Genomic DNA, 54888 nt, shown 5'->3' on the forward strand with positions numbered 1-54888 from the left:
GGGGGGGAGGGAGTCGCAGCGCGCTTCGCGATCACCATCGCCCCGCTGGAGCAGGGCTTCGCGCTCAGCAAACCCGCGATCACCGTGCTCACCGAGCGGGAACTGTTCGGCGAACGCGTACGCAGCGAGCGCAGGCGCCGCCGCGGCCAGGCGCGCGATCCGGACACCATCATCCGCGACCTCACCGAGCTCTCGATCGGCTCGCCCATCGTGCACGTCGACCACGGCGTGGGCCGCTACCAGGGTCTGGAGTCGATGGAGCTCGGCGGCATGGAAGGCGAGTTCCTGATCATCGAGTACGCCAAGGGCGACAAGCTGTACGTGCCGGTGGCCCAGCTCGGCCTGGTCAGCCGCTACTCCGGCACGGCGCCGGAGCTCGCGCCGCTGCACTCGCTGGGCGGCGACGCCTGGGAGCGCGCGCGCAGGAAGGCAGCCGAGAAGGTGCGCGACGTCGCCGCCGAGCTGCTGGCGATCTACGCCCAGCGCGAGGCACGCGGCGGCGAGTCGATGCCGGTGGACCGGCAGATGGTGGAGGAATTCGGCGCCAGCTTCCCGTTCGAGGAAACCCCGGACCAGGAGCAGGCCATCGAAGCCGTGCTCGGCGACCTCGCCGCACCGCGCGCGATGGACCGGGTGATCTGCGGCGACGTGGGTTTCGGCAAGACCGAGGTCGCGCTGCGCGCCGCCTTCGCCGCGGCCACCGCCGGCAAGCAGGTCGCCGTACTGGTGCCAACCACCCTGCTCGCCCAGCAGCACTACCGCAACTTCGCCGACCGCTTCGCCGACTGGCCGGTGAAGGTGGACGTGCTGTCGCGCTTCCGCTCGGCCAAGGACGTGAACGCGGCACTGAAGAAACTGGAGGCCGGCGAGATCGATGTGATCGTGGGCACTCACAAGCTGCTGCAGCCGGACATCAAGTTCAGGAACCTCGGCCTCGTCATCGTCGACGAGGAACAGCGCTTCGGCGTGCGGCAGAAAGAGCAGCTCAAGAAGCTGCGCGCCGAGGTGGACCTGTTGACCATGACCGCCACGCCGATCCCGCGCACGCTGAACATGGCGATGAGCGGCCTGCGCGACCTGTCGCTGATCACCACCCCGCCAGCGCACCGCATGGCGGTGCGCACCTTCGTCGCGGCGTGGGATCCGGCGACGATCCGCGAGGCGTTCCAGCGCGAGCTGTCGCGCGGCGGCCAGGTGTACTTCCTGCACAACGAGGTGGAATCGATCGAGCGCACCGCGCGCGAATTGCAGGAGCTGATCCCCGAGGCGCGCATCGGCATCGCCCACGGCCAGATGCCGGAGCGCGAGCTGGAGCAGGTGATGGCGGACTTCCATCGCCAGCGCTTCAACGTGCTGGTGTGCACCACGATCATCGAGACCGGCATCGACATCCCGACCGCCAACACCATCATCATCAACCGCGCCGACCGCTTCGGCCTGGCCCAGTTGCACCAGCTGCGCGGTCGCGTCGGCCGCTCGCACCATCGTGCCTACGCGTACCTGGTGGTGCCGGACCGCAAGGCGATGACGCCGGATGCGGAAAAGCGCCTGGAGGCGCTGGCCTCGCTGGAGGAACTGGGCGCCGGCTTCACCCTGGCCACCCACGACCTGGAGATCCGCGGCGCCGGCGAGCTGCTGGGCGACGAGCAGTCCGGCCAGATCCAGGAGATCGGCTTCGGCCTCTACACCGAACTGCTGGATCGCGCCGTGCGCGCGCTGAAGAGCGGCAAAGTGCCCGACTTCGACTTGAGCTCGGAGCACGAGACCGAGGTGGAGCTGCACCTGCCGGCATTGATCCCGGACGACTACCTGCCCGACGTGCACGCCCGCCTGACGCTGTACAAGCGCATCGCCAGCGCGCGCAGCGACGAGCACCTGCGCGACCTGCAGGTGGAGATGATCGACCGCTTCGGCCTGCTGCCCGAGCCGACGAAGAACCTGTTCGCGCTGGCCACGCTGAAGCTGATGGCCACGCCGCTGGGCATCCGCAAGCTGGACTTCGGCCCCAACGGCGGGCGCATCCTGTTCCGCGAAAAACCCGAGGTGGATCCGCTGCTGATCATCAAGCTGATCCAGAGCCTGCCGCGGGTCTACAAGCTGGAAGGCCAGGACAAGCTCAAGGTCGTGCTCGACCTGCCCGGCGCGACCGAACGCATCCGCAGCGCGCAGGAGGTGCTGATCATGCTGGGCGCGCGCCGGCCGGCCTGAGGACTCAGGCGCCGAGCGCGTCGGCGATCGATCCGGCCAGGGCGGCGCCGCTCTGGAACGCGTTCTCGACGCGGGCGCCGAGGCACCAATCGCCACCGGCCCACAGCCCCGCCGCGGGATCGGCAAGGAACGGCTGGCCCAGCGGCCGGGTGGTCATCGCATAGCGCCAGCGGTGGGCCTGCGCCGCGATCGGCGGCGGTGGCGGCGCGCCGAACCGCTCAGCCAGCGCGGACAGCAGCCACTGCACCACCGCCTCCGGCACGCACTCGAGATACTCCCGGCTCCAGGCGGGCGAGGCATGCACGACCCAGCGGTCGATGCCGTCGTCCCCGCCGAGCCGGCTCGACTGCCGCGCGAGCCACGCCACCGGGCCGCCGTCCTCCACACGCCCGGCGTCGAACGGCAGCTCCCAGGGCGTGTCGAAGGCGAGCATCAGTGCCCAGCAAGGCGCGATCTCCACCACGTCGAGCGCTCCCGCCAGCGCCGATCCGGCGCGCTCGAGCAGAATCCGGGCCTGCGGCGCAGGTGCAGTGATGGCCACCGCATCAAACCCGTCGACGTATTCACCATCGTCCAGCGCGAGCCGCCAGCGCCCGTCGTGGCGCGACAGCCCGGTGACCGTCGCCTGCAGCCGCACATCGAGCGAGTCCGCCAGCGGGTCGACCAGCGGACGCATGCCCTCGGTACCGATCCACCACGGATGCGTGGGCGCCTCGCTGCCGGGCGGCAGCCGCGGTGCCCAGGGCCGCGCCGCGCCCGCCTGCGCCAGAGCCTGCAGTTCGGCGGCGAAGCGCGGCTCGCGGGCGGTGACGAACTGCGCGCCGTGGTCGAAGCGGTGACCCTGTTCGGTGCGACGCGTCGCCATCCGCCCGCCCAGCCCCCGGCTCTTCTCCAGCACCACTGGCCCAAGGCCGCGGCGATGCAGAGCGCGGGCGCAGGCCAGGCCGGCCATGCCGGCGCCGACGACGGCGATGCGCGGGGACGGGGAAACGGTCATGCGGGGGAGCTCCAGCGGGGAAGCGGCGCGGCGCCGGGTCGGGCGGTTCCGGTCGGAAGCCTGCCCTACGCCCCGGCTCCCCGCATACGCACGACATCCCGCAGGTGATGCGCGCGGCGATGTCTCAGGCGCGCACCAGGTACTGCACGCTGAACATCCGCTCGGGATCCAGCCAGACCTCGCGCACCGCCAGCCCGGCGCGATGAGCGAGCGCGGCGAAATCCTCCAGCGAGTACTTGCAGCTGTACTCGACCTGCATCGCCTCGTTCTCGCGGAAGCGCACTTGCTGCCGCCCCACGCGCACCACCTGATCCTCGCTGCTGAGGATGCATGTCTCGATGCGACCGGCCATCGGGTTGTAGCGCGCACGATGCCGGAACCGGCGCAGGTCGAAGTCGCTGCCGATTGCGCGATTGACGTGGGCGAGCATGTTCAGGGTGAACTCGGCGGTGACGCCGGCCGCATCGTTGTAGGCAGCCTCCAGCAGCGCCGTGTCCTTTTTCAGGTCGACACCGATCAGGATGCCGCCGCTCTCGCCCATTTCCGCACGCATCTTGCGCAGCAGCACGGCGGCATCGGCCGCCTCGAAATTGCCGATGGTGGACCCGGGGAAATAGATCACCGTCCGGCGCGTGGCCCGAGGGGCGATCGGCAGGCGCAGCGCGCGGGTGAAGTCCGCGCAAAGCGGCTGCATGGCAACGTCGGGGAAGCGTTCGCCAAGGCGCTGCACGCTCTGTCGCAGCGGCTCCGGGGAAATTTCCACCGGCACGTAGGCCACCGGCGAGACCAGGTGTTCCAGCAGCAGGTCGGTCTTGATCGCGTGGCCGCTGCCGTATTCCACCAGCCTCACGTCCGGCCCGAGTGCGGCAGCGATCTCTGCGCCGTGCGCACGCATGAGCGCGATCTCGCAGCGGGTGAGGTAATACTCCGGCTGTTCGCAGATCGCCACGAACAGCTCCGAGCCGCGTTCGTCGTAGAACAGCCAGGACGGCAGCCGCTTCGGTCTGGCGGCCAGGCCGCGCTGCACCACTTCGAGAATGAAATTGTCGGGGGGGCGACGATCGTCGTCGCGCAGCCAGGTGGCCTGGAGTGTGCTGCTCATAAGTCCTTTCCGAGTCGGATTCCTGCGAACTGCCAGCGGGCATGGGGAGGGAAGAAGTTGCGATAGCTTGCGCGCACGTGGTCGCACGGCGTGACACAGCTGCCCCCACGCAACACCCACTGCCCGTTCATGAACTTGCCGTTGTATTCGCCCAGCGACCCCGGCAACGGCCGGAAACCGGGGTAGCTGACATAGGGCGAGGCGGTCCACTCCCAGACGTCGCCGAACATCTGGCGCAGCCCTTCGCCCGGGGTGGCGGCGTGCGGATGAAGGCGCGCCTGCTCCTGCAGGTTGCCCTGCACCGGCAGCACGGCGGCCGCAGCCTCCCATTCGGCCTCGGTCGGAAGGCGCGCCTCGGCCCAGCGTGCGAACGCGTCGGCCTCGAAGTAGCTCAGGTGGCACACCGGGGCTTCGGGATCCAGCGGCTGCACGCCGCCGAGGGTGAATTCGTTGGCCAGGTCGTCCTCCCAGTAGAGCGGGCGCTGCCAGCCCTCGGCCTGCACCGTGGCCCAACCGTCGGACAGCCAGAGCCCCGGCTCGCGGTAGCCTCCATCGTGGACGAAGGCGAGGTACTCCGCGTTGGTGACCAGCCGGTTGGCCAGCGCGTGCGGCTGCAGCAGCGCGCGATGGCGGGGCGTCTCGTTGTCGAAGGTGAAGCCGCCCCCCTCATGGCCGAGGTCGACGATGCCTTCGTCACCAGCGAGAAAACGCAGGGGCACGGGTCGCGACGGCCCCGTGGTCCACCCCTCCACCCGGTAGGCCGGCCGCAGCGGATTGCACCACAACGCGTGCTTGATGTCGGTGAGCAGGAGTTCCTGGTGCTGCTGTTCGTGGTTCAAGCCGAGCTCCACCAGCATGGCGAGGTCCGGATCGTCGCCGGCCTCCAGCCATTCGCCGACGGCATCGTCGACGTAACGCCGGTAATCCAGCACTTCGGCCAGCGATGGTCGTGACAGCAGGCCACGGCGCGGCCGGGCGTGCATCGGCCCGACCGACTGGTAATACGAATTGAACAGCACCATCCAACCGGGATGACGCGTCACGTAGCCGGGACGCCGCGACAGCACGAACTGTTCGAAGAACCAGGTGGTATGCGCGAGGTGCCACTTGCCCGGACTGGCGTCGGGCATCGACTGCACCATCATGTCCTCGGGCGACAGCGGCGAGGCCAGCGCCACCGTGACCTGGCGGATGCGGTCGAAGCGCGTGCGAAGGGACGTGTCGGCGACCAGGCCCGGCACCTTCATGGCACGCACCGGAGGCCGAGAGCATATGAACGGGAACGACGGCCGAAGCGCGGGAGCATGCAGAATGCCGTGCAGGGAACCGAGGTCGGATTGTCCTGCACGGGACGTTCAGATCCTGTGATCCGCGGATGGCCGATAGTGGACACGCGCATGCATTCCGTGTTGCATGCCTCACCGTATTCCCTGCCGATCGCGAGGTGCCCCCGTGAGAATGGCCATCATCCTTTCCGCCCTGGCGTTGGCGACGACCACCGGCGTTGCCGCGCAGAGCGCTTCGGCGCGTACACCGCTGCGGCCGATCAGCGAATGCATCCGCGTCGACCAGATCAACGAGTGGCACATCGTCGACGATCGCACCGCCACCGTACGCACCGGTCCCAGGCGCTATGTGGTCGGGCTACAGGCCCGGTGCCCGCGACTGGGGCAGCCGCCGGCCGGACTGATCTTCCACCCCAACCGCTCGAACCTCGCGCTGGGCATGTACCGGATCTGCGGCGAAGCGGGCGAGACGGTCAGCTCGTATCACCAGCCACGATGCGCGATCCAGTCGGTGCGGATCGTCGACAAGGCGGAATTCGACCGGCTTTCGGCAAAAGCGCGACGCAGCGGCAGTGCCGCCGACCAGCCCACCAGCAAGCCGTAGGACGCGCACGAAAAACGCCCGGCCATGGCCGGGCGTTTTCCTGGGTCGCATTCGGTCTTGCGGGACAGCGGATCAGTCGCCGTCGTAGCCGTCGTCACGCACGTAGCGGGTGTCGTACGGATCGCTGTAGACCACGGTGCGGGTGACCACGCGGCGCTCGACCACCGGGCGATCCTCGTAGATCACCGTGGTGCGCGGGCGGGTATAGACCACCGGGGCATCGTAGTAGACCGGGCGCGGATTCACCGCCGCATCGATCAGACCGACCATCGCACCGGCGACCAGCGCACCGGCGATCCAGCGACCGCCCTCCCAGTGACCGCCGCGGTGATAGCCACCGTGATAGCCGCGGTAGTAACCGCCGTGGTAGCCGTGATAACCGCCACGGTAGCCGTGGCCCCAGCCGCCGTGACCCCAGCCGTGTGCGCTGGCGGCGAACGGCATGGCCAGCGCCGCGGCGATCATCACGCCGGCGGCCGCGAGTTTCTGTTTGCCAAGGATGCCAGTCATGCGAGCTACCTCCTTCGAATCCGGGAGCCATGCTCGGCTCGCGCCACTTAATCGCCACTGAAAATTCATCGGCGCTTGATTCTTGCGCTGTCCCACGGATTTTCGTTCGACGGGCCGTGCAGGCGCAGCAGCCAGCAGCCGTGGATGTCCGCCCGGCGGGCGAAATCGAACGGGATGCTGGGCGCGCTCCAGTCCTCGATGCTGAACCGCTCCTCCAGCGCCGCGCGATCCAGCGCGAAGCGGCGGAAATTGTTCGAGAACACGATCACGCCGTCGTGGGCCAGCCGGTCGCCGCAGGCTTCGAGCAGGGCGACGTGGTCGCGCTGCACGTCGAAATCCTCTGCGCGCTTGGAGTTGGAGAAGGTCGGCGGATCGACGTAGATCAATCCGTAGCGCTCGCGGTCGGCGCGCAGGAAGGTCATCGCATCGGCCTGCATCAGCCGGTGCCGCGTGCCGCTGAAGCCGTTCAGCGCCAGGTTGCGCGAGGCCCAGTCCAGATAAGTGGCCGACAGGTCCACGCTGGTGGTGTCCTGCGCCCCACCGGCCGCGGCGTAGGCGCTGGCCGTTGCGGTGTAGGCGAACAGGTTGAGGAAGCGTCGCCCCTGGGCCAGCTCGCGCAGCTTCGCCCGCACCAATCGGTGGTCGAGGAACAGGCCGGTGTCCAGGTAGTCGGTGAGGTTCACCAGGAAGTGCAGACCGCCCTCCTCCACTTCGACGAACTGCCCCTGCTGGTCGAAGTGGCCGTACTTGGAGCCGCCCTTGCCGCGCTCGCGGGTCTTCACCGCGACATGGTCGCGCGGCACCTCGAACACCTCGCCGGCCACGCGCACCAGCTCGCGCAGGCGGGTCTGCGCCACCGCCGCGGGCACCTCGGCCGGCGCGCGGTATTCCTGCACGTGCAGCCAGCGTTCGCCGCCCGCGTTGCCGTAGACGTCGATGGCCGCGGCGTATTCGGGCAGATCCTGGTCGTAGGCGCGCCAGCAGTGGATGCCTTCGCGCTCCAGCCGCTTGCGCAGGTGGCGGACGTTCTTCTCCAGCCGGTTCTTCACCATCTGCGCGCCGGGCGACAGCGGCTTCGGCTCGCGCGCCACCGTCTCGCGGGCGTGCAGCTCGAAGATCAGCAGCACCGTCTCCAGTGCGCCGTTGTAGAGCGTGTACTTCTTGTCCGCGCGCAGCGGCATGGCGCGCCCCAGCTCGGCGTCACCGGCCAGCACGGCGGCACGCCAACCGGCGAAGTGCGCGCGCAGGGTCTCGCCCAGCGCACGATACAGTTGCGGCATCTGCTCGCGCTGACCCAGCCGTTCGCCATACGGCGGATTGGTGATCACCAGGCCGCGCGCCACGCCGGGCGGCGGGGCCGCGTGGCTGGCATCGTGCCGGTCCAGCGTGAAGAAGCCGGCGACGCCGGCGGCCTGCGCGTTGCGCTTGGCGGTCTGCACCATCCGCGGGTCGGCATCGGCGCCGAAGAAGCAGGCGCGCAGCGCGCGCAGGCCGGCTTCGGCGCGCGTACGCGCCTCCTCGTGCAGACGCTTCCACAGCGCGATGTCGTGCTGCGCCCAGCCGAGGAAACCGAAGTATTCACGGTGCAGGCCCGGCGCAACGTCGGCGGCCATCCACGCGCCTTCGATCAGCAGCGTGCCCGAGCCGCACATCGGATCCAGCAGCGCGCCACCCTCGGCGTAGATCTGCGGCCAGCCACCGCGCAGCAGCATCGCCGCGGCAAGGTTCTCCTTCAGCGGCGCCTCGCCCTGCATCTCGCGCCAGCCACGGCGGTGCAGCGGACTGCCGGACAGATCCAGCGACAGCGTCGCGCGGTCGCGGCGCAGGCGCACGTTGATCCGCACGTCCGGCTCGTCGGTGACCACGTCGGGGCGCTGGCCGGTGCGCTGGCGGAACTGGTCGACCATCGCGTCCTTCACCCGCTGGGCGAGGAACTGACTGTGGTTGAGCTTGCTCTGCGTGGTGTGCGCGTCCACCGCCAGGGTGGCCCGCTCGGACAGGTGCGCCGACCAGTCGACCGACTGCACGCCGGCGTACAGCGCCTCGTCGGTGGCCGCGTCGAACTCGGCCAGCGGCAGCAGCACGCGACTGGCCAGGCGCGACCACAGGCAGGCGCGGTAGGCGGTCTCCAGCGTGCCGGAGAAGCGCACGCCCGAGAGCGCCTCGTGCACGTCTTCGGCACCGAGCGCGACCAGTTCGTCTTTCAGCAGGTATTCCAGGCCCTTCGGGCAACTGGCGAAGAAGGCCGTCATGCGCGCGCCGCCAGGGACTCGAGGAACAGCCGGAACTGCCCGGCGATCGCGTCCACGCTCGCCGACAGGCGATGGTCGTCGTCGAGGACCAGCAGCGGCAGCTGCCGCCGTTCGGCAAAAGCGTATATGTCGTCCAGCGGGCAGAGCTCGTCGCGCCAGCCGTGGATCAGCACGGTGGGCACGTCGGGCGAGACATCGAAATCCACCTCGCAGCCGGGGATGGACTCGGGCGTGGCCATCAGGAACAGCCCGGCCACCGGTCGCTCGAGCGAGGCCAGCCCGGAGACGAAGGCGCCCATGCTGGAGCCGACCAGCACCGGCGGCATCGGCTGGGCCTGGATCGCCGCCTCCAGCCGCGCCAGGCGGGGGGCGACCGAGCCGGCCAGGCCGAGCGCGTCGTCCTCGCGATAGTCGGGACGCAGGGTGGACCAGCCCAGCGATTCGGCCAGCCGGGCCAGTGCACTGACCTTGGTGGCGTCGGGGCCGGATTCGGCACCGTGCGAGAGGATGATCGGGGGGCGCATGGCGGCGGCTCGGCGTGGCGGGTCGTTCATGATACCGCGGCACCGTGCGAGACTCCCGCGCATGCCCGTCACCGTCCACGACCATTTCCTGCCCTACGTCGACCGCCTTCAGGCGCGCCCGGCCGACGCCGTCACCCTCGTGGTGATCCACTGCACCGAGCTGCCCGACCTGGCGATGGCCCGCGAGTACGGCGAGCGCGTGCTGCACGCCAGCGGCACCGGCAACAGCGGCCACTACTACGTCGACCGCGACGGCCGCATCGAGCGCTACGTGCCCGGCACCCGCGTGGCGCACCACGTGCGCGGCTACAACCCGGCATCGATCGGCATCGAGCTGGTCAACACCGGGCGCTATCCGGACTGGTTCGACTCGCGCCACCAGGCGATGGACGAACCCTATCCGCCCGCGCAGATCGCGGCCCTCAAGGCGCTGCTGGCGCGGCTGCGCGACGAGTTTCCGGCGCTGCGGCAGATCGCCGGCCACGAGGATCTGGACATCGCCCGGGTGGCGGCCAGCGACGATCCCTCGCGGGAGGTGCCGCGCAAGCGCGACCCCGGTCCGCGGTTTCCGTGGGACGAGGTGCTGGCCGGCGCGGCGCTGGAGCGCATCCGCGCCTGAGCCCCCTACGGCGGGCGCTTCATCGGGAAGCGGTCCCGCGTGGTCGAGTACCACAGCCCGCCCATGCGCCCGACGAGGTCGAGCTTTTCGGGGTCGACATGACGCTCGTCGGCCATCACCGCATCGTCGATGTGGGCCAGCAGCACGCGCGCGAAGATCAGGAAGTGCCGCGGGCTCTCCGCCGGGTACGGCGTGATGCTCTCCACCTCGCACTCGAACGCCACCGGCGCCTGCACCAGCCGCGGCACGGCCACACGGGTGCCCGGCACCGTGGCGATGCCGAAACGTTCGATCTCGCTGACCTCGGGCGGCAGCGTGGCGGCGGTCTCGTTCATCACTGGCGCCAGCGCCGCATTGACCAGGTGGATCACCACCTGTCCGGTCTCGCGGGCATTGACCAGGGTGTCCTTCGGCCGGCCACCCGGATGGAGTCCGACGTTAACCATCAGCGTCGGCGGCTGGTCGCAGATCACCTGGAAAAAACTGAAGGGCGCCAGATTGGTGACCCCGGCGGAGGAGACACTGGCGACCCAGGCGATCGGTCGCGGCGTGACGGTGGCGGTGAGCCAGCGATAGGCCTCGTCGGCACTCATGCCGGCCAGATCCAGTTGCATCGTCGGGGTGTCCTTCGCGGGGCGCTGGCGCGCAGTCTAGCGTCCGTGACCGGTATCGCCGCGCCGTTCCGGGCCGGATGGGACATCCCGCCACACGGCGAAAGCCCCCTTGCACGCGTCACTTTCGCCGTCCGGCCGGGACGGGCGGCCGTGCAGGCGAGCCGGAACGCGTGGCGCAGGATCAGGCGAAAGCGTCGAGCAGGCCCACGGCACTGATCGTCGCCGGCGCGGCGCTCACCTCGCCGATGGCCGCGTCGGTCGAGTCACCGGCGCGACCCGGAGAGGATGACTGCCGGCCGCCATCGCCTCCGCCGGCCGACTGCTGGCCGACGTGCGCCTGCCCCAGCGAAAGGCCCTGCTGGGCAAGCAGCGTGTCCAGCTGCGGAAGGGTCTGCTGCAGTGCGTGCACGGTCGCCGGGTGCTGTGCGGCAAAGGTCACATCGACCTGTCCGTTGTGCTGAACATTCACTTTCACGTCCAGCGAGCCGAGCTCCTCGGGATGCAGCTTGATCCGCGCCTGCTTGATGTCCTGCCCACCGAGCCAGGCCACCTGCTGGCCGAGCTGCTGGGTGAAGTCGGCAGTGCCGACCTGGCTGGCAATGGCGAGCGCATGCGGTGCCGCTGCCAGCGGCGCGGGGGCGACCTGCGCGCCCGCCTGCATCAGGCCCGCCAGTGCATCGATGGTCGCCTTCTCGTCCTGTCGCGCCGCGGCCTTGGGCAGCCCGGAGGCGAACAGGTCGTTGAAGGAGGCCAGCCCCTGGATGGGCTGTCCGGCGCCATTCGCTGCCGGGCTGGCGTCGGACGAGGCCGTGCCGTCGGTGGTCGTGGCCACGGCCGGGTCGACGCTGCCTGAGGCGGACGCATCGGTGGCGGGCGAACCGCCGAGCGATGCCTTGAGAATGCTCGCCGCCATCACCTTGGCGGCGCCGCCGGTGACGGCCGAAGCATTGGCCGGCATGGCCTGCCCCAGCAACGCGAGCATGGCACCGGCCACCGAAGCGGCCCCGGTGGCCGACGCATCGTCGTCGGGTGCCGCCGTCTTGTCTGTCGATGCATCGGAGGCATCGACACCCTCGTCGGAGGCAACCTTGGACTTGATCCCGCCAGCCAGCGATGCGGTGGCCGCCGCGTTGCCCTGGGCGGACTCGTCCGCCGCCGGATCTTTGCCGCCGGTGGCCGTCGACTGGCCGCCCGCATCCTTCGACGCCGACTTGCCGGCACCCGCATCGGTGCGGGTGGACGTCGCAGGCGCCGACCTGGCCTTATCCGCGCCGGACTGCTGCTGGCGCGCGGCGTCCAGGTGACTGTCGAAGACGCGGGCCGCGTCGCCGGAACCCGCACGGGACTCGCCGGCCGGGGCGACCGGGCTGGACGTGGCAACGGAAATCTTGGGAAGCGGTGCGGTGGCGGGCATGGTGACCTTGTCGGAAATTCGTCGCGGGCGACGTGTTACAGGCTGGGCAGCAAGGTTCGCGCCAACGGGCGCATGACGGTCAGCGCGCGAGCCCCGGCGGGCGCCGGTACTGCATGCGTTCGTCTACATCGGACTGTTCGCGCCGGTCCTCGGCCTTGCGCTCGGCCTCGCGGTAGCGGCTGACCACGCTGTCCAGCGCCTTCTCCCGGGCATGCGCCTCGCGCCAGTGGCCGCGCGCATGCTCCAGGTGACGCTGCTGGCGCTGCACTTCGGCCACCTGCTGGGCGATCGCCTGGTCGATGCGGTCGATGAACTGCTGCAGGTTGAGCAACGCCTGCACGCTGGTGCCGTTGGCCTGGGCCGAAGCGTAGTCGTGCCGGTAGCGCTTGAGCTCCTCCAGCTGGTGTTCGGCACGGGCCAGCTTCTGCTGCTGCTCGGCCAGCCGCTGCATGGCCTCGTCGCGACGGTCGTGCGCCAGGTCCACCGCCGGCTGCAGGCGGTCGGCACGCGACCTCATGCTTCACCCTCGCCGGTCAGCGCGCACAGCGCCTCGATGCCCTGGACAAGGGTCACCGGCTCGTCGACCTCCTGCTGCAGGAACGCGCGCAGCCGCGGCCACATCGCGATGGCATGGTCGACCTGCGGATCGGAACCCTTCTGGTAGGCACCCACCGCAATCAGGTCGCGCTGCTGGCGGTAGGCCGAATAGATCTGGCGGAAGCGCTGCGCCGAGCGCAGGTGCTCGCGGCGGACCACCGCCGGCATCACGCGGCTGATCGACGCCTCGATGTCGATCGCCGGGTAGTGACCGGCCTCGGCGAGGTCGCGCGAGAGCACGATGTGGCCGTCGAGGATCGCGCGGGCGGAATCGGCGATCGGGTCGTGGCGGTAGTCGTCGCCCTCGGTGAGCACGGTGTAGAAGGCGGTGATCGAACCGCGGCCCTCGGCATCGTTGCCGGCACGTTCGACCAGCGCCGGCAGCATCGCGAACACCGACGGCGGATAACCCTTGGTCGCCGGCGGCTCGCCGATCGCCAGCGCGATCTCGCGCTGCGCCTGGGCGTAGCGGGTCAGCGAATCCATCAGCAGCAGCACGCGCAGGCCGCGGTCGCGGAACCATTCGGCGATCGCGGTGGCGTACTGCGCGCCGCGCAGGCGCTTGAGCGGCGGTGCGTCGGCCGGCGCGGCGACGATCACCGCGCGGCGACGCCCCTCCACGCCCAGCGTGTGGTCGACGAATTCCTTCACCTCGCGGCCGCGCTCGCCGATCAGCCCGACCACCACCACATCGGCATCGGTGTACTTGGTCATCATGCCGAGCAGCGTCGACTTGCCGACGCCGGAGCCGGCGAACAGACCCAGCCGCTGGCCGCGGCCGACGGTGAGCAGCGCGTTGATCGCACGCACGCCGGTATCCAGGCGGGTGTCGATCGGCTTGCGCTCCATCGGGTTGATCGGCTCGGCCTTGAGCGAGGCCTGCTCGTCGGTGTCCAGCGGCCCCATGCCGTCCAGCGGCAGGCCGTCGGCGCCGACCACACGGCCGAGCAGGCCCTGTCCCACCGGCAGACCACCGGCATGTGCGCAGGGACGAACCCGCGCGTTCGGCAGCACGCCGTGCATCTCGCCCACCGGCATCAGCAGCAGCCGTTCGTCGGCGAAGCCCACCACCTCGGTGTCGAGCTGGTCGCCGTCGGCCGAATCCACCAGACAACGCGAACCGAGCGCCGCTTCGCAGCCCTCCGCCTCGAGCGTCAGGCCGACCACGCGGCGCAGCCGGCCTTCCACGGTCAGGGTGTGCGCCAGCTCGGCGCGGCGGGCGCGGCGGGCGAGCCGTTCGCGCCAGTGTTCGCCGCGCCGGGCCAGCAGATCCGCGCTCACCGCGAACTCCCGTCACGAAGTGGCCGACGACGGGCCTGGACCGAAGGGAAATCGCGCCGCAGGTGGGCACCCGTGGGACGGGGGGATCGCTTGGGCCAACCAGCCATGCCGTCGGGGGAGGTAGACGGGGCGGTCGGCTTCACGGGGGCCCACCAGCGGCGCGAAACGGAGAGGCCGCGGCAGCAACGCCGCCACAGCCTGCGAAGCAGGATCAGACGCAGGAAAACCGTCACCCGGCCAGTCTCCTGCGGGTAGCCGGAGCGGGCATCGCGACGGGCGATGCGGGCAGCCAGGCGGGGATCGCCGGGCAGGTCGGCCAGCGCCACCCAGCCGGCCTGCGGCTGCGCGGCGCCGTACATCGCGCGATGTCTCGGGGTGGCCGGATGGGCGGCCATCGAGACGACCGTGCCAGCGTGCGCGGGACGGCTCATGCCGTCACCTCGTCGCCGCCATCGTCGTCCGAGTCGATGCCCAGCACCGCGTCGACGATGGCGGCCAGGCGCGTGTCGACGCGGGCATCCAGTCGCGAGCGCTCGCTCTCGAGCGCGCAGTCGCCCCGCGACAGCGCCGGATCGGGCAGCAGTTGCCAATGCTCCTCGGCCACCTGGTGCTCACGCAGCACCGCCAGGTCGTCCGGATGCACGCGCACGCGCACCTCACGGGCCGCGGACGGCAGCGCCCGCGCGGCCTGCTGCACGGCCTGCACGATCAGTGCCGGCGAGGTGGCCAATTCGTGCGCGATCACCCGACGGGCGATCACCGTGGCCAGTCGCGCCAGCTCCTGCTCGGTTGCCTCGTCGAGCGCTTCCAGCGGACGCGCAGCGGCATCCAGCAGCATCTCGAACTGCCGCACCATGGCTTCCCGTTCGCGCTTCGCGTCGGCCAGGCCCTCGGCACGACCGGCGGCATAGCCTTCTTCGCGCGCCTGGCGTTCGAGCGCTTCCAGTTCGGCGACGGTCGGCGGACCGCCTTCCTCCGACACGGCCTCGACGGCCAGGCGATCCACGACCGGCGGCAGCTCCCAGCGCTGGAACCCGCCGACCGCGTCGCGGATGATCTGAGCGGCCATCAGACGAAGTCATCCCCGCCGGCGGACAGCGTGAGCTGACCGGCATCGGCCAGGCGACGGGCGATCATCAGCACTTCCTTCTGCGCCGCGTCGACTTCGCTCACGCGCACCGGACCGGACACTTCCAGGTCGTCGCGCAGCATGTCGGCGGCACGCTTGGACATGTTCGCGAAAATCTTCTCGCGGATGGCCGGCTCGGCGCCCTTCAACGCCACAGTCAGGCGCGCCGAAGGCACTTCGCGCAGCAGCGTCTGCATGCTGCGGTCGTCCAGCTCGGCGAGGTCGTCGAAGACGAACATCAGCTCCTCGATCTTGCCGCCCAGGCCGGCATCCTGCGTGCGGATCGCCGACATCAGTTCGGCCTCGCGACTGGACTCCATCGAGTTGAGGATGTCCGCGGCCGCCTTCAGGCCACCCACGCTGGCCGACTTGAGCTTGTTGGAGCTGCCGGAGAACTGACGCTCCATGATCTCGTCCAGCTCGTTCAGCGCATGCGGCTGCACGCCGTCGAGCGTGGCGATGCGCATGATCGCGTCCGAGCGCGTGCGCGGCGGCAGGTAGCCGAGCACCTCGGCGGCCTGGTCCGGCTCCAGGTGGGCCAGCACCAGCGCGATGATCTGCGGATGCTCCAGGTTGATCAGTTCGGCGATCGCCCGGCTCTCCATCCACTTGAGCGACTCCAGGCCCTTGCTGGAGCGGCCGAGCAGGATGCGATCGATCAGGCCGCCGGCCTTGCTCTCGCCCAGGGCGTTGGTGAGGATCTTGCGGATGTAGTCCTCGGTGCCGACGCCCAGCGCGGTCTGGTGCCCGACATCCTCGTTGAGCCGGTTGAGTACGCCCTCGACTTCGTTGCGGCTGACGCTGGTGAGTCCGGCCATCGCCGAACCGACCGCCTGCACGTCGCGCGCGGACAGGTGCTTGAGCACCTCCGCGGCATCCTGCTCGCCCAGCGTGAGCAGCAGGATCGCGGCCTGGCGGGCGCCGTCGGAAACCTGCTCAGCCATTGTCGCCCACCCAGTTGCGGACGACCTGCGCCACCTGCTTGGGGTTCTCGCTCACCATGCGCTTGGCCATGTTGATCTTCTGCTCGTAGGCAATCGCCTGCCCGATGCGGGCCGGTTCATCCTCCGGAATATCGGCGACCTGCACGGAAACTTTCGGCATCGGCGAGGGCAATGCGTTGGCTTCTTCGACCGGGCGGGCGGGCCCACGGCTCAGGCCCTTGAGCAGCGGCCGCAGCAGCCCGAAAGCCACCAGCAGCGCGACCAGGATGCCGCCGCCCTGCTTGATCAGGTCGAGCATGCCCGGGCGCTGCCAGAACGACATCGTCGGCTCGCTGGTGTCGTCGGCGGCAGGGTCGCGATGGAATGCCTGGTTGACCACGCTGACCGTATCGCCACGGGCGGCATTGAAGCCGACCGCGTTCTTGGCCAGATCGGTCAGATGGGTCAGCTCCTGCGGCGTGAAAGGCTCGCTCTTGGCGTCCTTGCCGGTTCCAACGGTCTTGTTGTCGACCACCACCGCCACGCTCAGGCGCGCCAGGCGGCCGGCCGGATCGGTGACGTGGCTGATGGTGCGGTCCAGCTCGAAGTTGCGGGTCGCGCTGGAGGAGCTCTCGGTCGGCGTGGATGCGGTCGAACTGGTCGCGGCCGCACCGTTCGCACGCGCCTGCGGATTGGCCGCGGTGGGCTGCGCAGGGGTGTTCGGCGGCTGGTTGCTGAGCGCGCCCGGCACGCCGTTGTTCGCGCCCGCGTCAGTGCGCTGCTCGCTGCTGGTCTGCTCGCTGCGCAGCGCGGGATGATCGTGGTCGTAGGTTTCCGACGCCTTCTCGGTCTGGCTGAAGTCGAGATCGACGTAGACCTGCGCGCGCACCTTGCCGGGACCGACCAGCGGCGTCAGCAGCTCCTCGATGCGCTCGGCGTAGGTGTTCTCGATGCGGGTGGCCAGGCGCAGCCGAGTATCGCCCACCGACGCGGCGCTGTCCGGGGCGTCGCCGGTGAGCAGCTGCCCCTGCTGGTCGACCACGGACACCTGCTTGGGATCGAGATCGGGCACGCTGGAGGAGACCAGGTGCACGATCGCCGCCACCTGGCTGGCGTCGAGCTGGCGGCCCGGGAACAACGACACCAGCACCGAGGCGCTGGCCTGGTGGTTGTCGCGGATGAACGCCGACGGCTTGGGCAGCGCCAGGTGCACGCGCGCCGAGCGCACCGACTGCAGGTTGGCAATGGTGTTGCCCAGGTCGGTCTCCAGCATCTGCTGGTAGCGCGTGCGCTCGGCCAGGTCGCTCATGCCGAACGGCGAATCGGCGCCCGGGACGGTAGTGGCATTGGTGCTGCCCTGCGGCAGGCCCTGCCCGGCAAGGCGCAGGCGGATCGACGCCAGCTGCGACTGCGGAGCCATGATCGAAGCCCCGTCGGCGCTCAGCGTGTAGGGCGTATTGGTGGACTGCAGCGCCTGGGTGATCGCGGCGGCGTCCTTCTGGTCCAGCCCGGCGTACAGCAGGCCGTAGTTGGGCGAGCGCGACCACAGCACCACGGCCACGCCCATCGCCACGGCCAGCGCCACGCCGACCAGCAGCATCAGTTGGCGCGACGCCGGGCTGCGCGCGATGTCGCGCAGGTCCAGGCGCGCGGCGGGGCGATCGCCGTCGACCTTCGGTTCCGTGGGGGTCATGCCGCCGTCTGCCATGGGGGGTGCTCGCTATCGGGGGTGCGGGGTGGGGAGAGCCGCGCTCAGACCGGCATGTTCATGATGTCTTTGTAGGCGTCGACCAGTTTGTTGCGGACCTGGGTCATCGCGTTGAGCGAGAGGTCGGCCTTCTGGATCGCCACCATCGTGCGGGCGAGGTCGGCGCCCTTGTCGCCACGCTCGAACGCCGCCGCCATGCGGCCGGCCTCGGCCTGGCTGTCGCCGACCGCGGCGATCGACTGCCGCAGCACCGCGCCAAAGCCGCCACCGGGGATCGCCGCCGGCGACGTCGCCGGCATCGCGGTGGAGGAAAACGCCACCTCCGGCGAACGCACCTGCGTGGACATCTGGCGCATCTGGGAAAGCAGGTTGTTGACGTCGATCGTGCTCATGACGGATTTCCAACGCGTGACGGGTTCCAGTGCCGGTGTTGCACGATGCGTGCCATCCAGGCGTGGTGCTTGCGTCAGGCCGCCAGGCCGTTCTGCAGGCCGTACTTGCGCAGCTTCTCGACCAGGGTCGTGCGCTGCATGCGCAGCAGCTTGGCGGCATGCGCCACCACGCCACCGGTGGCATCCAGCGCCTGGCGGATCAGCCCGACCTCGATGTCGGCCAGGTAATCCTTCAGGTCGATGCCGCCCTCGGGCAGCAGTGCCGCGTCGTTGACCGCACGGGCGGCCTCGACCACCGGCGTGTCCATCACCTCGAGCAGGCGATGGCCGCTCGGCTCCTCCGCCACCGCCGTGCCGCGATAACGCTCGGGCAGCTCGCCGGCGCGGACTTCGGCACGCGGATACAGAATGGCCAGCCGCTCGACCAGATTGCACAGCTCGCGCACATTGCCCGGCCAGGGGTAGCCGCGCAGCGTCTGCAACGCACCGGCGGAGAACTTCACCGAACCCACGCCGCGGCGCTCCAGGCGCTGGTTGAACTCTTCGATCAGCACCGGCAGGTCCTCCAGCCGCTCGCGCAGGGCCGGCAGCTCCAGCGGGAACACGCTGAGGCGATAGAACAGGTCCTCGCGGAACTTGCCGTCGGTGATCGCCTGCTCCAGGTTGCGGTGGGTGGCGGCGATGATGCGCACGTCGCAGCGCTGGGTCTTGTTGCCGCCGACGCGCTCGAACACCCGCTCCTGCAGCACGCGCAGCAGCTTCACCTGCATCGGCAGGCTCATGTCGCCGATCTCGTCCAGGAACAGTGTGCCGCCCTCGGCCAGCTCGAAGCGGCCCTTGCGGGCGCTGATCGCGCCGGTGAAGGCGCCCTTCTCATGGCCGAACAGCTCGCTCTCCAGCAGCTCGGCCGGAATCGCGCCGCAGTTGATCGCGATGAACGGCTTGTCCTTGCGCGACGAGCAGTCGTGGATGGTGCGGGCGACCATTTCCTTGCCGGTACCGGACTCGCCCAGCACCAGCACGCTGGAATCGAACGGGGCGACCTGGCGGATCAGCGAATTGACGCGAGCCATCGCGCGGGATTCGCCGACGAAGCGCTGCTCGGCACGACGCATGCCCTGCAACGGTTTGCAGGCCTGGCGCACCGCCTCGGCAAACTGCTCGTAGCGCAGCGGGAAGCGGATCGCCACCACCCGGCCGGCGAATGCGGCGCTGGGCGAAAGCAGGCGCGAGGCGAGCGGCGCGTCGTCGGCCACCAGCACCACGGCCTGGCCGTCGCCGCCGAGCTGTTCGAGCTGCTGCTCCAGCAGGCATTCGTCCGTCACGTCGCCGACGTAGATGCCGCGAACGGCGCTGGCGACCGGCTGGTCGTCGACGCGCCGCGGATGGAACCCGAGGAACTGCAAGGCCGCCATGACAGAGTCTGACCGGGAAGGATTCGACTCGAAGACCAGGAAGTCCGTGTTGTCCATCGTGGTAACGCCTCTTGCTCGTGCTTCAGGGGGGAGCGGCGTGGGGTGGGGGAGCCGCTTTCAGTTTTCGGGGATGACGGTTTCCCGTCGTCCCCTGCCCGGAACAGGGAGCAAGAAGAAGGCCACGCATGCCGCTTTTCGCGGCAGATAAACGTCACCTGAAGCGACGTGTTTGGTCACCTCGCGTGAAGCGCCCGGAGCATCGTGTGAAGTCGATCACGAAACGCTCGCGTAACGCCCGCTCTGAAGCGTTTTCATGGCGGAGGACGGTGACCAAATGTGGCACGACGAGTTGCCGACGCCGCCAAAAAAATTTCGCGCCGACACCCCGGAGCGTGAATCGGATCACACTCGGCGGACGTCACCTGCAAACGGTTGCAGGTTTCCCGCATCGTGATGACCCTTTCGGTCCATCCCGGTCAGGTCAGGGACTGACGCGTCTCGGCAATTTTGCGCCTATGCGTGCGGAACACGAGGCGTTCCAGCGCATCGGCGTGGGCCTCGCCGAGCGGGAGGAAGGCGAGAAACGCGCGGCCGTCATCGAACGAGCGTTCGAGCGACGCCGGCAACTCCAGCAACAGGCTCGGACACACGTCCGGATGCAGGCGCACGCAGAGATCGTGACCGGCGGGCAGCAGGTCGGACGGCACCACGATACCCAGCGAATTGAAGCGAACGGCCCGCCGCGGCGGGAGGCTGCCGACCGGCTGCAGCGCGCGTCCGACCAGTTCGACCAACGCGTTCAGCTTGGCATCCAGGCGCGCCAGCTCCTGCATCACCGGGCCGTCGTCCTCGGGCTCCGGGCGTCGTTCCTCCAGCGCCGCGATGCTGGCCATCGCGGCCACGTTGCGCTCGGCCAGCCGCGCCAGCGAAGCGGCATCCGCATCCACGTCACGCGCCGTCACCGCCACGCGCAGTTCGTCGGCGACGCTGACGCGCTCGGAAAATTCGGGCCACAGGGCTTGGGACATGTCGATCTCCCGCGGAACCGCCGATGCATCAGGCGGCAATGAACGGCGCACTGCGCTCAGGACGAACCGGCAGCAGTGATGTAGGCGCTCACGGCACGGTGGCCGGTGCGGGCGTGCGCCCGCTTCTGCTCCACCGCCTCACGGGCGGCCGCCGCCAGACCCAACAATTCCTGCTGATCCTGGTAGAGCCGGCGCAACGCCATCAAGCCAGCGGCATTGACCGGGGCCTGCCGCAACAGCCGGTCGCATTCGGCCTGATGGGCCGTTGCCGCGGCCCAGTCGCCCTCGCGGGCGCTGGACAGCATCAGGGCGCTGAGTTCCAGCGCGCGCTGCAGATCCGGGTGAGCGACGGATTCCATCAGCCCTTCTGCGCCTCCGCCTGCGCCAGATAGGCGCCACGGATGCCCTGCCAGCCTTCGCGCACCGGAGCGAGCAGGCGCGAGGCTTCGTCCAGGGCGGACAGGTCATCGTGCAACTGGGCGTACAGCAACCGACGGATGACGTACTCGTACAGCGACTCCAGCCGCTGGCTGAAGGACGGATCCACCTTGTGGTCGAGGCTGTCGCGCAGTTCCCCGACGATTGCCACCGCCTTGGAGATGCAAGTGCCCTTGGCCGCCACGTTGCCGTGCTGGACGTGCCCGCGGGCCTGAGCGATCCGGTCCAGCGCGCCGTCGAGCAGCATGCCGACGAGCTGGTGCGGGTCGGCGCTTTCGACGCCGCCGGACACGCTGTTCTGCTGGTAGAGGGCGCTGGCGTGGCGCATCGGTCCGTAGGTCATGGGGTGCTCCGTGAAATCACTTACTTGGTCTTGGTGTAGGTCGCTTCCAGCGCGGCCAGCTGGCTGGTGAGGTAGCTGCTGGTGTTGTTCAGCTGCGACATCAGCGTGTCCAGCGCGTTGTACTGCTGCAGCAGCTGCTGCTGGTACACGCTCATGCGCTGGTCGAGCTGGGTCTGCTGGGTGCCGAGCTTGGTCAGGCTGTCGTTGAGGCTCTGCTGCCGCGTGGCGATCACGCCACTCGAACTGGTGAAGCCGTCCAGGGAAGAGTTGAGCTTGGTCGCATAGCCGTTGGTGCCGGAAAACAGGTCCTGCACCGCCGAAGGATTGCTGGACAGGGCCGCGCTCAGCTTGTCGCTGTCCAGCGCCAGCGTGCCGTCGGCCTGGCGCGTGATGCCCAGCACCGCCAGCGAGCCGATGCCGTTGCCGGCCACCTTGCTGCTGAGCACGCTGGAAATCTGCCGCTGCACCGAGTTCAGCGTGGTGTCGCCCAGCAGGATGCCGGCCTGACCGGTGGTGCTGTCGTAGCTGGAGAGCGTGCCGACCGTCTGCTGGTAGCTGTTGTACGCATCGACGAAGCCCTGGATGGCGTCGGTCGCCGCGCTGTTGTCGCGGGTGACGGTCAGCGTGGTGCTGCCGGGCGCCGTGAGGTTGAGGGTGACGCCGTCGATCGCACCGCTGACGCTGTTGCTGGCACTGGTGATGGCGATGCCGTCCAGGCTCAGGCTGGCGTCCTTGGCCTCGTTGGCACCGGCCGTATTGAGCTGGGTGGCCAGCGTGGACAGACCACTGCTGCTGCCCGAACCGGCAGTTACGGTAAAACCGTTGGCCACGCCGGTCTTGGCCGAGCTGAGCAGCAATTGCGCACCATTGGCGCCGTTGACCACGGTCGCCTCGACGCCGGGATTGCCGGACGCGCCGTTGATCTTCGCGGCAATGTCCGAAATCGTGTCGGTCGCCGATACCGCCACGTCCACGCTGTTGCTGCCCACCGCCAGGGTCAGCGTACCGTCGCCCACCGCGGTGGCGGAACCGTAGGCGCTGCTCGCACGCTTCTGCGCCGCCGCCAGGTTGTCGACCACCAGCGAGTAGGTGCCTGGCTGGGCACTGCTCAGGGTGGTGGCGCCGCCGACCGTGGTATCGGCAAGAGTGGCGCCGAAACTCTGGAACGTGCTGGTGAGGGTGAGCTTGGACAGCGCCGACTGCAGCGAAGTCAGCCCACCCTGCAGCGAAGCCAGGCCGGCCAGGGTCGCGTTGGTCTGGGTCTGGCGGTCGGTGATCTGCGCCTGCGGTCCCGCCTTCTTGGCATTGACCAGCGCGGTGACGATGCTGTTGACGTCCAGGCCCGAGCCGATGCCCGCCGACGACAGCACGGCGCTGCCGGTGCCACTGGTCGACGTCGTGCTGCCCGATGAGCTCGTCGACGTGGTGCTGGTGGACGTGAGGCCGCTGATGGTGGTCATGCCGGTACCCGTGGAAATTTTGACGGTTGGCGGACGAATTCACGTCCACCGGGGCCTTTCTGCAAGAACCTCGCCAGCCGTGCGGAACGTATCTCCGATGCGGCCGCAGGATCGCCTGCGGACGTGCCACCGCCCCTTGCATCGGGTATCGGCCGGGCCGCCGGATACTGAAGCGACCCGCGCGCCCCCGTCACGCCGGAGTCATACCCCCGGGAGGCTCTCGTTAACGCGTTGATCCACGCGCGCGAGGCCGGAAAGCGGAAACGAAAACGGCGACATCGAACCCGTCGATGCCGCCGTCGCTTTCGTACCCGGGCTGCAGGGGGCGAACCCCCTGCCGTCACCTGTTACTGCAGGAGCTTGAGCACCTGCTGCGGCTGCGAGTTGGCCTGGGCCAGCACCGAGATACCCGCCTGCTGCAGCACCTGGGCCTTGCTCAGGTTCGCCGTCTCGGCCGCGAAGTCCGCGTCCTGGATGGTCGACTGCGAGGCCTTCAGGTTGGTCGACTGCGCCGCCAGGGTGGAGATCGTCGACTGGAAGCGGTTCTGCACCGCACCCAGCTGGGCAGCGAAGTCGCTGACCGACTTCAGGGCCACGTCGACGCGGGAGATCAGGTCGTTGGCACCGTCCACCGTACCCACCGAGCCCTTGGCCAGCGAGCCACCGGTCGCCGCCGCCGTGCCGGCGGTGTAGGCCGCACCGGCATTCGCGTCGGTCGCGTTGGTGCCGACGATGTTGCCGCCGGTGTCGGCGATGGTCAGCGCGCTGTTGGAGTAGAAGTTCACGCCCTTGCCGTCGGCGCTCACCGCGGCGCTGACGCCGTCCACACCGGCCGCGTTGATCGCGTCGGACAGGTCCTGCAGGCTCTTCACGCCGCTCAGGTCGACCGAGGCACCGTTGATCGACAGACCCTCGGAAGACAGGTCGGTCGGGGTGGCGGCGGCGGACACCGCAGCGCTGACACCGGTCGAGGCGCTGCCGGTGCCGCTGGCGGCAACCGTGGCCAGGCCGAGCGTGTTGGTGCCACCGATGGTGACGGCATTGGAGCTGTCGGCGCTGTTGTTGATGACGATTTCGTTGCTGCCGTTGACCGTGAAGGTCGCACCCGAGCCGGTACCGCTGGCGGTGTAGGCCGCGTTCAAGGCGGTCGCCAGGCTGCTGGCGGTGGTGAAGTTGCCGGTCACGGCCGTGCCGTTGACGCTCAGGTCACCGGCCTTCAGGGTCAGGCCGGCGGTGCCGGTGAAGACCGAACTGATGTCGCCGGACTTGACCTCGGCCACCTGGCCCAGGTCGGAAGCCTTCACGCTCTGGCCCAGCGCCACGGAAACCGTCTGGCCCACGTTGGCGCCGATCTGGAAGCTCTGCGACTGCAGCGAGCCGTCCAGCACCTTCTTGCCGTTGAACGTGGTCTGGTTCGCGATGCGGGTGATTTCCTGCAGACGCTGCTGCACTTCGTTGTCGATCGTGGCGCGGTCGGCGTTGCTGTAGGTGCCGTTCGCCGACTGCGCGGCCAGGTCGCGGATCGCCTGCAGGTTGGCGGTCACCTGATCGAGCGCCGAACCGGTGGTCTGCGCCAGGTTGATCGCGTCCGAGGCGTTGGCGCTGGCCTGGGCCAGACCGCCGATCTGCGTGGTGTAGCGCTGCGAGATCGCGAAGCCGGCGGCGTTGTCCGCGGCGCTGTTGATCTTCAGGCCCGAGGACAGGCGCTGCGTGGCCTGGGCCAGCATGCTGCGCGACTTGTCCAGGTTGTTCTGGGCGTTCAGCGAGGAAACGTTGGTGTTGATCACGAATGACATGGGAACTCTCCTGTCGGAAACCGTTTAGTGCCGGATCGGATGGGCTTTGGGTTGTTTTCCCGGCGGGGTTCCGTATGGGATGCCATCCGCCTCAGGGACTGTTTCGTCACGGGTGAAAATTACTTGAGCACCTGCACTTGCTTTTTTTTCGCGACGTGTTTCGCACGACGCGGACCGCGACAGAAACCTTGGCCTGCATCGGCCGGAAGCCGCGCCACTTGAGGGTTTCCGGCCGACGCCGCAGAAACGGAAAACGCCGCGCAAAGGCGCGGCGTTTCCGATTCATGGCCGTGCGGAGAATCGGCGCTATTTGATGTAGTTGAACAGGCTCATGGATTTCACCTGCGCAAATACCTGCTGGGATGCCTGCAATGCAGCGGACTGGATCGACAGCTGACTGATCGCCGAATAGACATCCACATCGCGCGTATCGGACAGCGTGGACTTGTAGGTGACATTGAGGTCCTGGTAGGCGGCGCGCTGTGCAGTCAGCGCATTGGTACGACCGCCGATATCCACCTCGGCGCGGCTGACGCCGGCCTGTGCCTGGTCGAGCGACTCGAGCTGGCGGTTCAGCACGTTGACCATCTGCGTGCTGTCGCCACCAGACTCCAGCGCCGAGATCATGTTGTTGAACGTGGTGAACACGTCCTGCGATCCACCCGACTGGATGCCCACCGTGTCGCCCGCCTGGGGCGTGCCGGAGAGATTCACGGTCAGCCCGTTGAAGCTGATGCTGCCGCCGGGTGCATAGGTGCCGGTGAGCGGATTGCCGCCGGCGTCCACGGCCGGGTTGCCCGAAGCATCGGTGGCGGTCCAGTTGCCGGCGCCGTCGAAGGTGAGCGTGTAACTGCCGTTGGTGGCGATGCCCGCGGCATAGGCCGTCGGATCACTGACCTCGTTCGAGCCGACGACCAGGGTGCCGGTGTTGGCGGCGCCGGCCGAGGCGACGAACTGGCCGTTGCCGGGGGGAAGTCCCATGAACAGGCTGCTGCCCGACTCGCCGACCGGCACGGTCAGCCCGCTGCCGATCGATGCGTGCGGCTGGCTCTCGTTGCCGGTGTAGCTCACGCTGCCGTCGGCGTTCTTCACGAATGGCGCACTGGTGTTGCTGGTGCCGGCAAACAGCGCCTGGCCGGTGGCATCGGTGGTGTTGGCCATCTGCAGCAACTGGTCGCGCATCTGGCCCAGCTGGACGGCGATCGCCTGCCGGTCGCTGTCCGACAGCGAGCCGTTGAGCGCCTGCAGGGTGAGGTCGCGCGCACTGTTGTACAGGTCGTTGACCGAGTTGAGCGTGGACTGCGACGTATTAAGGCGCGTGTTGGCCGCATCGATGTTGGCGGTGTACTGGGTATTGGCCGCGATGATGTGGTTGAGGCTGACCATGCGTCCGGCACCGGCCGGGTCGTCGGAGGCCACGTTGATGCGCTTGCCGGAACTCACCTGGTTCTGCGCAGCCGCCAGCGCGCTCTGCTGGTTGAGCATGGTGCCGAGCGATTGCTGGAACATCCAGTTGGTCGAGAGGCGCATGGCGGTTACCCGTGAACGGCCGAGAGCAGGCTGTTGAAGATGGTCTGGGCGGTGGAAATGACCTGCGCGGAGGCCTGGTAGGCCTGCTGGTACTTCACCATGTTGGCGGCCTCCTCATCGAGGTTGACGCCGGAGACGGCCTGCTGCGACGACATCGCCTGGCTGTGCAGGCTGGTCTGGGTGGCGACGTTGCTGGCCGCCTGCGCACCGGCGTTGCCGATCTCGGTGGTCAGCAGCGTGTAGTTGCCGATCACCGAACGGCTGCCGCCGGCGAGGACCTTGCTGTCGGCCAGCGACGAGAGGGCAAGCGCGTTCGAGTTGTCGTTCAGGCCGTTGCTGTTGGCGCTCACCGCATAGCTGTCGCCGGCGGCCGGTGCGCCGGAGAGGGTCAGGCTCCAGCCATTGGCCGCGAGCGCCTGCCCCGGCGTGTAGGCACCGCTGCCGAGCACGGTGCCGCTGGCGGTATCGGTGATGGCATAGGTGCCGGCCGTCGGGAAGCTCACGGTCACGTTGCTGGAGAGCGCCGCATTGCTGGCATCGGTCACCTGCAGCGACGACACCGCCGAACTGCCGGTATTCCCGCTGGCCGGCTGCGCCTGCACCGCCGCGGCGGCAGCGATCCCGGACGGATCGGTCATGGCCACCGCCAGCCCGGTGGAAGCGTTGCGGGTCGGCTCGATGCGGAAACTGTCGCCCGCCTGCGCCGAGCCGGACACGCTCAGGGTGAGCCCGGCGCCGCTCAGCGTGCCGTCGGGATTGGTGGTGAGCGCCACCGGCTGGCCGGCCGTGGTGTTCATGCTCCAGTTGCTGCCGTCGTAGCGCAGCGTGTAGTCCGCGTTGTCCAGCGCGTTGACGTCGCTGACCTGCACGCCCACCGCGGCATTGCCGGTGTTGTTCTTCGAGGCCATCGCCTGCGGCGTCGGCAGCGAGAAGATCGGCGCACCGGGCTGGCCGTTGAGATCCAGACCCTTGCCCTGCTGCGCATTGACGCTGGTGGCCAGCGCGATGGCCGCCTGGCCGAGGCGGTTCTGCGCCGGCTCCAGCACGTTGGCCCGGTAATCCAGCATCGCCCCCAGCGAGCCGCCGGACAGGCGCGTGGTGATATCGGTGCCGCTGCTGTCGAACACATTGGTGCGGCTGGCGTCATAGGCGTCGTTGGCGACGCTGAGCTTGAATGCACTGCTGCCGCTGACCAGTGCCTGGCCGCTGCTGCTGTACACGCTCATGGTGCCGTCGGTCTGCGCCACGGCGGTCACCCCAAGGTAGCCGGACAGCGTGTTCACCAGCGCGTCGCGCTGGTCCAGCAACGCGTTGGGCGTGCTGCTGCCCAGAGTCTCGTGGATCTTCTTGTTGAGGCTGGCGATGTTGTCGAGCGTGGTATTGACGCTGGCGACGGTGCTGCCGATCTGCCCGTTGATCTGCTGTTGCTGGCTTGCGAACTGCGTACCCAGCGTGTTGAACACGGAAACCAGCGCGGACGCGTTGCCCAGCGCCGCCTGCCGCGCCGAACTGTCGTTGGGCGTGTTGGCGACCGTATCGAAGCCGCCGTAGAAGCTGTCCAGCGCGCCCTGCAGGTCGCCGCTGGCATTGAGCATGCTGTTCAGCGTGCCGGCCAGGTCGTTGTAGGTGTTGGCACGCTGCAGGTTGCCGTTGCTGGTCCACACCGCCTGGGTCAGGTAGCTGGAATAGGCGCGCTCGACCGCGGTCACATCGACGCCACCGCCGACGGTGTAGCGCGCGGCCTGCGGCACGACGCGCTCGGTCTGCAGCACGACCTCGCGGCTGTAGCCGTCGGTGCCCGCGTTGGCGATGTTGTTGCCTACGGTGTTCAGCGCGACCTGCGCCGCGTTGAGGCCGGAGACACCGGTGCTGAAGAGATTGGCCATGGGCTAGATCCAGGCGTTCATTCGGAGGACATCGGCGCCAGGGCGCCGTTCTTGAGCGCGTCCAGCGCCTGGCGCATCGCCGGGCTGTTGGCGATCGCCGCGATCTTGCGGGCGTAATCCGGGTCGGTCGCGTAGCCGCCCTGGACCAGGCCGTGGGCAAACCCGGCCACGTCGTCGCCCTTGCCCAGCGCCTGCGCGTAACGCGGGTTGTCGCCGAGCAGCCGCGCATAGTCGTTGAACGACTGCGCGGGCGATTCGTAGGCGCGGAACGCCGCGCGCCGGCGCACCGGCACCCCGCCCTCCACTTCCAGTGTCGGCACGCTGACGCTGCTGCCGTCCCAGCTGGAGCCGGCCTTCATGCCGAACAGGTTGTTGCTGGACGTGCCGTCGACATGGCGCGGCATGTGCTGGCCCCACTTCGTTTCCAGTGCGGCCTGGGCCAGCACCGCACGTACCGACACGCCGAGCTTCTGCGCGGCCTTCTTCGCGAAAGGGGCCATCGTGGTCACGAAACTCACCGGGTCACCCGGCACGAGCCGGGAGGCGGCCCTGGCCGCGCCGCCCAGTGCGCCGGCGACCGAGCTCATGGTGTCGGCCTCCGGATCGTCCCAGCCGGACGTGCCGGAACGCGACGCCGCGGGATCGGCGGCGCCAGTGGAAGCCCCCGGCGCGGCGGCGACCGAACCCAGCCGGGATTGCCAGTCGTTGCCGGCGGCACCGCTTGCGGCCTGCGCATCCTTGCCGCCGAGCTGGCGCACCAGCATCTCGGCGATGCCCAGGCCATGCCCCTGCGAGGACAGGGTGACCGCCAGCTGCTGGTCGGCTAGTCCCTGCCAGGAGGTGCTCGCCTGGCTGTCGAAGTTGGGATCGCCGAAGTTGGCGTCGCGCATCGACTTCAGCACCATCTGGGTGAAGATCGATTCGAACTGCTTGGCGACGATCGGCAGCGCGGCCTTGGCGTCGCTCTGCGCGGTGTTGCGCAGCGCATTGAACCCGGACAGATCGGTCCAGGTACTGACTCCCTGCGCAACGCTGTCGACGCCGCCGGCCATGTCAGATCACCACGAGGTCCGCATGCAGCGCACCGGCCTGCTTGAGCGCCTGCAGGATCGAGATCAGGTCGCTCGGCGCCGCACCCACCTGGTTCACCGCACGCACGATGGTGTCCAGGCTCACGCCGGGGCCGAACTTGAACATGTGTCCGCCGTTTTCGCTGACCTGCACGTCGCTGGAAGGCACCACCGCGGTCTGGCCCTTGCTGAAGGCGTTCGGCTGGCTGACCAGCGGCTGCTCGCTGATGGTCACCTGGATCGAGCCGTGCGCCACCGCCGCGGCGGTGACCCGCACGTCCGAGCCGATCACCACGGTGCCGGTGCGCGAGTTCACCACCACCCGCGCCGGCGGATCGCCGGGGGTGACGTCGATGTTCTGGATGTCGCCCAGCCAGGAGACCTTCTGCGACGGATCCTGCGGGCTGCGCACGGCGATCGAGCCACCGTCCAGCGCATTGGCGGTGCCGGCGCCGTAGGCGGCGTTGATCGCCTGCACCACGCGCGAGGCGGTGGTGAAGTCCGGCGTGTTGAGGTTGAGCACCAGGTCGCCGCCGCTGGCGAACGACGAGGGCACCGCACGCTCCACCGTGGCGCCGTTGGGGATGCGGCCGGAATCGGAGATGTTCACCTGCACGCTGGAGCCGCTCTTGCCCTGCGCGCTGATGCCGCCGATCACCACGCTGCCCTGGGCGATCGCATAGGTGTTGCCGTCGGCGCCCTTCAGCGGCGCCATCAGCAGCTGGCCGCCGCGCAGCGTCTTGGCGTTGCCGATCGAGGCGACGGTGACGTCGATGGTCTGGCCCGGCTTGGCGAACGGCGGCAGGTCGGCGGTAACGATGACCGCGGCCGCGTTCTTCAGCTGCGGGCGTGCATTGGCCGGCACCACGATGCCGAACTGCTGCAGCATGTTCTCCAGGCTCTGGGTGGTGAACGGCGCCTGCGTGGTCTGGTCGCCCGAGCCGTCCAGGCCGACCACCAGGCCGTAGCCGATCAGCTGGTTGGTGCGCACGCCGGCCACCGAGGTCAGGTCGCGGATCTTGTCGGCATGCGCCGGCCCGGCCAGTCCCAGCCCCAGGCCGAACACCGCCAGCAAAGCCGCGCCGGCCTGGCGCCAGCGCAGCAGGGCCCGCCGCAGCTCGCTGCGGCGACGGGCGTCGGTCGCCCGTGCGCCGAGCAGTTCGTCCGGCAGCGGATGCTCCTGCACGCGCACCTCGTGCGGCGCATGCACGGACGCCGGTACGGCGGTGTTGCGCAGGTGCCTGGTCAACTGGCGCGTTTTCATCAGAACGGCATCCACTTGGAGTTGAAGAAGCGCGTCAGCCAGCCCTGGGTATTGGCGTCGGCCAGCGAGCCGCGACCGGTGTAGGCGATGCGCGCATCGGCGACGCGGCTGGAGGACACGCTGTTGTCCGGGTTGATGTCCTGCGGGCGGACGATGCCGGAGATCCGGATCAGCTCCTTGCCCTGGTTGATCGTCAGCCACTTCTCGCCGCGCACCACCAGGTTGCCGTTGGACAGGCGCTGGGCCACGGTGACGGTGATCTGGCCGCTGAGCTGGTTGCTCTGGCTGGACGAGCCGTCGCCGGCAAAACTGCGGTCGCCGTTGAGCGAGATGCTCGCCGGGTTGCCGTTGAAGGTCGCCGTCTTGCCCAGCAGCACGGGGGCCTCGAAGCTGTTCTTGTCGGTCTTGCTGGTGCTGGTGGAAGCCTTCTTGCTGGCCTGCGTGCTCTCCTGCAGCATCACGGTGAGGATGTCGCCGACGCGATGGGCGCGCGGATCGACGAACAGCTCCATGTTCTGGTTGTCGTGGTAGATCGAACCGTCGGCGACCGGCGCCGCGGCCGGCTCGACCGGCGCGGTGGCAGCCCACTGGGCGTCGTCGTGCGATGGCGCCATCGTGGCGCAGCCGGGCAGCACCAGCAGCCCCAGCAGCACGGCGAGACGGAGATATCGGGTGGTCGCGTTCATCGCCGTCCTCACATCTTGTCGGTCAGGTCCTGCAGCATCTGGTCGGTGCTGCTGATGGCCTTGGAGTTCATTTCGTAGGTGCGCTGGGTCTCGATCATGTTGACCATCTCCTCCACCACGTTGACGTTGGAGGACTCCAGCGCACCCTGCATCAGCGTGCCCATGCCGTTGAGGCCGGGCTGGCCGGTCTGCGGCGCGCCGCTGGAGGCGGTTTCCATGTAGAGGTTGTTGCCCTTCGGCTGCAGGCCGGCGGGATTGACGAAGTCGGCCAGCTGCAGCGTGCCCACCTGCACCGCCGCGCCCGAACCGTTGGTGGTCGCGGACACGGTGCCGTCGGCGCCGATGGTGATGCTCTGCACGTTGGACGGCAGCGTGATGCCCGGATTCAGCGGATAACCGTCGGCGGTCACCAGCTGGCCGTTGGCATCGGTGTGCAGCGAGCCGTCGCGGGTGTAGGCGATGCTGCCGTCGGGCATCGACACCTGCAGGAAGCCGCGGCCCTGGATCGCCACGTCGAGCGAGTTGCCGGTCTGGCTGGTCTCGCCCTGGGTGAACAGTTTCTCGGTGCCGACCACGCGCACGCCGGTACCCAGCATCAGGCCGGTCGGCGACAGGGTCTGCTCGGTGGTCTGCGCGCCGGGCTGGGCACGGTTCTGGTACATCAGATCCTGGAACGACGCCCGCGAGCTCTTGAAGCCGGTGGTGTTGGCGTTGGCCAGGTTGTTCGAGATGACATCCATGCGCGTCTGCTGCGCATCGAGGCCGGTCTTGGCAATCCAGAGGGACGAGAGCATGTTCGGGGACTCCTGGGAGGTGACGGCGATCCGTCACGCATTCGGTCGTTAGTTCGACTGAAGCAATTTGGATGCCGACGACGCGTTGTCTTCGGCCGCCTTGATCGACTTGATCTGCATGTCGTACTGGCGCGAGAGCGCGATCATCTTCACCAGTTCCGTCGAGGCGTTGACGTTGCTGTTCTCCAGCGCTCCGGCAGTCACCTCCACGGTCGGATCGGCCGGCGCAGTGCCGCCGCCGGCCAGGTGCATCAGGCCGTCGCCGCCCTGCACCAGCTGGGTCGGATCGGGATTGACCAGGCGGATGCGATCGAGCGCGGCAATGCTGTTCGGACCACCGCCCAGCGGCACGCTGGAAATCGTGCCGTCCTCACCGATGCGCAGCTCGGCACTCGGCGGCAGGCTGATCGGACCGCCACCGCCGAGCACCGGGTTGCCGGCCGCATCCGTCAAAAGACCGTCGGGGGTCAGCTGCAGGTCGCCGGCGCGGGTGTAGCCCTCCGAACCATCCGGCGCCTGCACCGCGATCCAGCCACTCCCCTTCACCGCCACGTCCAGCGGACGGCCGGTGGTGGTGATCGACCCCGGCGTGGTGTCCACGCCGATGCCGCGGGCCACCGCATTGATGCGCGTGGCTTCGCCCGGACCCTGCACCGGCAGGCTCTGGAAGGCGGTCAGCTCGGCGCGGAAACCGGTGGTGGAGGCGTTGGCCAGGTTGTGGCTGACCGCCTCCTGGGCGCGCATGATCTGCGTCGCCCCGGTCATCGCTACATAGAGGGAGTGGTCCATGGCGGCTTATCAGCGGCTGACGGCACTGAACAGCGTGTTGGCCAGCGTGCTGTCGGTGCTGAGCACCTGCGCATTGGCCTGGTAGTTGCGCTGCGCCTTGATCATGTTCACCAGCTGGGCGGTGGTATCGGCGGTATTGGACGTCTCCAGCGCACCGGACTGCAGGCTGCCGAAGGTGCCCGTGCCGGCAGTGCCCATCTGCGGCACGCCCGAGTCGCCGCTGGCGGCCCAGTTGGTGCTGCCGAGCTGGCGCAGGCCCTGCACGTTGGAGAAGTTGGCGATCGCGATCTGGCCGAGCTGGGTGCTCTGGTTGTTCGAGTAATACGCGGTGACCACGCCCTTGGAGTCGATGTCGATGTTCGACAGCGTGCCTGCCTCGAAGCCGTTCTGCTCGATCGAGCCGGCCGCGAAGTCGGTGCCGAACTGCGTGCTGTTGGTGATGTTCAGCGAGAGCGTCAGCGGGTTGGAGCCGTTGCCCAGGTTGACCGCACCGAACGCCAGGGTGCCGTTGGTCGGCGTGGCGAGGTTGCCGCTGGTGTCGAAGGTCATCGGCTGGGTACCGGCGTTGTTGCCGTCTACGTACAGGTGCGCGTCCCAGGCATTGGTACCGGTCTTGACGTAGTAGATCGTGGCCTGGTGCGAACCGCCCTGAGAGTCGTACACGGTCACCGGCGTGGCGGCGTTGAACGAGGTGGCGTCGCTGGTGCTGAACGCGTTGGTCGGCACGGTGGCGCTGGCCGGCAGGTTCGAGTTGAGCGTGATCAGCGAGGTCGCGGTGGCATTGCTCTGCGAGGACACCAGCTTGAGGTCGGTCAGCGTGCTGGAGTCAAAACCGCCGATGCCGTTGGGCGGGTACACCTGCAGCTTGGCGCCGGCGGAGGTCTCGACATAGTCGTCGGCGCTCTTCTGGAACGCGCCGGCGCGGGTGTAGACCGGGCCGCTGCCGTCGTTGACCACGAAGAAGCCGTTGCCGCTGATCGCCATGTCCAGCGAGTTGTTGGTGGTCTCGATGTCGCCCTGGCCGAACTGCTGCGCCACGTCCTGCGTGCGCACGCCGCTGCCGGTGGCGGTGGAGTTGAGGTTGAGTCCGGTCACCGCGTACACGTCGGCGAATTCGGCGCGCGAGCCCTTGAAGCCGGTGGTGTTGGCGTTGGCGATGTTGTTGGCGATGACGTTGAGGTCGGTCTGCGCGGCGTTGATGCCGGTGAGCGCGGTGTTCAGAGCCATGGGGTGTTCCTCGATGAGATGGGAGATGCCACGCGTGCGTCAGAGAATCTGGGCCACCTGGCTGAGCGCGACGCCGCCGACGCCAGCCACCTGCAGGTACGTGCCGACCGTGCTGCCGCCGTAGCCCACGGCGGTCACCTTTCCGGCGACATAGGTGTCGAACGACGTGTCGCCGTTGGCGGCCGCGATCGAGTAGTTGCCCGAAGGCAGTTGGTTGCCGGCGTTGTCCTTGCCGTCCCAGCTGAACTGGGTGAGTCCGGAACTGGTCGCGTCCACGGCCATCGTGCGCACCACGTTGCCGCTGGCGTCGAGGACATTGACGGCCATCGTGCCGGGGGCCGTGACGTTGGCCGCGCCGGTGACGCTGCCGCCGGCGTACTGCAGCGTGGCGGTCGGCACCATCACTTCGCGGTTGACCAGGTTCGACGAGCCGAGCACCTGCGAGGTCTGCAGCGCGCCGTTCACCGTGGAGTTGAGCGTCTGCACCGAGCTGACCATGTCCTGGGTGGACTGCAGCTGGCTGAACTGCGCCATCTGTGAGACGAACTGGGTGTTGTCCACCGGATGGGTGGGATCCTGCGACTGCAGCTGGGCGGTCATCAGCTTGAGGAAGTCGGCCTGGCTCATGCTGCCGGCCTTGGCCGCGCTGCCGACTTGGCTGGCGGCACTGGCCGCGTTGTTGGCCGAGCCGAGGGTGTTGGCGGTGTTGATGGTCATGCGTGTGCTCCGAGAGGGCTTACTTGCCCAGATCCAGGGTCTTCACCATCAACTGCTTGGTGGTGTTCATCACTTCGACGTTGTTCTGGTAGGAACGCGAGGCGGAAATCATGTTGACCAGCTCGTCCACCGGGTTGACGTTGCTGCCGTAGACGTAGCCGCTGGCGTCGGCCATCGGGTTGCCGGGCTCGTAGCGGCTGGGAATCGCCGCCTGGCTCTCGGTGATGCCGTCGACCTTCACGCCGGTGGCGCCGGCATCGGCGGCAACCCCGAACTGGCCGTCCACCTGCTGCTTGACCGCGGCGAACAAGGGCTCGCGGGCGCGGTAGGCGCCCTGCGCGGTGCTGGACACGCTGTCGGCGTTGGCCAGGTTGCTGGCCACGGTGTTGAGCCGCAGCGTCTGCGCGGCCATGCCGGAACCTGCGGTATCGAAGATCTTGAACATCGACATGGCGATTACCCCGTGATGGCGGTGCGCAGCATGCGGATCTGCGCGGTGATGAAGGCCAGGCTGGCCTGGTAGTGCACGCCGTTGGCGGCGAAGTTGGCCTGCTCGGTCTGTTCGTCGACGGTGTTGCCGTCCATGCTCGGCTGGGTCGGGTTGCGCCACAGCAGCTTGTCCGCCTGCTGCGCCACCGGGTCGATCTGGCCGGTCGAGGGCGTGCTCAGCGGCAACTGCCCGCCGGACTGCCCGCTGGCTTGCTCGAGCGCGGCACGGAAGTCGATGTCGCGCGCCTTGTAGCCGGGCGTGTCGGCATTGGCCAGGTTGCTGGCCAGCACCTCGCTACGGCGCTGCCACAGACCCAGTGCCTGGGTGTGGATGCCGAACAGGTTGTCCAGGGGTGCGCTCATGACTTGCCTCCGCGCGGCGTGGGGCCGCACGGGGCTGGAGGCAATTCGCGTGCCACGGGAGGAAAACCGCGTCAGTACGCGGGTTTGCGGCGGCCGCGGGCGGCCGCTCGGGGGGCGGAAGTCGGTTTTCCGTCGCCGTACCGGTCAGCCGGCGACGACCCGCCGACCCCGGATCAGCCCGGCAACAGGTCCAGTACCGCCTGGGCGAGCTGGTCGGGCTGGAACTTGGCGATGAAGCGGTCGGCATGCACCTCCCGCACCATCGCCTCATTGAATATGCCGCTGATCGAGCTGTGCAGCACCACCTTGAGCTGGCGCAGCGCCGGCTCCTCGCGGATTGCCCGGGTCAGCGCGTAGCCGTCCATCTGCGGCATCTCGATATCCGACACCACCAGGCTGATGCGTTCGGACGGATCGGCATCGGCGAGCTCGTGCAGCTTGGCCAGCGCACGCAAGCCGTCCTCGGCCAGCACGCACTCGATGTTCATCTGCTTGAACACCCCCTCAACCTGGCGCCGCGCCACGATCGAATCGTCCACCACCAGCACCCGGCGGGCACCCATCGCATGGCCATCCACCGCGCGCAGCATGTGCGGCGACAGCTCGCCCGGCACGCCGTGGATGCTGGCCAGCACGTGCTCGACGTCGACCACCGCCACCAGTGCCCCGTCGACCCGGGTGATCGCGTTGACCTTGGTGCCGAAGCCCAGTGCCGGCTCGGGTGTGGTCAGCGTCTCGCCGGCGCAGTGCACCATGTGCAGCAGGTCGGCCACCAGGAAGCCCTGCACGCTGCGGCTGAACTCGGTCACCAGCAGGTGCGCCGAGGGCTCGTCCTTCAGCGGCGCGTAGCCGAGCGCGGCGGCCATGTCGATCACGGGAATGGTCTGGCCGCGGTAGTCGCAGGTGCCGGCGATCAGCGGGTGGGCGCCGGGCATGCGCTCCAGCGGCGGGCGGCGCAGCACCTCGCGCACCTTGAATACATTGATGCCGAACAACTGTGGCTCGCCGAGGCGGAACAGCAGCATCGCCACCCGGTTGTGGCCCGCCAGGCGGGTGTGACGTTCGACGCTCTCAAGCAGCGCACCACTCATGCGGCGTTTCCTCAGGGTCCGTGGGCACCGCGCGCGCGGTGGACGCAACCCTATCGGCCTCGGCCGCCGGGGCTTGAGCGGCGGGCGGTCGTGGCGATGGCATGTGCCTTGCTTGTTCAAGTTCCGTCGCCAGCGGCCGATCCGGCGCTTGCCCTTAGTTAAAGGAACTGCCCGTCCATGAGCTTCATCCGCAGCCAGCACCTGGCCGCCTTCGTCCAAGCCGCCACCCGGGCGGACGAGGCACAACTCGCCCGGCTCGGCGCCCGGCATCCGGCCTTGGCCGAGGTGCTGGCGCCCCTGCTGAAGCTGACCGCCCCTCGCCCGCCGGCCGGCGTCGCGCTGCAGACCATCGAGCAGCAGAGCCTGCTGCTCGGCGCCTCCCAGCAACTGGCACGGGAGCAGGCGGCGATGGAGGATTCCGCCCGCGAGTGCCGCGACAGCGTCGGCCGTTTGACGGATGGCAGTGCCGGGATCTCGACGGCCCTGCAGCAAGTCGCCGCCAGCCTCGACAGCGCCGACCAGGCCGGTCACGCCAGCGCCGGCAACATCAGCGAGCTGGACGGGCAGCTGCGCCTGCTGCGCAGCGCCATGGCGGCAATGAACCGCAACCAGAACAAGCTGGCCGAGCAGGTGGAACAGATCCGCAAGCTGACCGGCGCGGTGCAGGAGATCGCCCACCAGACCAATCTGGTCGCGCTCAACGCGGCCATCGAAGCGGCGCGCGCCGGCGAGGCCGGTCGCGGCTTCGCGGTGGTCGCCGACGAGGTCAAGCAGCTGGCCGAGAAGACCGCCCAGACCACCACCGAGATCGAGGCGGTGACCGGTTCGATCGGTGAGTTCTCGCTGCAGCTCGACGGCGACGTCCGCCAGGGCATGCAGCGGCTGGAACGGGCCCAGCAGGGCGTGGGCCAGGCCGACAATTCGCTGCAACGCGGCACCGAGTCGCTGCAGCTGGCGCGCGACCGGGTTGCCGGCCTGCGCCAGAACCACGATGCGCAGCATGTGCGGGCCACCAGCGCCCAGGCCACCCTCGGCGCACTGCAGCGACGCAGCACCGAAGCGCGTCGCCAGTCCGAAGTGCTCGCCCGCTCCGCCCTGCTCTCGCAGCGGCTGGGCCTGGAATGGCTGGAAGGCAGCAGCGGCAAGGACCTGGCGGCACTCAGCCTGACCGTACGCGAGTCGGTCCAGGGGATGCGCCAGGCGATGGAGCTGGCGCTGGCCGAACCGGCCGCACTGGACCGCCGCTGGTTCGATACCCACGCGCTGCAACGCGCACTGGGGCGCCTGCTCTCCCTGCAGGGAGAGAAGCCGGTCGCCGCGAGCATGCTCGATACCTGCCAGCGGCTGGGCGAGCGCGGCACCGCATTCGTCGACCTGCTGTGCGAGGGTCGCAAGTCCGAGGCCGGCGAACTGACCGCCCCGCTCGAGGCCGAGCGCGAGGCGCTGGTCAACCAGCTGGCCCAACTGCTCGCGGACGAGGCATGAGCCAACGCATCCGGCTACTGCTGAGTGCCCTGCTGGCCCTGGTCGCCCTGCCCGCCGTGGCCGGCGGCGATCCGGTCAGCGCGTTCGCGCAGCAGTGGCTGGTGCAGCAGTACTCCGCTCCCGGCAGCCGGGTGACAGCGCAGGCCGCCCCGGTCGATCCGCGACTGGCCCTGGCCGACTGCCGCGGCATGATGGTCGCCAGCCTGCCGCCCAACCTGCCGCCACGGCCGCGGATGAGCGTGGAGGTGCGCTGCACCGCCGGCGCCGGCTGGTCGGTGCGGATCCCGGTGAGCCTGCAGATCTTCCGCAACGTGCTGATCACCAACCATCCGTTGCAGCGCGGCGACGGCGTGCAGCCGGGCGACGTGCGCACCGAGTCGCGCGACATCACCCGGCTCGGCTACGGCTATTTCGACCGGCTCGACCAGATCGCCGGCCGCAGTCTGGCCCGCCCGCTGCCCCCGGGCAGCGTGCTGACACCCTCGGCACTCGGCGGGCGCGACATGGTGCGGGCAGGCGACCACGTCGCCGTGGTCGCCGACCTGGGGGGAATCGAGGTCCGAGCCGGCGGTGTCGCGCTGGGCAGCGGCGACAATGGCGCCCGGTTGCGGGTTCGCAACGAGAGCTCCGGGCGCGTGATCGACGCCATGGTTCGCGGCCCCGGCGAAGTATTGGCGCTACCTTAGGGCAAGAAAATATTTTGACTGGCCAGGCCTAAAGTTCTTGCGCAACCGGCCGATTCCGGGGACACAGGGGCTCATACGAGCAGAGAAAACACCCATGAATACGACGATTTCCAACAACGGATTGCCCAAGCTCCCGCAGGCGAACGTCAGCCAGGGCAGCGGTGCCCAGGCCGGCAGCAGCGCTCCGGCGGGTCCGGCCGATGCCTCCGCCAGCACCGCAGGCGGCGCGGACAAGGTCAACCTGACCGACTCGGCCCGCGCGCTGGCCGAAGCCGCCCGCTCCAGCGACGCCTCGCCGATCGACACGGCCAAGGTGGAGCGCATCCGCCAGTCGCTGGCCTCCGGCACCTACCAGGTGAACCCCGAGCGCATCGCCGACGGCATGCTCTCGATGGAGCACCAGATGGCCGGCACCAAGCCGGCGGCCGGCGGCGCATGAGCGCCCACCTGCAAGTCGGCCTGGACGGCGCGCTGAGCACCGTGCTGGACGACATGCAGAAGACGCTGGCCGAACTGGCCGGCGTGCTGGACGACGAACGCACCGCCCTGCTCGCCGCCGATGTGGTGGCGCTGGACGCGGCCGGCAGCCGCAAGCAGGCGCTGATGCAGGCGCTTGAACAGCTCGATGCCGAACGGCTGCAGCTCAACCTGGCCGAACCACGCACTGCCCTGGCGCTCGAGTCGCGCTGGCAGTCGCTGCTGCCGGCGCTGGCGGACTGTCGCGACATGAACCAGAGAAACGGCCAACTGGTCGGGCAGCGCCTCGGCAGCATCCGCCGCGCACTGTCGATCCTGACCGGGCAGGACCTGGACGGCGGTGTATACGGGCGGACGGGCGGCGTGCAGCTGCGCTCGCGCTCGCAGCCGCTTGCCGAAGCCTGAACCCACGAATTCCGCGGGGCTCCCCCGGCCCCGCAAGCACGCGCGAAGTCCCTCCCCATGAAAGAAGCTGTCGCCACCGTCTCCGCTCCCGCCGCCCCGGGCGGCCTCAACAACGAGCAGCCGCTGCCGGTAGTGCGACTGCCGATGCTCGACGCCAAGCGCCAGCTGTTCGCCTACGAGATCCTGTTCCACCGCGAGGGCATCGAGGAGTCCGCGCTGATGCAGCGCGTGCTGTCGACCATCCTCGACGGCGCGCTCACCCGGCTGGTACGGGGCAACCGCACCTTCCTGCGCCTGTCGCGCGACCTGCTGCTGGAGCAGACCGACGTGCTGCTGCACCAGCCGCGCTTCGGCGTGCTGCTGGAGCCGTCGGCGGCCCAGGACGCCGCCCTGATGGAGCGCCTGCAGCAGATGGCACAGCGTGGCTGCCTGCTGATGCTCGACATCACCGATGCGGAAATGGCCGGTTCGGCTGCGCTGGAGGCACTGCTGCAGATCGTGCAGTTCGTGCGCCTGGATGCCGGCAAGATGAGTCCGGAGATCCTGCGCGAGACCAGCCAGAAACTGCACGACCGCGGCATCTGGGTCGTCGCCGGCCAGGTCGACGACCACACCACTTACCAGCGCTGCCTGGAGCTGCCGCTGCAGGCGATCCAGGGACGTTACCTGCTGATCCCGGAGACCGTCGAGGTGCCGGTGCTCACCGCCAACCGGCTGAGCATGCTGCGTCTGATGCGCGAACTGCAGGAGTCCAACCCCGGCCCGGTCGAGCTGGGCGACATCATTCGTGACGACGCGATCCTCAGCTACAAGCTGCTGAGCTGCGTGAACTCGGCCTACTTCGCGCTGCCGCGGCAGCTGAAGTCGGTGCAGCAGGCGGCGATCTTCTTCGGCGTCACCCGCATGCGCAACTGGATCTACACCATGTCGCTCAGCGGGCTGGACGACCGTCCGCCGGAGCTGCTGCGCGCGGCACTGATCCGTGCCCACATGTGCGAGAAGCTGGCCGCCGGCGCGGGCATGCCGCGCGACAAGCAGGAAATGGCCTTCACCACCGGCCTGTTCTCGCTGCTGGACACGTTGATGTGCGCACCGATGGAGTTCGTGCTCAGCCACCTGCCGCTGGTGCCGGAGATCGCCGACGCCCTGGTCGGCGGCCGTGGCCCGTTCGGCCCGCTGCTGGAGCAGATCTTCGCCTGGGAAGCCGGCGAGCTCACCGGCCAGAACGCCCAGCCACAGCGCATCCAGCGCATGGCCGCGATCTACCTGGAAGCCACCCAGTTCGCCGACCAGGTGTTCTCGCACGCCGAGGGGCGGCCGAACTGAGTGGCCCCTGCATCGCGGCCCGACCGGGCCGCGACATGCAGCCGCCGGGGCTTTCCGCTCAGCCCTCGTCGTGACTGCGGCGCCGCCATAACGGCCACGCGGACAGCAGCAGACCGAGCAGTGCGATCTCGAACCAGTGCATGCCGGTGCGGCCGCCGCCGCCCAGCCACATCACGCCGCCCACCGCACCAAGCACGAGCGCACCCAGCCCCACCGGAAGCAGCAGGTCGCTGGGGTGCTGACGGCGTTCCCACAGCAGCATCAGCACGCCCAGCGCCGCCAGCAGCCCCGCCACCACGCGGCGAAGCATGGCGCCATCGGGCGGCACCGGCAGATCCGGAAAGATATCCACCAGCGAACGGTCGCCGACCTGCACCTCGTAGCCCTTGCCGTCGGGCGCGTCCTCGGCCGGCATCAGGGTGTCGCCCTTGAGGCGCGCCACCACCGTCACGGCCTGCAGCGGAACCATGGTCCAGCTCACCCTGAGGTCGCCCAGCCGCGGCGTGGAAGGATGCGCGCTGGTCGTCAGGTAGCCGTCGTGGAGGGAGAAGCTCGCGGCGAGATTCGGCGGCAAAGCCTTCGGGTCGGGCGACATCTGGACGCTGCCAGGCAGTGCATGCAGGAGTGCCGACGACAGCTTGAATCCCCCCACGTCGACCTGGCCGGAATCGAACTGGCGCCCGGCGATCGGGAAGCGCCGGGGATTGACATGCCCCACCGGCTGCGTGAAGTGGCTCGAATCCACCGGCCGGTCGACCCAGTCCAGTTCGTAGTGGGCCTCGCCAGCCACCACTACCTCGCGCCACTGGAACATCTCCACGTGACGGACCAGCACGGGTGTGGACGCGCTCTGGTTGAAATCGTCGTCGCGCGGCGGAGCCACCACGTCGATCGGGCCAGCGACACGGACCATGTACCCGTACAGGCCGGGACGCGGCCCGCCCTGGTGCGCCATGTCGATCACCTCGCCGCCATGACGCTGCTCGGCCTGGCGGTAGGCGAGCAATGCGTTCTCGGTGGATGCGAGCATGCCCAGCGCACCGAGCAGCAGCACCGCGCCGAGCACCTTGAGCAGGGCGCTGCCGGAGACCTGGCGCCGTGGCGGGTGCATCTTCGCCATCAGGCCGCCACCCCGGCCAGGGGACCGGCGATCGCGCCACGTTCGTTGCGGGTGCCGAAGCGACCGCGCTCGTCGCGCACCACCTCGGCCAGGGCACAGCCGTGATCATGGGTGAAGAACAACTGCACGCCACGGGCCAGCTTGTCCTCCAGGAACTCCCGCTTCTCGTCGACCAGCTTTTCCGGCCAGCGGTCGTAGCCCATGGTGATCGGCAGGTGCACCCAGTGGCGACCGGGAATCAGATCGGCGCAGAACACCAGCCCCCCCACCTCGGCCATCATCAGCCCCGGGGTATGCCCGTCCGAGAAATGGAAAGACACGGACTCGCCCAGCGTCTTCGAATGCACGCCCTCGACCAGCTCCAGCCGCCCGCTGGACTCGAGCAGCGAGGTCAGTTCCGGAATGAACGAGGCACGGTCGCGCGGATGAGGGTGGGTGGAGCGGCGCCAGTGGTCCGCCCCCACCAGGAAACGCGCCTTCGGAAACAGCAGCCGGGGCGGCTCGCCCTGTGCCCACGGCGCCAGCAGGCCGCCGGCATGGTCGAAGTGCAGGTGCGACAGCACCACCACGTCGATGTCCTCATCCGAAAGACCCAGCGTGGCGAGCGAGTCGAGCAGCACATGACGCTCTTCGACCACGCCATAGCGCTCGCGCAGCGACGGCTCGAAGAATGCGCCGATACCGGTTTCGAACAACACATTGCGGCCGTCCAGCCCCTTCACCAGCAGGCAGCGGCAGGCCAGCGGAATGCGGTTCTCGGCGTCCGGCTCGATCCAGCGCGACCACAGCGCGCGGGGCGCATTGCCGAACATGGCTCCGCCGTCGAGTCGCTGCGAATTGCCGGTGAGGGAAAAGAATTCCATGGGTCGGCCCTGCGGTTGAGGGATGCCGACTCAATGGCCGTCGGCGGCCCCGGTCAGCTGTCGGTACTTCAGGTCGAGCTGCGCTTCGGTTTCCACGTGGTCCGGGTCGACGATGATGCATTCGACCGGACACACCGCGATGCACTGCGGCTCGTCGAAATGCCCGTGGCACTCGGTGCACCGGGCCGGATCGATCACGTAGAACTCCTCGCCCAGCGAAATCGCCTGGTTCGGGCAAGCCGGCTCGCAGACGTCGCAGTTGACGCAGGTATCGAGGATTTTCAGGGACATGGCAACTGCACGCATCCCCCGCCCCCGGCCGGATGCCGGGAGCGGGCGGACGCCGGACATCACATCGCGACGAAGCGGATGTTGGCGGCGGTCGGGGTCAGCACGTCCGTCACGCGCTGCTTGTCGGCCTCGTCGCCGATGAACAGCACGATCACGTCCTTGAACGAGCCCGGCTTGGCGTCCTTGAACGCCGCGGTGATGAAGTCGGCGGTCTTGGCCGAGCTCGGACCCGCGAACACCAGCATGTTGCCCGGCAGCACGCCGCGGGCGACCACGTCCTGCACCGCCTCCAGCTGGCGACCGTACTTGGCCTGGGAGTCGGCATCGTCGCCGGCCGGCACCAGGTAGGCGTACGGGCGGTCGGCGGTCATGCCCTGCATGTTGGCCGTGACGATCTGGCCGAGGTAGGCGTTCCATGCCTTGGTGTCGTTCGGATCGGTCGGCTTGGCGACCTTCTGGACCTGCTGGGCGGCCTGCTGCGCATCGTCCTGCTTGTGGCAGGCCGAGAGCATGACGGTGCCCGCCAGGGCGAGCGTGACGGCAAGGACGAACTTACGCATGGTGATCACCTTCTTTTTCAGGTTGCTTTTTGTGCCAGCGCTGGCGCATGGCCTGTTGCACCGCAGGATGCACGAAACCGGAGATGTCGCCGCCGAGGCGACCGATCTCGCGCACCAGCGAGGAGGAAATGAAGCTGTACTGCTCGGCCGGCGTCAGGAACAGCGTCTCGACCTGGGGAATCAGGTGCCGGTTCATGCTGGCCAGCTGGAACTCGTACTCGAAGTCGGATACCGCGCGAAGCCCGCGAATGATCACGCCCGCGCCGATCTGATCGACGAACTGGGCCAGCAGGCAGTCGAAACCGCGCACCTCCACGCTCGGCAGGTCGGCCAGCGCCAGCCGGGCCAGGGCGATCCGCTCCTGCAGGGAAAAACCGGGACCCTTGCCCTTGTTCGGACTTTCCGCCACCGCCACCACGATCCGGTCGAACAGCGGCGCGGCACGCGCCACCAGATCGGCATGGCCGTTGGTGATCGGGTCGAAGGTGCCCGGATAGACGGCAAGGCGCGTATTGACCGGCGGCTTGATCACGGAATCTCGGGAGCCCGAATGAAGGGCGTTTAGCTTAACGGAAGCGTTTCCGCGCGGCGATAGAGCGCGTGGCGCACCTCGCCCGCCTCCGCCTCGCGGTGCAGTGCCCAGGCCGGGGGAAGCTCCGGCACCCGCCCCCGCGGCGACTCCACGTACAGCCAGGCCGAAGGACTGAGCCATCCCTGCTCCAGCCGCGCGGCCAACCCGGTCCACAGGTCGGCATCGAACGGCGGGTCGAGCCATACGAGATCGAACGGCGTGGGAGAACCGGTCAGGAAGCGCTGCGCATCCATCGTCGCCACCTGACCGCCGGCCGCCTTCAACCGGGCCAGGTTGTCGCGCAGGGCCTGCGCCGCTCTCGGCTGTGCCTCGACGAACTGCACGCTGGCGGCTCCACGGGACAGCGCCTCGATGCCCAGCGCGCCGGTACCCGCGCACAGATCCAGCCCACGGGCACCGGCCACCACCGGCGCCAGCCAGTTGAACAGGGTCTCGCGCACCCGCTCGGGCGTCGGCCGCAGACCGGGCAGCTCGGGCACGTCCAGGCGGGAATTGCGCAGGCTGCCGCCGATGATGCGGATACGGCCCGATCCCCGCTTCATCGGGTCGCGGCCTCAGCGGGAAGTCGGGATCGGGGTGATAGCATGCCGCCCATTGTCTTTGATTCCCCCCTGACATGCTCAAGTTCTGGAAGAAGAAGCCTGCCGACGACGTGCCGGAACAGGACAAGGCCGCCGTGCCGGAAGACGCGGCGGCGGAGGGTGGCGACAGCGCCCCCCTCTCGACCGCCACGCCGCTCCCCGAAGCCCCTGCAGCCCCCGCCCCCACCACGGAACCGGCGGCGGAAGCGCTTCCCGCCCGACGCGGCTGGCGCGAGCGACTGGCCGGCTCGGGTTTCGCGCGCAGCCTGGGGGCCCTGTTCGTCCGCAATCCGCGGCTGGACGATGACCTGCTCGACGAGCTGGAAACCGCGTTGATCACCGCCGACGTGGGCGTGGAGGCCAGCACCCAGCTGGTCGAGTCCCTGCGCAAGCGCATGAACGCCCGCGAGTTCGCCGATGCCGGCGTCCTGCTGCAGGCCCTGCGCAAGGCGTTGGTCGACCTGCTGGTACCCGTGCAGCAGCCGCTGGACGTGGCCGGCCGCAAGCCGTTCGTGATCCTCACCGTCGGCATCAACGGCGTAGGCAAGACCACCACGATCGGCAAGCTTGCCCGGCGCTATCGCGACGAGGGCCGTGGCGTGATCCTCGCCGCCGGCGACACTTTCCGCGCCGCGGCGGTGAACCAGCTCAGGACCTGGGGGGAACGCAACGAAGTCCCGGTGATCGCCCAGGGCCAGGACGCCGATGCCGCCAGCGTGATCTTCGACGCGCTGCAGGCCGCCCGCTCGCGCGGTGCCGACGTGCTGATCGCCGACACCGCCGGCCGCCTGCACACCCAGGGCGGCCTGATGGACGAGCTGGGCAAGATCGCCCGCGTGATGAAGAAGCTCGACGCCGACGCCCCGCACGAGGTGCTGATGGTGATCGACGGCACCACCGGCCAGAACGCGGTGAACCAGGTGCGCCAGTTCCGCCAGATCGTCGGCGTCACAGGCCTGGTGGTGACCAAGCTCGACGGCACCGCCAAGGGCGGCGTGGTGTTCGCGCTGGCCCGCGAGTTCGGATTGCCGATCCGCTACGTCGGCCTGGGCGAGACCGCTGCGGACCTGCGCGTGTTCGATGCCGAGGCCTTTGTCGACGGCCTGCTGCCCTCCAGCATCGGTCATGGCTGAGGTTTCCCGGTGGAGCGCAGGACGGTGAGCCGCCGCTGGCGGCTCGCGCTGCTCGGCGCCGCAAGCGCGGTGGGCGTGCTGCTGCTGGCCGCGGTCATCGGGGTCTACTGGCTGCTGCAACCGGACCGCTTCACCGCGACACTGCAGGCACAAGCACGCGCCGCGGGGCTCGACCTGAGCCTGGCCAGCCCGGCCAGGCCGACGCTGTTCCCGCACCCGGCGCTGGAGCTGCAGGGCATCACGCTGAACGAATCCGGCGCATCGATGCCGATCCTGCTGGCCGCGCGAGGACGACTGGCGCTGCCATGGCACACCCTGTTCGGCGGACCGACCACGATTGCCCGGCTGGAGATCGACGCGCCGAGGGTGGATCTCGATGCGCTGCAGAGCTGGCTGGGGCACCTGCCCTCCAGCGAGGGCAATCGGGCGCCGCAGATTCCGCGCATCGACACCGGCATCCTGATCAGCCGCGCGAGCCTGGTCCGCGGCAACGACATCCTGCTCGACAACCTGGCGCTGGAGACCGGCCAGCTCCACCCCGACAAGCCGTTCTCGCTCGACCTCACCGCCCGCGACGCGAGCGGCGACCCGGTCCAGCTGCGACTGCTGGCGACGCCACGCGCCAGCGGCGACGGGATGGGCTTCGAGAACGTCGACCTGCATCTCTCGCACGGTACCGACACGACGCTGGACCTGCGCGGCAACGCCCGCTGGCACGGGGCAGCAGACGCCTCCGCGGATCTGGCCGGCAGCGTCGACCTCGCCGACGCCGGGCGCTACGACCTGTCGCTGCGGCTCACGCCGGCCAACCTGCGCGATCCGCTCCTGCTCACCGTTCACCTGGCCGGTCCCGGTCGCAACGCCGATGTCCGCCTGCCACCGCTGCAGTTGGCCAACTGGTGGTCGCAACTGAGCGATGCTGACGGTGGACAGCTGGCCATGCCTCCCGGCAGCGGTCACCTGGACATCGATCACGCCACCTTTGGCGGCGTCAGCGCCGAGGGACTGAGCCTGGATCTCGGCGAAGGAATTCCTGCCGCGGCCGGCAGCGCCCCGGCCCCAGCCAGCAGCTCGACGCCATGAGCGACCGGTTCGCCGAACGCCTGCTGCGCTGGTTCGACCGGCACGGCCGCAGGGACCTGCCCTGGCAGCGACCCGGCCCGGACGGGAGGCGCGACGCCTACCGCGTGTGGCTGTCCGAAGTCATGCTGCAGCAGACCCAGGTCGCCACCGTCATTCCCTATTTCAACCGCTTCGTGGAGACCCTGCCCACCCTGCGCGATCTGGCCGGAGCCGACGAGGACACGGTGCTGGCACTGTGGTCCGGGCTGGGCTACTACCGGCGCGCCCGCTTCCTGCACGCTGCGGCGCAACGATGCGTGGCCGAGCATGGCAACACCCTTCCACGCGACATCGATGCACTGCTCGCGCTCCCGGGCATCGGCCGCTCGACTGCGGGCGCGATTCTGGCCCAGTCCCACGGGCTGCGCTTCCCGATCCTCGACGGCAACGTCAAGCGTGTGCTCGCCCGCTACCACGGCGTACACGGCGACCCGGGGAAATCGACCGTCGAGAAGCTGCTGTGGGGGCACGCCGAAACGCACACTCCGGCCCAGCGCACCGCCGACTACACCCAGGCGATCATGGATCTGGGCGCCACCGTATGCATCCGCAGCCAGCCCCGCTGCGACGACTGCCCGGTACGCGACGACTGCATCGCCCGGCGCGACGGTCTCACCGCGCAACTGCCCACCCCAAAGCCGGGCAAGCGCACACCGACCCGCCAGACAGTGATGCTGGTACTGCGCGATACCGATGGCCGCATCCTGCTCGAGCGGCGGGGTCCCCAGGGCGTGTGGTCGGGCCTGTGGAGCCTGCCGGAAGCAGCATCATCCGAGGAGGCATGGCGCGTTGCGGGCCAACGTGCCCGTCTCGGCGACGCATGCGCCCTGCCTCCCTTCATTCATGTCTTCAGCCACTACAAGCTCGCTGCAGAGCCCTGGCTGTTCGACCGCGTCACCCCCCTCGCCGGGGTCGCCGACCAGGCCGAAGCGCGCTGGATCGCGCCATCCCGGGGCATGCAACTGGGTTTGCCCGCCCCCATACGAACCCTGCTCGACTCGCTGTCCGAGAGCTTTCCGGAGGATTCCCCATGAGCCGCACCATTCATTGCAGCAAACTCGACATCGATGCCGAAGGACTCGACTTCGCCCCATGGCCGGGGGCGCTCGGTCAGCGCATCTACCTGGAAATCTCCAAGCCCGCGTGGCAGCAGTGGCTCGCTCACCAGACCATGCTGATCAACGAGAACCGGCTCAATCCGCTCGATCCATCCACGCGCAGCTTCCTCGCGCGCGAGATGGAGAAGTACCTGTTCGAGGGCGGCACCGAGCAGCCGCCGGGCTACGTACCGCCCGACGCGGAGTCTTGACGCCATCGCACGCTTCCAGTTTAATGCGCGGCTCCACGGGGCACTGGCCACCGCCTGCCGGCCCCGATCTGGAACGCAAGACCCGTGGCCGGGTAGCTCAGTTGGTAGAGCAGGGGATTGAAAAGACTCACCTCGGCCGGGACGAAGTGCAAAAAATCAGCGTAGAAACAAAGATCTAGGCCACCCATGCGGTGGCCTTAATGTTTTCTGGAACCCTCACGGAACCCCAACGGGCCAACGAGCCGCCTAAGCGATCCCCGGCTCCAAAATTGCGGCTCGCGCCACGTAACCCCTATCCTCTCGAACCTTAGAAAAGGGAACCGGAGGACGCCGTGGCTCGTTACAAACTTGCTGATCTGAGCACGGATCCGTTCGTGCTGGCCATGGATCAAGCCGACGACTTGAAGCCCATCCCGGAGAAATTCGCCGCGGGGTGGCTTTCGTTGGCACCCACGATCTTGCAAGAGTGGCGCAGCGCTGGCCGCACCCCGCCGCAGTTCGTCTACCTCACGGACAAGAAGGTGGTCTACCCGATGGGAGAGCTGCGTCGCCTCATGCGCGAGCTTATGGAAGAGGCCCAGACGGGTTCAGAGAGGCGCCCTGACTCCCAGCGGCCGGAGCCCCCCAACAAGGCCCCAACGTCCGCGGAAGCCCGCATGACCAAGATCACGGGCACGTCTGACCCGAAGCACCTGGGCCTCGACCAGACCCTCATGCGGGGCGGCCGGCGCAAGGGCGTCAAGCACGCCACGTTCGCCAGCTTCCTCGCCGAAGGCCAGGCTGAAGACGAATGGGTTTTTGCGATGATCCCCGACCGGTCGCCGGGCAAATCGGTGCGCCCCGTCGATCTGATCGAGACGCTGCGTCTTGAGCTCTCGGATGAGCAAATTGAGGGCGCCACCTGCGAGCAACTCTCGCTGGCCGAATATCTGGAGCGGTCGGTCACGTATCACCGCGACAAGCCGGACAGAGATCGGAGCGCGGAGCGAGAGGCGACCTTGAGGGCGATGGCCGGGGGAACCATGGGCGACGGTCAGCTGGCCAAGCCGAGCACCAGATCCTGAGAGGCTAGCTCACCGTCCGCAGCTCGTCCCACCGGGTCGTGTAGCACGGACTGAGCATCTCGCGGCGCATGGTCCATGCCCGGGGACCCTTGAGCCCATCGCTGCCGATCCCCAGCGTGCCGCGTCCCCACTTGGCATTGGCTTTGTCTAGGACGCTCATGAGTTTCTCGCGGCGCAGGTCTTGCTCGGGCGGGTGCCCATCGAACAACAGTCCCTGCACTAGGCCCTTGGGCCGGATGTCATCGAGCATGACGCCGGCCTTCACGTAACGAAAGCCCGGCTTGAAGACGGCGCGCAAGATGGCGATGGCCCACGTGGTCAGGAGCGCCGTGTCATCGGTGGCACCCGGCATGTTGATCCAGCGCATCGGACAATACTGAGGGTCTTGGGGTCGAAAGCGGTTCGTTTCGATCCAGATGCCCACGCGCGCGGCGGCGCTGCCTTGTTGCCGGAGTTTTTCCGCGGCCCGTCCCGCGTGCATGCGAATGGGCTCGGCCAGTTCCTCAACGGTGAAGACCGGGGCCCCGAAGCTGCGCGAGGAAATGATCTGTTGCTTCGCCGGTGGCGTGGTTTCCCAGGCCACACACGGCACGCCCTGCAGCTCGCGCACGGTGCGTTCGACCACCACGTTGAACCGCTCGCGGACCCTTTTGGCGTCCACGCGGCGCAAGTCGGCGGCGGTGGTGATGCTAGCCCCCATCAGGGCTTCGGTGAGCTTGCTGCCAATGCCCCACACGTCCTCGACTTTCACCAGACGCATCACCGCATCGAGCTCGGTGTCAGACATCGCGGTGAGGTCACACACGCCGTTGAACTGCGGCTGGGTTTTCGCAATGCGATTGGCCAGCTTCGACAAGGTTTTCGTGGCGCCAAAGCCCACGCACACCGGCAGCCCTGTCCACTGTTTCACTCGGCGCTTGATGTCCTGGCCGGTGTTGGCCAGGTTCAGCCGCGGCTGCGCGGTGAAGTCCAGAAAGCATTCGTCAATCGAATACACCTCCTGGTCTTCCGCCGGCACATAGCCGGCCAGCACGTTCATCACGCGCCGGGACATGTCCCCATAGAGGGTGTAGTTGCTCGACATGGCGACGATCGGCCAACCTTTGCGGCGGGCCTCATCGCGCAACTGATACCACGGTTGTCCCATGGGCACCCCGAGACGTTTCACCAACGAATCTCAGTCCGGTCGGAATACGCGCTCCGCCGAGCAGTAGAACGAATTGCAATCCACGAGCCCGATGCGGCGTGGAGGCGCATCTGGGGGTTTCATTTGTCCGCTCGCCACGTGCCGGTGATTTCGTTGGCTTGCGTGTCCCATTCGATCCAGAGCAAATCCACCAGCTTACTGGCGTGATAAAGCGTTTCCACCTGCGGTGTGGTGTCAATCGCTGCGGCCAACGGACGGCGCACCGTGCGCAAAGTGGCCAGATTCATCCAGTAGCCTTGCAGCAAAAAGTTGTGGCTTTCGATGTTGAGGTCCAAGGGGTTGTCGGTGCCGAAACCGAAGGTGTAATCGACGCCGGCTTTCTTGGCGTCGAACAAGGCTTGTTGGGTGTAACGGGGGTGTTTGGATGCGTTCATAAGATTCTCCTGTTGTTGAAATATCCGTCTTTATTTATGTCTGGATATTTCCCGTGAACTCATCCCTTTCCGCGCCTGAAAGAACGCAAACAATGGGTGACCACACCCCAGATCACCAGCTCATCCCCTTCTTTCATCACGATCGGCTGGAAGTGCGGGTTCTCCGGGATCAATGCCGGAAACCCGTCAACCTCACCTAGCCGCTTCACCGTCAGATCGTTGTTCAACACCGCCACCACAATGTCCCCTTTCTGCGGCTCTATAGCGCGATCCACCACGATGCGATCACCATCCATGATCCCGGCCAACATCATCGACCAGCCACTCACGCGGAGCACAAAGGTCGCGTCGGCGTGCCCTGGGGTGATGAGCTCGGCGTTGAGGTCGATCGTGTCGTCCAGGTAGTCGGCCGCGGGGCTAGGCCACCCCGCGGGAATGCGCTGGGCGATCGAGATGAGCTGGATGGGCGAAGATTCCGCGATCACCTGGCGCGGCTGCTCAGCCATCGCTGGCTGTCGATACGCATCGAGGTAGGCCACCACCGTTTCTAACTGGGAAACGGGCACCCGAACGGGCTGCGTGGGCTCGCCGAACGCGCCGCCGGGCTTCCGGCCAGCGCCAGGGCGGGATCCGCCATGCTGGGAGGGTGTCATGGGCCTCATCTTGAATTCTGCACGGAATTCAAGATTACCACCAGGCTGATCTCAGGAATTGAGAGACCAAGGAGGTAAGCTGCCCCCATGGTCATGACACCCACCGAACGAAAGAAGACCCAGGGGATGGTCGACAACTTTGCCGAGGGCATCAAGGCTAAGGCTAGACATGCTTTGGAGCATGATGCCGATGCAGACGGTTGCGGGGAGTGCATCGCCTGGCGAACCCGACCTGACATGCTTACAGCACGCGCTCAGTATGAAGCGAAGCTGCTGTCAGACCTGGCAAAGCAATCAAAGCCGGCCGCAGAGTCGCGGAAGAAACGACTCTGATCTCCGAGGATACTGAGGATGTGTTACTCAGCCGAGGTTGTCGCCGATTTCCGCACCTACCAGCGCTATGGCGGCACACTGGATCTCAAAGCCTTCGTGGACCTGTTCTTCCACCAGGGCAAGAAAGGTTCGTTCACCAAGCTCGTGCCGAAGGCCGTGCGTGATGCGTTCGATCAGGCTACGAGCCGGGACGAACAGGACGTCAAGGCTGCCGTAGTGCAGGCCTACCGCGAAGTGGTTCTTCACTACGAAGAGATCGTTGCCGAGCAAACCGAGCGACTGCTGAAAGCCCAGGCCAAGCTGGCCACGAAGCCCACAAAAACGGCCGAAAACGAGGCGCGGATCGCCCAAAACAAGATCAACGATGCCCGGGAACGCATCGCTGAGGCCGAGCAGACTGCGAAGGATCACGATGGGTTCGCAAGAATCTGGCCGGGGCACTTCTGCCCGATCCTCATCCGTGATCCGGAGACCGGGGAGCGGAAGATCGTGCCCGCCCGCTACCGCTGCCGCCTGATCGGGTGGTCTGACCAAGACGAACGCATGAAACCGGGCACGTATAACGCGCGGATGGACTCACTGAAGACCGCGTGGCGCGGGATCTTCGGGCACTTCCACGGCGTGGTGGTCGCGCGCCGGTTCTACGAGTCCGTGCTGCTGCATGACAACCAGCAGCGGGTGTTGGCGCCGGGCGAGCGGGAGCAGAACATCGAGATCGTCTTCAGCCCGGCGCCCGCACAAGACATGCTCTTGGCGTGCTTGTATCGGTATGTCGAACCGACCCAAGGTGAGGAAGGGTTCTACACCTTCGCAGCGGTGACCCGCGAGCCACCGCCAGAGGTGCTGGCTGCGGGGCACAACCGCTGTGTGATCCCGCTACGGCCGGAGAACCTGGACGTGTGGCTGGATCCCGATCCGAAGAACCTAGGGGCCCAATTCGCCATCTTGGAGGATCCGATCGACGCCTTCTACCAGCACGAACTGGTCCCGAAGAGCAGCGACGAGGATTGAAGCGTTCGCAGGGGACGACCTATGAAATGGGGAAAGATCCAAGACGTGGCATTGATTGGACTGCTGCTCATCTTGGGATGGCAAGCCTTGGGCATGGTCGCACGCGCCATCTTCGGGGAGTGGTTCCGAGCCCATGAAGATTTCTGCACCAACGTCTGGCTCGTCTTGCCTTTTCTTGCTTACCGCCTGAAAGACGCTACGTGGAGAGCGAACCTGCGAATCACGGCTATCAACATGGAGTTGGTGCGCAATGCCTTGCTGGCGGTATCGGTGGCAATCTCGATCGGCTTCTTCTTCCACCAAGATGCTGGCCACCCCGCCAACTGGCTGGAGTCGATTGAACGCTGGGGGCTCACCTGGATCTACATAGCTATGTGGATTGCCGTGCCATGGATCACCTGGTTCGCGGCGAACCATGCGCTACTCCAGGCTCGAATCGAAGCGTCCGAGAGCCGCGATTTGAATGACCCCGCTTAGAGCAATTCGGCCGAACGTTTCAGCACAAGCATGTTCGGTCCGCAGGAGTAGCGTATGGAACCCATTGGGTTCGATTCAGACCGGCGGTCCCCGGACAAACCATGGGGGTTTGGCGCGCCACTGGGCACTGAACCACGGAACCATGGCTCCCGTATCGAACAGGTCAAGGCACGGCCTCCAACAAGGGCGCGAGACGGCATACACCCCAGCCTCCGAGGTGGATCAGCGCACCACTGTGATGTAAAGTGGTGCAGCACAACGGCCGCCGGGGGCACCTCATGGCAATCGCCAAAATGGAACAGAGCTCGAAGCGAGACACGGCTCTACGAGCTTCGATTAGCTTTCCCCCCGAGCTCTACCATCTTCTCGAACAGATCGCGTCGCAGAAAAAGGTGTCACTCGCCTGGGTGATCCGTGACGCGGCCGAAAAGTATGTTTCGGAGCAGTGGCCGCTCCTTTCCAAGATCACCTGAGCCGACCATGCCTCCCGCTAAGAAGTCCACTGCTTCCAGAGCCCCTCTGCGAGCTAAAGCCGGCCGCTTCCAGAACCTGTCTTCCGACAAGCTGCGAGGTGGCTATTACACGTCTGATGAAATTGCCAAATGGGTTTGTGAGTGGACGATCGAGGACCCAAGCAGCCGCGTTCTAGAACCAAGCTGTGGAAACGGGGCATTTCTCCGTGCGGCAGCGCAGAGGCTGCTCGACCTAGGCACCACAAAGGGCCGGGCATCGAAGCAGCTAACCGGTATCGAGATCATTCCTGACGAAGCCGAGATAGCACGCACAACGCTGAAGGAAATCCTATCCGCGTCCGCAGAAAAAGCTGTGGTGACGGCAGATTTCTTTTCTTGGCATAAGGACCATCCAAAGGCGGTGTTCGATGCGGTGGTGGGCAACCCACCCTTCATCCGATATCAGACGTTCCCCGAGCCGCATCGCACGCTAGCGATGGACATGATGGCGGGCGAAGGCCTGACCCCCAATCGGCTGACCAACATTTGGGTGCCTTTTGTGGTCGCGGCGACGGCCGCTCTGCGGCCAGGTGGGAAGCTCGGCCTTGTTCTTCCTGCGGAGATCCTGCAGGTCACCTATGCAGCGCAGCTGCGGTCGTTCCTCACTGATCGCTTCGCGCGGCTGGATATCGTGGCCTGCAACGAACTCTTCTTTGAGAAGGCAGAGCAAGAAGTCGTCCTGCTGCTGGCGGACGGCCGACTTGAACAAGCCTCGGAAGCCAACCTATGTCGCGTCGCGATGACCGAGACTTCAACAGTTG

Annotated in this window: 60 protein-coding genes (1 of these 60 only partly in view); 18 read left to right on the top strand and 42 right to left on the bottom strand. The window is 68.0% G+C overall.

Annotated elements, in window-relative coordinates; all coding sequences use genetic code 11:
- Positions 1-2208 (top strand): transcription-repair coupling factor (mfd, locus tag C693_RS0109145; RefSeq protein WP_017461963.1); only part of this gene is annotated, 2208 nt, incomplete at its 5' end.
- Between the two features lie 4 nt (positions 2209-2212).
- Here the strand turns inward: mfd and C693_RS0109150 are convergent.
- From C693_RS0109150 to egtB, 3 genes are all read right to left on the bottom strand, one after another.
- Positions 2213-3205, bottom strand: coding sequence for an NAD(P)/FAD-dependent oxidoreductase (locus C693_RS0109150; protein WP_017461964.1), 993 nt, complete (start codon positions 3203-3205; stop codon positions 2213-2215).
- A 124-nt stretch (positions 3206-3329) separates the two neighbouring features.
- Positions 3330-4307, bottom strand: coding sequence for an L-histidine N(alpha)-methyltransferase (egtD, locus tag C693_RS0109155; RefSeq protein ID WP_017461965.1), 978 nt, complete (start codon positions 4305-4307; stop codon positions 3330-3332).
- A complete protein-coding gene (gene egtB, locus C693_RS0109160; RefSeq protein ID WP_017461966.1) occupies positions 4304-5554 on the bottom strand; it encodes an ergothioneine biosynthesis protein EgtB in 1251 nt (416 codons plus the stop codon). The genes egtD and egtB overlap by 4 nt, the downstream gene beginning before the upstream one ends.
- Positions 5555-5765: 211 nt before the next feature.
- On the opposite strand from egtB, the gene C693_RS0109165 reads away from it, so the two are divergent.
- Positions 5766-6197: a DUF6491 family protein gene (locus tag C693_RS0109165; protein WP_017461967.1), complete on the top strand. Its 432-nt coding sequence runs from the start codon at positions 5766-5768 to the stop codon at positions 6195-6197.
- Positions 6198-6269: 72 nt separating this feature from the next.
- On the opposite strand, the gene C693_RS0109170 is transcribed toward C693_RS0109165, so the two are convergent.
- From C693_RS0109170 to C693_RS0109180, 3 genes are all read right to left on the bottom strand, one after another.
- Positions 6270-6707, bottom strand: a complete 438-nt coding sequence (locus tag C693_RS0109170; protein WP_017461968.1) for a hypothetical protein — start codon at positions 6705-6707, stop codon at positions 6270-6272.
- Between the two features lie 65 nt (positions 6708-6772).
- A complete protein-coding gene (rlmKL, locus tag C693_RS0109175) occupies positions 6773-8959 on the bottom strand; it encodes a bifunctional 23S rRNA (guanine(2069)-N(7))-methyltransferase RlmK/23S rRNA (guanine(2445)-N(2))-methyltransferase RlmL (RefSeq protein WP_017461969.1) in 2187 nt (728 codons plus the stop codon).
- The gene (locus tag C693_RS0109180) at positions 8956-9483 is read right to left on the bottom strand and encodes an alpha/beta hydrolase (RefSeq protein ID WP_026107301.1); all 528 of its coding nucleotides are present in this window, start codon (positions 9481-9483) and stop codon (positions 8956-8958) included. The genes rlmKL and C693_RS0109180 overlap by 4 nt, the downstream gene beginning before the upstream one ends.
- A 61-nt stretch (positions 9484-9544) precedes the next feature.
- On the opposite strand from C693_RS0109180, the gene C693_RS0109185 reads away from it, so the two are divergent.
- A complete protein-coding gene (locus tag C693_RS0109185) occupies positions 9545-10102 on the top strand; it encodes an N-acetylmuramoyl-L-alanine amidase (RefSeq protein WP_017461971.1) in 558 nt (185 codons plus the stop codon).
- 5 nt (positions 10103-10107) lie between these two features.
- Here C693_RS0109185 and C693_RS0109190 read toward each other — a convergent pair whose 3' ends face one another.
- From C693_RS0109190 to C693_RS0109315, 27 genes are all read right to left on the bottom strand, one after another.
- The gene (locus tag C693_RS0109190; RefSeq protein ID WP_017461972.1) at positions 10108-10716 is read right to left on the bottom strand and encodes a flavin reductase family protein; all 609 of its coding nucleotides are present in this window, start codon (positions 10714-10716) and stop codon (positions 10108-10110) included.
- A 181-nt stretch (positions 10717-10897) separates the two neighbouring features.
- Positions 10898-12130, bottom strand: coding sequence for a flagellar hook-length control protein FliK (locus tag C693_RS0109195; RefSeq protein WP_017461973.1), 1233 nt, complete (start codon positions 12128-12130; stop codon positions 10898-10900).
- Between the two features lie 79 nt (positions 12131-12209).
- Positions 12210-12647, bottom strand: coding sequence for a flagellar export protein FliJ (fliJ, locus tag C693_RS0109200; RefSeq protein ID WP_017461974.1), 438 nt, complete (start codon positions 12645-12647; stop codon positions 12210-12212).
- Positions 12644-14008, bottom strand: coding sequence for a flagellar protein export ATPase FliI (gene fliI, locus C693_RS0109205; RefSeq protein ID WP_017461975.1), 1365 nt, complete (start codon positions 14006-14008; stop codon positions 12644-12646). The genes fliJ and fliI overlap by 4 nt, the downstream gene beginning before the upstream one ends.
- Positions 14005-14439: a hypothetical protein gene (locus C693_RS23625; protein WP_157798577.1), complete on the bottom strand. Its 435-nt coding sequence runs from the start codon at positions 14437-14439 to the stop codon at positions 14005-14007. Before C693_RS23625 ends, fliI begins: the two co-directional genes overlap by 4 nt.
- Complete coding sequence (locus tag C693_RS0109210) at positions 14436-15077, bottom strand: flagellar assembly protein FliH (protein WP_017461976.1); 642 nt, start codon at positions 15075-15077, stop codon at positions 14436-14438. Before C693_RS0109210 ends, C693_RS23625 begins: the two co-directional genes overlap by 4 nt.
- Positions 15077-16081, bottom strand: a complete 1005-nt coding sequence (fliG, locus tag C693_RS0109215) for a flagellar motor switch protein FliG (protein WP_017461977.1) — start codon at positions 16079-16081, stop codon at positions 15077-15079. The genes C693_RS0109210 and fliG overlap by 1 nt, the downstream gene beginning before the upstream one ends.
- Positions 16074-17768, bottom strand: coding sequence for a flagellar basal-body MS-ring/collar protein FliF (fliF, locus tag C693_RS0109220; protein ID WP_017461978.1), 1695 nt, complete (start codon positions 17766-17768; stop codon positions 16074-16076). Before fliF ends, fliG begins: the two co-directional genes overlap by 8 nt.
- A 44-nt stretch (positions 17769-17812) precedes the next feature.
- Positions 17813-18160, bottom strand: coding sequence for a flagellar hook-basal body complex protein FliE (gene fliE / locus C693_RS0109225; protein WP_017461979.1), 348 nt, complete (start codon positions 18158-18160; stop codon positions 17813-17815).
- A gap of 74 nt (positions 18161-18234) precedes the next feature.
- Positions 18235-19632: a sigma-54 dependent transcriptional regulator gene (locus tag C693_RS0109230; protein ID WP_017461980.1), complete on the bottom strand. Its 1398-nt coding sequence runs from the start codon at positions 19630-19632 to the stop codon at positions 18235-18237.
- A 419-nt stretch (positions 19633-20051) separates the two neighbouring features.
- Complete coding sequence (locus C693_RS21425; protein WP_017461981.1) at positions 20052-20603, bottom strand: PilZ domain-containing protein; 552 nt, start codon at positions 20601-20603, stop codon at positions 20052-20054.
- Between the two features lie 56 nt (positions 20604-20659).
- Positions 20660-20962 (bottom strand): hypothetical protein, encoded by a 303-nt coding sequence (locus tag C693_RS0109240; RefSeq protein WP_017461982.1) that lies wholly within the window; start codon positions 20960-20962, stop codon positions 20660-20662.
- Positions 20962-21384, bottom strand: a complete 423-nt coding sequence (gene fliS, locus C693_RS0109245; RefSeq protein ID WP_017461983.1) for a flagellar export chaperone FliS — start codon at positions 21382-21384, stop codon at positions 20962-20964. The genes C693_RS0109240 and fliS overlap by 1 nt, the downstream gene beginning before the upstream one ends.
- Before the next feature lie 20 nt (positions 21385-21404).
- On the bottom strand, positions 21405-22844 hold the full coding sequence (fliD, locus tag C693_RS0109250) for a flagellar filament capping protein FliD (protein ID WP_017461984.1): 1440 nt from the start codon (positions 22842-22844) through the stop codon (positions 21405-21407).
- A 347-nt stretch (positions 22845-23191) separates the two neighbouring features.
- Positions 23192-24640, bottom strand: coding sequence for a flagellin (locus C693_RS0109255; protein WP_017461985.1), 1449 nt, complete (start codon positions 24638-24640; stop codon positions 23192-23194).
- A 306-nt stretch (positions 24641-24946) separates the two neighbouring features.
- A complete protein-coding gene (gene flgL, locus C693_RS0109260; RefSeq protein WP_017461986.1) occupies positions 24947-26170 on the bottom strand; it encodes a flagellar hook-associated protein FlgL in 1224 nt (407 codons plus the stop codon).
- Positions 26171-26175: 5 nt separating this feature from the next.
- Positions 26176-28056: a flagellar hook-associated protein FlgK gene (gene flgK / locus C693_RS0109265; RefSeq protein WP_017461987.1), complete on the bottom strand. Its 1881-nt coding sequence runs from the start codon at positions 28054-28056 to the stop codon at positions 26176-26178.
- Between the two features lie 17 nt (positions 28057-28073).
- On the bottom strand, positions 28074-29108 hold the full coding sequence (flgJ, locus tag C693_RS0109270; RefSeq protein ID WP_017461988.1) for a flagellar assembly peptidoglycan hydrolase FlgJ: 1035 nt from the start codon (positions 29106-29108) through the stop codon (positions 28074-28076).
- Position 29109: 1 nt separating this feature from the next.
- Positions 29110-30390 (bottom strand): flagellar basal body P-ring protein FlgI, encoded by a 1281-nt coding sequence (locus C693_RS0109275; protein WP_017461989.1) that lies wholly within the window; start codon positions 30388-30390, stop codon positions 29110-29112.
- Positions 30390-31076: a flagellar basal body L-ring protein FlgH gene (gene flgH / locus C693_RS0109280; RefSeq protein ID WP_017461990.1), complete on the bottom strand. Its 687-nt coding sequence runs from the start codon at positions 31074-31076 to the stop codon at positions 30390-30392. Before flgH ends, C693_RS0109275 begins: the two co-directional genes overlap by 1 nt.
- A gap of 8 nt (positions 31077-31084) precedes the next feature.
- Entirely contained in the window at positions 31085-31870 is a 786-nt protein-coding gene (gene flgG, locus C693_RS0109285) for a flagellar basal-body rod protein FlgG (RefSeq protein WP_017461991.1), read from the bottom strand.
- Positions 31871-31918: 48 nt separating this feature from the next.
- Positions 31919-32659, bottom strand: a complete 741-nt coding sequence (gene flgF, locus C693_RS0109290) for a flagellar basal-body rod protein FlgF (RefSeq protein WP_026107304.1) — start codon at positions 32657-32659, stop codon at positions 31919-31921.
- Positions 32660-32668: 9 nt separating this feature from the next.
- On the bottom strand, positions 32669-33886 hold the full coding sequence (gene flgE, locus C693_RS0109295) for a flagellar hook protein FlgE (protein ID WP_017461993.1): 1218 nt from the start codon (positions 33884-33886) through the stop codon (positions 32669-32671).
- 39 nt (positions 33887-33925) lie between these two features.
- Positions 33926-34603, bottom strand: a complete 678-nt coding sequence (locus tag C693_RS0109300) for a flagellar hook assembly protein FlgD (RefSeq protein ID WP_017461994.1) — start codon at positions 34601-34603, stop codon at positions 33926-33928.
- Positions 34604-34622: 19 nt separating this feature from the next.
- Complete coding sequence (gene flgC / locus C693_RS0109305; RefSeq protein ID WP_017461995.1) at positions 34623-35054, bottom strand: flagellar basal body rod protein FlgC; 432 nt, start codon at positions 35052-35054, stop codon at positions 34623-34625.
- Positions 35055-35059: 5 nt separating this feature from the next.
- Complete coding sequence (flgB, locus tag C693_RS0109310; RefSeq protein WP_017461996.1) at positions 35060-35455, bottom strand: flagellar basal body rod protein FlgB; 396 nt, start codon at positions 35453-35455, stop codon at positions 35060-35062.
- 173 nt (positions 35456-35628) lie between these two features.
- On the bottom strand, positions 35629-36546 hold the full coding sequence (locus C693_RS0109315; RefSeq protein ID WP_017461997.1) for a chemotaxis protein: 918 nt from the start codon (positions 36544-36546) through the stop codon (positions 35629-35631).
- A 597-nt stretch (positions 36547-37143) separates the two neighbouring features.
- On the opposite strand from C693_RS0109315, the gene C693_RS0109320 reads away from it, so the two are divergent.
- The 5 genes from C693_RS0109320 to C693_RS0109340 all read left to right on the top strand — a co-directional run bounded on the left by C693_RS0109320 (position 37144) and on the right by C693_RS0109340 (position 40925).
- The gene (locus tag C693_RS0109320) at positions 37144-38031 is read left to right on the top strand and encodes a methyl-accepting chemotaxis protein (protein WP_430536804.1); all 888 of its coding nucleotides are present in this window, start codon (positions 37144-37146) and stop codon (positions 38029-38031) included.
- Positions 38028-38717, top strand: a complete 690-nt coding sequence (gene flgA, locus C693_RS0109325) for a flagellar basal body P-ring formation chaperone FlgA (protein WP_017461999.1) — start codon at positions 38028-38030, stop codon at positions 38715-38717. Before C693_RS0109320 ends, flgA begins: the two co-directional genes overlap by 4 nt.
- Before the next feature lie 94 nt (positions 38718-38811).
- Positions 38812-39156 (top strand): flagellar biosynthesis anti-sigma factor FlgM, encoded by a 345-nt coding sequence (gene flgM / locus C693_RS0109330; protein ID WP_017462000.1) that lies wholly within the window; start codon positions 38812-38814, stop codon positions 39154-39156.
- Positions 39153-39599: a flagella synthesis protein FlgN gene (locus tag C693_RS0109335; protein ID WP_017462001.1), complete on the top strand. Its 447-nt coding sequence runs from the start codon at positions 39153-39155 to the stop codon at positions 39597-39599. The genes flgM and C693_RS0109335 overlap by 4 nt, the downstream gene beginning before the upstream one ends.
- A 57-nt stretch (positions 39600-39656) precedes the next feature.
- Positions 39657-40925, top strand: coding sequence for an EAL and HDOD domain-containing protein (locus C693_RS0109340; RefSeq protein WP_017462002.1), 1269 nt, complete (start codon positions 39657-39659; stop codon positions 40923-40925).
- A gap of 58 nt (positions 40926-40983) precedes the next feature.
- Here C693_RS0109340 and C693_RS0109345 read toward each other — a convergent pair whose 3' ends face one another.
- From C693_RS0109345 to rsmD, 6 genes are read right to left on the bottom strand one after another with little or no spacing between them, the layout of a single operon-like run.
- On the bottom strand, positions 40984-42045 hold the full coding sequence (locus tag C693_RS0109345) for a TMEM43 family protein (RefSeq protein WP_017462003.1): 1062 nt from the start codon (positions 42043-42045) through the stop codon (positions 40984-40986).
- On the bottom strand, positions 42045-42908 hold the full coding sequence (locus tag C693_RS0109350) for an MBL fold metallo-hydrolase (RefSeq protein ID WP_017462004.1): 864 nt from the start codon (positions 42906-42908) through the stop codon (positions 42045-42047). Before C693_RS0109350 ends, C693_RS0109345 begins: the two co-directional genes overlap by 1 nt.
- Positions 42909-42938: 30 nt before the next feature.
- The gene (locus C693_RS0109355; protein ID WP_017462005.1) at positions 42939-43199 is read right to left on the bottom strand and encodes a YfhL family 4Fe-4S dicluster ferredoxin; all 261 of its coding nucleotides are present in this window, start codon (positions 43197-43199) and stop codon (positions 42939-42941) included.
- A 59-nt stretch (positions 43200-43258) separates the two neighbouring features.
- Positions 43259-43759, bottom strand: a complete 501-nt coding sequence (locus tag C693_RS0109360) for a hypothetical protein (protein WP_017462006.1) — start codon at positions 43757-43759, stop codon at positions 43259-43261.
- Positions 43752-44291 carry a pantetheine-phosphate adenylyltransferase gene (gene coaD / locus C693_RS0109365; RefSeq protein WP_017462007.1) on the bottom strand — a complete coding sequence of 180 codons (540 nt, stop codon included), beginning with the start codon at positions 44289-44291 and terminating at the stop codon, positions 43752-43754. The genes C693_RS0109360 and coaD overlap by 8 nt, the downstream gene beginning before the upstream one ends.
- Before the next feature lie 29 nt (positions 44292-44320).
- The gene (rsmD, locus tag C693_RS0109370; RefSeq protein WP_017462008.1) at positions 44321-44893 is read right to left on the bottom strand and encodes a 16S rRNA (guanine(966)-N(2))-methyltransferase RsmD; all 573 of its coding nucleotides are present in this window, start codon (positions 44891-44893) and stop codon (positions 44321-44323) included.
- Positions 44894-44967: 74 nt separating this feature from the next.
- Between rsmD and ftsY the strand changes: the two genes are divergently transcribed.
- From ftsY to C693_RS0109395, 5 genes are all read left to right on the top strand, one after another.
- Entirely contained in the window at positions 44968-46065 is a 1098-nt protein-coding gene (ftsY, locus tag C693_RS21430) for a signal recognition particle-docking protein FtsY (RefSeq protein WP_017462009.1), read from the top strand.
- 24 nt (positions 46066-46089) lie between these two features.
- Positions 46090-47148, top strand: coding sequence for an AsmA family protein (locus tag C693_RS0109380; protein WP_017462010.1), 1059 nt, complete (start codon positions 46090-46092; stop codon positions 47146-47148).
- A complete protein-coding gene (gene mutY, locus C693_RS0109385) occupies positions 47145-48221 on the top strand; it encodes an A/G-specific adenine glycosylase (protein ID WP_017462011.1) in 1077 nt (358 codons plus the stop codon). Before C693_RS0109380 ends, mutY begins: the two co-directional genes overlap by 4 nt.
- Positions 48218-48496 carry an oxidative damage protection protein gene (locus C693_RS0109390; protein ID WP_017462012.1) on the top strand — a complete coding sequence of 93 codons (279 nt, stop codon included), beginning with the start codon at positions 48218-48220 and terminating at the stop codon, positions 48494-48496. Before mutY ends, C693_RS0109390 begins: the two co-directional genes overlap by 4 nt.
- Positions 48497-48828: 332 nt before the next feature.
- On the top strand, positions 48829-49560 hold the full coding sequence (locus C693_RS0109395; RefSeq protein WP_017462013.1) for a hypothetical protein: 732 nt from the start codon (positions 48829-48831) through the stop codon (positions 49558-49560).
- Between the two features lie 4 nt (positions 49561-49564).
- On the opposite strand, the gene C693_RS21435 is transcribed toward C693_RS0109395, so the two are convergent.
- The 3 genes from C693_RS21435 to C693_RS0109410 form a co-directional block, all read right to left on the bottom strand.
- A complete protein-coding gene (locus C693_RS21435) occupies positions 49565-50728 on the bottom strand; it encodes a Y-family DNA polymerase (protein WP_241762658.1) in 1164 nt (387 codons plus the stop codon).
- Between the two features lie 98 nt (positions 50729-50826).
- Positions 50827-51141: a hypothetical protein gene (locus C693_RS0109405; protein ID WP_017462015.1), complete on the bottom strand. Its 315-nt coding sequence runs from the start codon at positions 51139-51141 to the stop codon at positions 50827-50829.
- A 59-nt stretch (positions 51142-51200) separates the two neighbouring features.
- Positions 51201-51794: a LexA family protein gene (locus tag C693_RS0109410; protein ID WP_026107305.1), complete on the bottom strand. Its 594-nt coding sequence runs from the start codon at positions 51792-51794 to the stop codon at positions 51201-51203.
- Between the two features lie 87 nt (positions 51795-51881).
- Here C693_RS0109410 and C693_RS23630 point away from each other — a divergent pair, with 87 nt between their 5' ends.
- The 5 genes from C693_RS23630 to C693_RS0109430 all read left to right on the top strand — a co-directional run.
- Positions 51882-52127, top strand: a complete 246-nt coding sequence (locus tag C693_RS23630; RefSeq protein ID WP_157798578.1) for a hypothetical protein — start codon at positions 51882-51884, stop codon at positions 52125-52127.
- A gap of 18 nt (positions 52128-52145) precedes the next feature.
- The gene (locus tag C693_RS0109415) at positions 52146-53138 is read left to right on the top strand and encodes an SOS response-associated peptidase family protein (protein WP_017462017.1); all 993 of its coding nucleotides are present in this window, start codon (positions 52146-52148) and stop codon (positions 53136-53138) included.
- 21 nt (positions 53139-53159) lie between these two features.
- Positions 53160-53615, top strand: coding sequence for a hypothetical protein (locus tag C693_RS0109420; protein ID WP_017462018.1), 456 nt, complete (start codon positions 53160-53162; stop codon positions 53613-53615).
- Positions 53616-53893: 278 nt separating this feature from the next.
- Positions 53894-54088, top strand: coding sequence for a ribbon-helix-helix protein, CopG family (locus tag C693_RS0109425; RefSeq protein WP_157798579.1), 195 nt, complete (start codon positions 53894-53896; stop codon positions 54086-54088).
- Positions 54089-54095: 7 nt separating this feature from the next.
- Positions 54096-54888, top strand: the 5' portion of a protein-coding gene (locus C693_RS0109430) for an N-6 DNA methylase (protein ID WP_026107307.1). 959 nt of this gene lie beyond the right edge of the window; only the first 793 of its 1752 coding nucleotides appear in the window; it begins with the start codon at positions 54096-54098; its stop codon lies off the right edge, out of view.

Origin of the sequence: Dyella ginsengisoli LA-4 (assembly GCF_000334915.1) — a bacterium.
Lineage (GTDB): Bacteria > Pseudomonadota > Gammaproteobacteria > Xanthomonadales > Rhodanobacteraceae > Dyella_A > Dyella_A ginsengisoli_A.

Bases quoted from the DNA above. Each gene is read 5' to 3' on its own strand.
- C693_RS0109150 (WP_017461964.1), bottom strand. From the start codon at position 3,205: ATGACCGTTTCCCCGTCCCCGCGCATCGCCGTCGTCGGCGCCGGCATG.
- egtD (WP_017461965.1), bottom strand. From the start codon at position 4,307: ATGAGCAGCACACTCCAGGCCACCTGGCTGCGCGACGACGATCGTCGC.
- egtB (WP_017461966.1), bottom strand. From the start codon at position 5,554: ATGAAGGTGCCGGGCCTGGTCGCCGACACGTCCCTTCGCACGCGCTTC.
- C693_RS0109165 (WP_017461967.1), top strand. From the start codon at position 5,766: ATGGCCATCATCCTTTCCGCCCTGGCGTTGGCGACGACCACCGGCGTT.
- C693_RS0109170 (WP_017461968.1), bottom strand. From the start codon at position 6,707: ATGACTGGCATCCTTGGCAAACAGAAACTCGCGGCCGCCGGCGTGATG.
- rlmKL (WP_017461969.1), bottom strand. From the start codon at position 8,959: ATGACGGCCTTCTTCGCCAGTTGCCCGAAGGGCCTGGAATACCTGCTG.
- C693_RS0109180 (WP_026107301.1), bottom strand. From the start codon at position 9,483: ATGCGCCCCCCGATCATCCTCTCGCACGGTGCCGAATCCGGCCCCGAC.
- C693_RS0109185 (WP_017461971.1), top strand. From the start codon at position 9,545: ATGCCCGTCACCGTCCACGACCATTTCCTGCCCTACGTCGACCGCCTT.
- C693_RS0109190 (WP_017461972.1), bottom strand. From the start codon at position 10,716: ATGCAACTGGATCTGGCCGGCATGAGTGCCGACGAGGCCTATCGCTGG.
- C693_RS0109195 (WP_017461973.1), bottom strand. From the start codon at position 12,130: ATGCCCGCCACCGCACCGCTTCCCAAGATTTCCGTTGCCACGTCCAGC.
- fliJ (WP_017461974.1), bottom strand. From the start codon at position 12,647: ATGAGGTCGCGTGCCGACCGCCTGCAGCCGGCGGTGGACCTGGCGCAC.
- C693_RS23625 (WP_157798577.1), bottom strand. From the start codon at position 14,439: ATGAGCCGTCCCGCGCACGCTGGCACGGTCGTCTCGATGGCCGCCCAT.
- C693_RS0109210 (WP_017461976.1), bottom strand. From the start codon at position 15,077: ATGGCCGCTCAGATCATCCGCGACGCGGTCGGCGGGTTCCAGCGCTGG.
- fliG (WP_017461977.1), bottom strand. From the start codon at position 16,081: ATGGCTGAGCAGGTTTCCGACGGCGCCCGCCAGGCCGCGATCCTGCTG.
- fliF (WP_017461978.1), bottom strand. From the start codon at position 17,768: ATGGCAGACGGCGGCATGACCCCCACGGAACCGAAGGTCGACGGCGAT.
- fliE (WP_017461979.1), bottom strand. From the start codon at position 18,160: ATGAGCACGATCGACGTCAACAACCTGCTTTCCCAGATGCGCCAGATG.
- C693_RS0109230 (WP_017461980.1), bottom strand. From the start codon at position 19,632: ATGGACAACACGGACTTCCTGGTCTTCGAGTCGAATCCTTCCCGGTCA.
- C693_RS21425 (WP_017461981.1), bottom strand. From the start codon at position 20,603: ATGTCCCAAGCCCTGTGGCCCGAATTTTCCGAGCGCGTCAGCGTCGCC.
- C693_RS0109240 (WP_017461982.1), bottom strand. From the start codon at position 20,962: ATGGAATCCGTCGCTCACCCGGATCTGCAGCGCGCGCTGGAACTCAGC.
- fliS (WP_017461983.1), bottom strand. From the start codon at position 21,384: ATGACCTACGGACCGATGCGCCACGCCAGCGCCCTCTACCAGCAGAAC.
- fliD (WP_017461984.1), bottom strand. From the start codon at position 22,844: ATGACCACCATCAGCGGCCTCACGTCCACCAGCACCACGTCGACGAGC.
- C693_RS0109255 (WP_017461985.1), bottom strand. From the start codon at position 24,640: ATGTCATTCGTGATCAACACCAACGTTTCCTCGCTGAACGCCCAGAAC.
- flgL (WP_017461986.1), bottom strand. From the start codon at position 26,170: ATGCGCCTCTCGACCAACTGGATGTTCCAGCAATCGCTCGGCACCATG.
- flgK (WP_017461987.1), bottom strand. From the start codon at position 28,056: ATGGCCAATCTCTTCAGCACCGGTGTCTCCGGCCTCAACGCGGCGCAG.
- flgJ (WP_017461988.1), bottom strand. From the start codon at position 29,108: ATGGCCGGCGGCGTCGACAGCGTTGCGCAGGGAGTCAGTACCTGGACC.
- C693_RS0109275 (WP_017461989.1), bottom strand. From the start codon at position 30,390: ATGAAAACGCGCCAGTTGACCAGGCACCTGCGCAACACCGCCGTACCG.
- flgH (WP_017461990.1), bottom strand. From the start codon at position 31,076: ATGAACGCGACCACCCGATATCTCCGTCTCGCCGTGCTGCTGGGGCTG.
- flgG (WP_017461991.1), bottom strand. From the start codon at position 31,870: ATGCTCTCGTCCCTCTGGATTGCCAAGACCGGCCTCGATGCGCAGCAG.
- flgF (WP_026107304.1), bottom strand. From the start codon at position 32,659: ATGGACCACTCCCTCTATGTAGCGATGACCGGGGCGACGCAGATCATG.
- flgE (WP_017461993.1), bottom strand. From the start codon at position 33,886: ATGGCTCTGAACACCGCGCTCACCGGCATCAACGCCGCGCAGACCGAC.
- C693_RS0109300 (WP_017461994.1), bottom strand. From the start codon at position 34,603: ATGACCATCAACACCGCCAACACCCTCGGCTCGGCCAACAACGCGGCC.
- flgC (WP_017461995.1), bottom strand. From the start codon at position 35,054: ATGTCGATGTTCAAGATCTTCGATACCGCAGGTTCCGGCATGGCCGCG.
- flgB (WP_017461996.1), bottom strand. From the start codon at position 35,455: ATGAGCGCACCCCTGGACAACCTGTTCGGCATCCACACCCAGGCACTG.
- C693_RS0109315 (WP_017461997.1), bottom strand. From the start codon at position 36,546: ATGAGTGGTGCGCTGCTTGAGAGCGTCGAACGTCACACCCGCCTGGCG.
- C693_RS0109320 (WP_430536804.1), top strand. From the start codon at position 37,144: ATGAACCGCAACCAGAACAAGCTGGCCGAGCAGGTGGAACAGATCCGC.
- flgA (WP_017461999.1), top strand. From the start codon at position 38,028: ATGAGCCAACGCATCCGGCTACTGCTGAGTGCCCTGCTGGCCCTGGTC.
- flgM (WP_017462000.1), top strand. From the start codon at position 38,812: ATGAATACGACGATTTCCAACAACGGATTGCCCAAGCTCCCGCAGGCG.
- C693_RS0109335 (WP_017462001.1), top strand. From the start codon at position 39,153: ATGAGCGCCCACCTGCAAGTCGGCCTGGACGGCGCGCTGAGCACCGTG.
- C693_RS0109340 (WP_017462002.1), top strand. From the start codon at position 39,657: ATGAAAGAAGCTGTCGCCACCGTCTCCGCTCCCGCCGCCCCGGGCGGC.
- C693_RS0109345 (WP_017462003.1), bottom strand. From the start codon at position 42,045: ATGGCGAAGATGCACCCGCCACGGCGCCAGGTCTCCGGCAGCGCCCTG.
- C693_RS0109350 (WP_017462004.1), bottom strand. From the start codon at position 42,908: ATGGAATTCTTTTCCCTCACCGGCAATTCGCAGCGACTCGACGGCGGA.
- C693_RS0109355 (WP_017462005.1), bottom strand. From the start codon at position 43,199: ATGTCCCTGAAAATCCTCGATACCTGCGTCAACTGCGACGTCTGCGAG.
- C693_RS0109360 (WP_017462006.1), bottom strand. From the start codon at position 43,759: ATGCGTAAGTTCGTCCTTGCCGTCACGCTCGCCCTGGCGGGCACCGTC.
- rsmD (WP_017462008.1), bottom strand. From the start codon at position 44,893: ATGAAGCGGGGATCGGGCCGTATCCGCATCATCGGCGGCAGCCTGCGC.
- ftsY (WP_017462009.1), top strand. From the start codon at position 44,968: ATGCTCAAGTTCTGGAAGAAGAAGCCTGCCGACGACGTGCCGGAACAG.
- mutY (WP_017462011.1), top strand. From the start codon at position 47,145: ATGAGCGACCGGTTCGCCGAACGCCTGCTGCGCTGGTTCGACCGGCAC.
- C693_RS0109390 (WP_017462012.1), top strand. From the start codon at position 48,218: ATGAGCCGCACCATTCATTGCAGCAAACTCGACATCGATGCCGAAGGA.
- C693_RS0109405 (WP_017462015.1), bottom strand. From the start codon at position 51,141: ATGAACGCATCCAAACACCCCCGTTACACCCAACAAGCCTTGTTCGAC.
- C693_RS0109410 (WP_026107305.1), bottom strand. From the start codon at position 51,794: ATGACACCCTCCCAGCATGGCGGATCCCGCCCTGGCGCTGGCCGGAAG.
- C693_RS23630 (WP_157798578.1), top strand. From the start codon at position 51,882: ATGGTCATGACACCCACCGAACGAAAGAAGACCCAGGGGATGGTCGAC.
- C693_RS0109415 (WP_017462017.1), top strand. From the start codon at position 52,146: ATGTGTTACTCAGCCGAGGTTGTCGCCGATTTCCGCACCTACCAGCGC.
- C693_RS0109420 (WP_017462018.1), top strand. From the start codon at position 53,160: ATGAAATGGGGAAAGATCCAAGACGTGGCATTGATTGGACTGCTGCTC.
- C693_RS0109425 (WP_157798579.1), top strand. From the start codon at position 53,894: ATGGCAATCGCCAAAATGGAACAGAGCTCGAAGCGAGACACGGCTCTA.